Source organism: Stenotrophomonas sp. 05L413 (genome assembly GCF_056397945.1).
This window is the reverse complement of the sequence record NZ_JBFTOL010000006.1, coordinates 283,722-339,501: the sequence shown is the minus strand read 5'-3', so window position 1 is coordinate 339,501 and position 55,780 is coordinate 283,722. Positions and strand designations below refer to the sequence as shown.

At 65.8% G+C, this 55,780-nt stretch carries 53 protein-coding genes (2 of these 53 only partly in view); 34 read left to right on the top strand and 19 right to left on the bottom strand.

Annotated features, from left to right (window positions below; translation table 11 throughout):
* From AC1DIQ_RS15295 to hglS, 7 genes are all read left to right on the top strand, one after another.
* Positions 1-895, top strand: the 3' portion of a protein-coding gene (locus AC1DIQ_RS15295) for a serine hydrolase domain-containing protein (protein ID WP_282264178.1). It extends 683 nt beyond the left edge of the window; the window shows 895 of its 1,578 coding nt (coding positions 684-1,578); the start codon falls outside the window, past its left edge; its stop codon occupies positions 893-895.
* On the top strand, positions 849-1,586 hold the full coding sequence (locus AC1DIQ_RS15290) for a M15 family metallopeptidase (protein ID WP_282264176.1): 738 nt from the start codon (positions 849-851) through the stop codon (positions 1,584-1,586). Before AC1DIQ_RS15295 ends, AC1DIQ_RS15290 begins: the two co-directional genes overlap by 47 nt.
* Positions 1,587-1,629: 43 nt before the next feature.
* The gene (locus AC1DIQ_RS15285) at positions 1,630-2,007 is read left to right on the top strand and encodes a hypothetical protein (RefSeq protein ID WP_265309774.1); all 378 of its coding nucleotides are present in this window, start codon (positions 1,630-1,632) and stop codon (positions 2,005-2,007) included.
* Positions 2,008-2,226: 219 nt separating this feature from the next.
* Positions 2,227-2,643 carry an EF-hand domain-containing protein gene (locus AC1DIQ_RS15280; RefSeq protein WP_478050330.1) on the top strand — a complete coding sequence of 139 codons (417 nt, stop codon included), beginning with the start codon at positions 2,227-2,229 and terminating at the stop codon, positions 2,641-2,643.
* 109 nt (positions 2,644-2,752) lie between these two features.
* Positions 2,753-3,505: an HAD family hydrolase gene (locus tag AC1DIQ_RS15275; RefSeq protein ID WP_121042309.1), complete on the top strand. Its 753-nt coding sequence runs from the start codon at positions 2,753-2,755 to the stop codon at positions 3,503-3,505.
* Positions 3,502-4,047, top strand: a complete 546-nt coding sequence (locus AC1DIQ_RS15270; RefSeq protein ID WP_478050329.1) for a hypothetical protein — start codon at positions 3,502-3,504, stop codon at positions 4,045-4,047. The genes AC1DIQ_RS15275 and AC1DIQ_RS15270 overlap by 4 nt, the downstream gene beginning before the upstream one ends.
* Before the next feature lie 96 nt (positions 4,048-4,143).
* A complete protein-coding gene (hglS, locus tag AC1DIQ_RS15265) occupies positions 4,144-5,511 on the top strand; it encodes a 2-oxoadipate dioxygenase/decarboxylase HglS (protein WP_478050328.1) in 1,368 nt (455 codons plus the stop codon).
* A 220-nt stretch (positions 5,512-5,731) separates the two neighbouring features.
* On the opposite strand, the gene AC1DIQ_RS15260 is transcribed toward hglS, so the two are convergent.
* On the bottom strand, positions 5,732-7,246 hold the full coding sequence (locus tag AC1DIQ_RS15260; protein ID WP_461770716.1) for an acetyl-CoA hydrolase/transferase family protein: 1,515 nt from the start codon (positions 7,244-7,246) through the stop codon (positions 5,732-5,734).
* A 318-nt stretch (positions 7,247-7,564) separates the two neighbouring features.
* Between AC1DIQ_RS15260 and glnE the strand changes: the two genes are divergently transcribed.
* Positions 7,565-10,348, top strand: a complete 2,784-nt coding sequence (glnE, locus tag AC1DIQ_RS15255) for a bifunctional [glutamate--ammonia ligase]-adenylyl-L-tyrosine phosphorylase/[glutamate--ammonia-ligase] adenylyltransferase (protein WP_478050327.1) — start codon at positions 7,565-7,567, stop codon at positions 10,346-10,348.
* Positions 10,349-10,407: 59 nt separating this feature from the next.
* On the opposite strand, the gene AC1DIQ_RS15250 is transcribed toward glnE, so the two are convergent.
* From AC1DIQ_RS15250 to AC1DIQ_RS15230, 5 genes are all read right to left on the bottom strand, one after another.
* Positions 10,408-10,962 carry a queuosine precursor transporter gene (locus AC1DIQ_RS15250; RefSeq protein ID WP_259261656.1) on the bottom strand — a complete coding sequence of 185 codons (555 nt, stop codon included), beginning with the start codon at positions 10,960-10,962 and terminating at the stop codon, positions 10,408-10,410.
* Between the two features lie 76 nt (positions 10,963-11,038).
* Positions 11,039-11,566 (bottom strand): hypothetical protein, encoded by a 528-nt coding sequence (locus AC1DIQ_RS15245; protein WP_478050326.1) that lies wholly within the window; start codon positions 11,564-11,566, stop codon positions 11,039-11,041.
* A 34-nt stretch (positions 11,567-11,600) separates the two neighbouring features.
* The gene (locus tag AC1DIQ_RS15240; RefSeq protein ID WP_346467199.1) at positions 11,601-12,122 is read right to left on the bottom strand and encodes a hypothetical protein; all 522 of its coding nucleotides are present in this window, start codon (positions 12,120-12,122) and stop codon (positions 11,601-11,603) included.
* A gap of 67 nt (positions 12,123-12,189) precedes the next feature.
* The gene (locus tag AC1DIQ_RS15235; protein WP_462091397.1) at positions 12,190-13,053 is read right to left on the bottom strand and encodes a DUF2145 domain-containing protein; all 864 of its coding nucleotides are present in this window, start codon (positions 13,051-13,053) and stop codon (positions 12,190-12,192) included.
* Positions 13,054-13,110: 57 nt separating this feature from the next.
* On the bottom strand, positions 13,111-14,082 hold the full coding sequence (locus tag AC1DIQ_RS15230) for a mitochondrial fission ELM1 family protein (RefSeq protein WP_478050325.1): 972 nt from the start codon (positions 14,080-14,082) through the stop codon (positions 13,111-13,113).
* Positions 14,083-14,211: 129 nt separating this feature from the next.
* Between AC1DIQ_RS15230 and AC1DIQ_RS15225 the strand changes: the two genes are divergently transcribed.
* A complete protein-coding gene (locus tag AC1DIQ_RS15225) occupies positions 14,212-14,802 on the top strand; it encodes a malonic semialdehyde reductase (RefSeq protein ID WP_088434587.1) in 591 nt (196 codons plus the stop codon).
* A gap of 85 nt (positions 14,803-14,887) precedes the next feature.
* Positions 14,888-15,589, top strand: a complete 702-nt coding sequence (locus AC1DIQ_RS15220) for a YceI family protein (RefSeq protein ID WP_478050324.1) — start codon at positions 14,888-14,890, stop codon at positions 15,587-15,589.
* Between the two features lie 104 nt (positions 15,590-15,693).
* Here the strand turns inward: AC1DIQ_RS15220 and AC1DIQ_RS15215 are convergent, their stop codons facing one another.
* The 3 genes from AC1DIQ_RS15215 to AC1DIQ_RS15205 all read right to left on the bottom strand — a co-directional run bounded on the left by AC1DIQ_RS15215 (position 15,694) and on the right by AC1DIQ_RS15205 (position 17,581).
* Positions 15,694-16,131, bottom strand: a complete 438-nt coding sequence (locus tag AC1DIQ_RS15215; protein ID WP_478050323.1) for a hypothetical protein — start codon at positions 16,129-16,131, stop codon at positions 15,694-15,696.
* A 57-nt stretch (positions 16,132-16,188) separates the two neighbouring features.
* Entirely contained in the window at positions 16,189-16,986 is a 798-nt protein-coding gene (locus AC1DIQ_RS15210) for a siderophore-interacting protein (protein WP_421100678.1), read from the bottom strand.
* Positions 16,987-17,077: 91 nt separating this feature from the next.
* Entirely contained in the window at positions 17,078-17,581 is a 504-nt protein-coding gene (locus AC1DIQ_RS15205; RefSeq protein WP_259261663.1) for a PadR family transcriptional regulator, read from the bottom strand.
* Between the two features lie 469 nt (positions 17,582-18,050).
* Between AC1DIQ_RS15205 and aceE the strand changes: the two genes are divergently transcribed.
* The 4 genes from aceE (at position 18,051) to AC1DIQ_RS15185 (ending at position 25,408) form a co-directional block, all read left to right on the top strand.
* Complete coding sequence (aceE, locus tag AC1DIQ_RS15200; RefSeq protein WP_123731337.1) at positions 18,051-20,738, top strand: pyruvate dehydrogenase (acetyl-transferring), homodimeric type; 2,688 nt, start codon at positions 18,051-18,053, stop codon at positions 20,736-20,738.
* A 764-nt stretch (positions 20,739-21,502) separates the two neighbouring features.
* A complete protein-coding gene (locus AC1DIQ_RS15195; protein ID WP_282260230.1) occupies positions 21,503-22,552 on the top strand; it encodes a helix-turn-helix transcriptional regulator in 1,050 nt (349 codons plus the stop codon).
* Between the two features lie 55 nt (positions 22,553-22,607).
* A complete protein-coding gene (locus AC1DIQ_RS15190; protein ID WP_282260228.1) occupies positions 22,608-23,708 on the top strand; it encodes a hypothetical protein in 1,101 nt (366 codons plus the stop codon).
* Positions 23,709-23,773: 65 nt separating this feature from the next.
* Positions 23,774-25,408: a hypothetical protein gene (locus AC1DIQ_RS15185; protein ID WP_478050322.1), complete on the top strand. Its 1,635-nt coding sequence runs from the start codon at positions 23,774-23,776 to the stop codon at positions 25,406-25,408.
* Between the two features lie 171 nt (positions 25,409-25,579).
* Here the strand turns inward: AC1DIQ_RS15185 and AC1DIQ_RS15180 are convergent, their stop codons facing one another.
* Positions 25,580-25,840: a hypothetical protein gene (locus AC1DIQ_RS15180; protein WP_282260224.1), complete on the bottom strand. Its 261-nt coding sequence runs from the start codon at positions 25,838-25,840 to the stop codon at positions 25,580-25,582.
* 408 nt (positions 25,841-26,248) lie between these two features.
* On the opposite strand from AC1DIQ_RS15180, the gene AC1DIQ_RS15175 reads away from it, so the two are divergent.
* Positions 26,249-27,388, top strand: coding sequence for a YncE family protein (locus AC1DIQ_RS15175; RefSeq protein ID WP_478050321.1), 1,140 nt, complete (start codon positions 26,249-26,251; stop codon positions 27,386-27,388).
* 435 nt (positions 27,389-27,823) lie between these two features.
* On the top strand, positions 27,824-28,717 hold the full coding sequence (locus AC1DIQ_RS15170) for an HNH endonuclease (protein ID WP_282260219.1): 894 nt from the start codon (positions 27,824-27,826) through the stop codon (positions 28,715-28,717).
* 87 nt (positions 28,718-28,804) lie between these two features.
* Here AC1DIQ_RS15170 and AC1DIQ_RS15165 read toward each other — a convergent pair whose 3' ends face one another.
* Positions 28,805-29,590 (bottom strand): cold-shock protein, encoded by a 786-nt coding sequence (locus tag AC1DIQ_RS15165; RefSeq protein WP_478050320.1) that lies wholly within the window; start codon positions 29,588-29,590, stop codon positions 28,805-28,807.
* 537 nt (positions 29,591-30,127) lie between these two features.
* On the opposite strand from AC1DIQ_RS15165, the gene AC1DIQ_RS15160 reads away from it, so the two are divergent.
* Positions 30,128-30,940, top strand: coding sequence for an alpha/beta fold hydrolase (locus tag AC1DIQ_RS15160; RefSeq protein ID WP_121042364.1), 813 nt, complete (start codon positions 30,128-30,130; stop codon positions 30,938-30,940).
* Between the two features lie 114 nt (positions 30,941-31,054).
* Positions 31,055-31,231: a hypothetical protein gene (locus AC1DIQ_RS15155; protein WP_019185714.1), complete on the top strand. Its 177-nt coding sequence runs from the start codon at positions 31,055-31,057 to the stop codon at positions 31,229-31,231.
* A gap of 963 nt (positions 31,232-32,194) precedes the next feature.
* Here AC1DIQ_RS15155 and AC1DIQ_RS15150 read toward each other — a convergent pair.
* Complete coding sequence (locus tag AC1DIQ_RS15150; RefSeq protein WP_478050319.1) at positions 32,195-33,037, bottom strand: class I SAM-dependent methyltransferase; 843 nt, start codon at positions 33,035-33,037, stop codon at positions 32,195-32,197.
* 193 nt (positions 33,038-33,230) lie between these two features.
* Between AC1DIQ_RS15150 and AC1DIQ_RS15145 the strand changes: the two genes are divergently transcribed.
* Positions 33,231-33,716, top strand: a complete 486-nt coding sequence (locus AC1DIQ_RS15145) for an REP-associated tyrosine transposase (protein WP_461770697.1) — start codon at positions 33,231-33,233, stop codon at positions 33,714-33,716.
* Positions 33,717-33,864: 148 nt separating this feature from the next.
* Here AC1DIQ_RS15145 and AC1DIQ_RS15140 read toward each other — a convergent pair whose 3' ends face one another.
* A complete protein-coding gene (locus tag AC1DIQ_RS15140; RefSeq protein ID WP_282260203.1) occupies positions 33,865-34,284 on the bottom strand; it encodes a hypothetical protein in 420 nt (139 codons plus the stop codon).
* Between the two features lie 993 nt (positions 34,285-35,277).
* Here AC1DIQ_RS15140 and AC1DIQ_RS15135 point away from each other — a divergent pair.
* Complete coding sequence (locus AC1DIQ_RS15135) at positions 35,278-35,616, top strand: hypothetical protein (protein ID WP_282260201.1); 339 nt, start codon at positions 35,278-35,280, stop codon at positions 35,614-35,616.
* 55 nt (positions 35,617-35,671) lie between these two features.
* Here the strand turns inward: AC1DIQ_RS15135 and dmeF are convergent, their stop codons facing one another.
* A complete protein-coding gene (gene dmeF, locus AC1DIQ_RS15130; RefSeq protein WP_282260199.1) occupies positions 35,672-36,691 on the bottom strand; it encodes a CDF family Co(II)/Ni(II) efflux transporter DmeF in 1,020 nt (339 codons plus the stop codon).
* A 52-nt stretch (positions 36,692-36,743) separates the two neighbouring features.
* Between dmeF and AC1DIQ_RS15125 the strand changes: the two genes are divergently transcribed.
* Positions 36,744-37,019, top strand: a complete 276-nt coding sequence (locus AC1DIQ_RS15125; protein ID WP_282260197.1) for a metal-sensing transcriptional repressor — start codon at positions 36,744-36,746, stop codon at positions 37,017-37,019.
* A gap of 22 nt (positions 37,020-37,041) precedes the next feature.
* Here AC1DIQ_RS15125 and AC1DIQ_RS15120 read toward each other — a convergent pair whose 3' ends face one another.
* Positions 37,042-37,413 (bottom strand): MerC domain-containing protein, encoded by a 372-nt coding sequence (locus AC1DIQ_RS15120; RefSeq protein WP_282260195.1) that lies wholly within the window; start codon positions 37,411-37,413, stop codon positions 37,042-37,044.
* Positions 37,414-37,483: 70 nt separating this feature from the next.
* Between AC1DIQ_RS15120 and AC1DIQ_RS15115 the strand changes: the two genes are divergently transcribed.
* A complete protein-coding gene (locus tag AC1DIQ_RS15115) occupies positions 37,484-38,815 on the top strand; it encodes a GTP-binding protein (protein WP_478050318.1) in 1,332 nt (443 codons plus the stop codon).
* Positions 38,816-38,825: 10 nt separating this feature from the next.
* On the opposite strand, the gene AC1DIQ_RS15110 is transcribed toward AC1DIQ_RS15115, so the two are convergent.
* Both AC1DIQ_RS15110 and AC1DIQ_RS15105 read right to left on the bottom strand, forming a co-directional pair.
* Positions 38,826-40,436 (bottom strand): ABC-F family ATP-binding cassette domain-containing protein, encoded by a 1,611-nt coding sequence (locus AC1DIQ_RS15110; RefSeq protein ID WP_478050317.1) that lies wholly within the window; start codon positions 40,434-40,436, stop codon positions 38,826-38,828.
* Positions 40,437-40,611: 175 nt separating this feature from the next.
* Complete coding sequence (locus AC1DIQ_RS15105; RefSeq protein WP_121042383.1) at positions 40,612-41,514, bottom strand: LysR family transcriptional regulator; 903 nt, start codon at positions 41,512-41,514, stop codon at positions 40,612-40,614.
* Between the two features lie 307 nt (positions 41,515-41,821).
* Between AC1DIQ_RS15105 and AC1DIQ_RS15100 the strand changes: the two genes are divergently transcribed.
* Both AC1DIQ_RS15100 and AC1DIQ_RS15095 read left to right on the top strand, forming a co-directional pair.
* The gene (locus tag AC1DIQ_RS15100; RefSeq protein ID WP_478050316.1) at positions 41,822-43,024 is read left to right on the top strand and encodes an MFS transporter; all 1,203 of its coding nucleotides are present in this window, start codon (positions 41,822-41,824) and stop codon (positions 43,022-43,024) included.
* 79 nt (positions 43,025-43,103) lie between these two features.
* A complete protein-coding gene (locus tag AC1DIQ_RS15095; RefSeq protein WP_478050315.1) occupies positions 43,104-44,078 on the top strand; it encodes a polysaccharide deacetylase family protein in 975 nt (324 codons plus the stop codon).
* A 9-nt stretch (positions 44,079-44,087) separates the two neighbouring features.
* On the opposite strand, the gene AC1DIQ_RS15090 is transcribed toward AC1DIQ_RS15095, so the two are convergent.
* Positions 44,088-45,692, bottom strand: a complete 1,605-nt coding sequence (locus AC1DIQ_RS15090; protein ID WP_121042389.1) for an EAL domain-containing protein — start codon at positions 45,690-45,692, stop codon at positions 44,088-44,090.
* Positions 45,693-45,974: 282 nt separating this feature from the next.
* Between AC1DIQ_RS15090 and AC1DIQ_RS15085 the strand changes: the two genes are divergently transcribed.
* Both AC1DIQ_RS15085 and AC1DIQ_RS15080 read left to right on the top strand, forming a co-directional pair.
* Positions 45,975-46,748 (top strand): lytic transglycosylase domain-containing protein, encoded by a 774-nt coding sequence (locus AC1DIQ_RS15085; RefSeq protein ID WP_070426523.1) that lies wholly within the window; start codon positions 45,975-45,977, stop codon positions 46,746-46,748.
* 204 nt (positions 46,749-46,952) lie between these two features.
* Positions 46,953-49,037 carry a gluconolaconase gene (locus AC1DIQ_RS15080; protein ID WP_478050314.1) on the top strand — a complete coding sequence of 695 codons (2,085 nt, stop codon included), beginning with the start codon at positions 46,953-46,955 and terminating at the stop codon, positions 49,035-49,037.
* Positions 49,038-49,043: 6 nt separating this feature from the next.
* On the opposite strand, the gene AC1DIQ_RS15075 is transcribed toward AC1DIQ_RS15080, so the two are convergent.
* On the bottom strand, positions 49,044-49,418 hold the full coding sequence (locus AC1DIQ_RS15075) for a YciI family protein (RefSeq protein WP_478050313.1): 375 nt from the start codon (positions 49,416-49,418) through the stop codon (positions 49,044-49,046).
* Positions 49,419-49,607: 189 nt separating this feature from the next.
* Here AC1DIQ_RS15075 and AC1DIQ_RS15070 point away from each other — a divergent pair, with 189 nt between their 5' ends.
* From AC1DIQ_RS15070 to AC1DIQ_RS15035, 8 genes are all read left to right on the top strand, one after another.
* Positions 49,608-50,027 (top strand): YciI family protein, encoded by a 420-nt coding sequence (locus AC1DIQ_RS15070; RefSeq protein WP_019185730.1) that lies wholly within the window; start codon positions 49,608-49,610, stop codon positions 50,025-50,027.
* Positions 50,028-50,054: 27 nt separating this feature from the next.
* Positions 50,055-50,477 (top strand): VOC family protein, encoded by a 423-nt coding sequence (locus AC1DIQ_RS15065; RefSeq protein ID WP_152152999.1) that lies wholly within the window; start codon positions 50,055-50,057, stop codon positions 50,475-50,477.
* Between the two features lie 27 nt (positions 50,478-50,504).
* Positions 50,505-50,915, top strand: a complete 411-nt coding sequence (locus AC1DIQ_RS15060) for a VOC family protein (RefSeq protein ID WP_152153002.1) — start codon at positions 50,505-50,507, stop codon at positions 50,913-50,915.
* Between the two features lie 55 nt (positions 50,916-50,970).
* Positions 50,971-52,233, top strand: a complete 1,263-nt coding sequence (locus tag AC1DIQ_RS15055) for an RNA polymerase sigma factor (RefSeq protein ID WP_478050312.1) — start codon at positions 50,971-50,973, stop codon at positions 52,231-52,233.
* A 133-nt stretch (positions 52,234-52,366) separates the two neighbouring features.
* On the top strand, positions 52,367-53,524 hold the full coding sequence (locus AC1DIQ_RS15050) for a hypothetical protein (protein WP_121042403.1): 1,158 nt from the start codon (positions 52,367-52,369) through the stop codon (positions 53,522-53,524).
* Complete coding sequence (locus AC1DIQ_RS15045; RefSeq protein WP_478050311.1) at positions 53,515-54,615, top strand: hypothetical protein; 1,101 nt, start codon at positions 53,515-53,517, stop codon at positions 54,613-54,615. The genes AC1DIQ_RS15050 and AC1DIQ_RS15045 overlap by 10 nt, the downstream gene beginning before the upstream one ends.
* A 103-nt stretch (positions 54,616-54,718) precedes the next feature.
* Positions 54,719-55,387, top strand: a complete 669-nt coding sequence (locus tag AC1DIQ_RS15040; protein ID WP_121042407.1) for a hypothetical protein — start codon at positions 54,719-54,721, stop codon at positions 55,385-55,387.
* 16 nt (positions 55,388-55,403) lie between these two features.
* Positions 55,404-55,780, top strand: partial view of a CsgG/HfaB family protein gene (locus AC1DIQ_RS15035; protein ID WP_346467241.1) — the 5' portion only. It continues 1,267 nt past the right edge of the window; only the first 377 of its 1,644 coding nucleotides appear in the window; its start codon is at positions 55,404-55,406; the stop codon falls past the right edge of the window.

Genomic DNA, 55,780 nt, shown 5'->3' with positions numbered 1-55,780 from the left:
GGTCGCGGCGGTGGGCAACGTTGCCCAGCCGCACACGCGGAAGGACGGCCGCAACGTGGTGCGCGGTGCCGATGGTGACACCAGCGCCGATCTGACCTCGATGGCCGCCGGCGGCATCCGCTGCAGCCTGCGCGACATGACCCGCTGGATGCAGGTGCTGCTCGATCCGGCGCTCGTGCCCGGTTGGCTGAGCACGGCGCAGCGCCGCGCGCTGTGGACCGCGCACATGCCGATGCCGCTGGGTGAGCGCCAACGTCGCTGGGACAATGCACATGTGTCCGCCTACGGCTACGGCTGGCGCGTGTCGGACATGGATGGCCAGTGGAAGGTGGCCCACACCGGCACGCTGTCCGGGATGTATTCCTCGCTCGCGCTGCTGCCGGACCGCAAGGTCGGCGTGGTGATCCTGATCAACAGCGACGCCGAGGATGCACGCACCGCGCTGATGCAGGCCGCGTTGAAGACCTACACCGCACCGGACGACACGGCCGACGTGAGTCATTATCTGGCCCTGCTGGACCAGGAGCGCACTGGCCGCCGCGATGCCGGGCAGGTGCGCCCGGATACCGGCGCGCGCCGTGCCGCCTCGCTTCGCACCACCGCCGCCGCGCACGGCCGTTATCGCGATCCGTGGCTGGGCGAGGCGCTGCTCTGCCCGGAGCAGGGCGCGCTGCGTTTCAGCGTGGCCAAATCGCCGATGCTAAGCGGCCAGGTCATGCAGCTCGGTGAGCGCTGGCTGGTGCAGTGGGATACGCTCGGGGCCGATGCCGAGCCCTGGTTGCAGCTGCAGCCAGGCGCGACGCCCGCCCTGACCTTGGCCGCGATCGATCCGGAGATCGACTTCAGTTATGACTACCAGGACCTGCACTTCACCCGCACCGGCGATTGTCCGTAGCGCGCTGCTGCTGGCGCTGCTGGCCGGCAGTGCCCACGCGGCAGCGCCAGCGGTGACGATCTCGCCCGCGCGCGATGTGGCCGAGGCCGGACTGGTCGACATCCGCACGCTGACACCGGCGATCGAACAGGACATCCGCTACGCCGGCCCCGACAACTTCACTGGCCAGCGCGTGCCCGGCTATGACGCGCCCAAGTGCTATCTGCTCGCCCCGGCGGCGACTGCACTGGCACAGGTGGAGGCCGACCTGCGTGCGGATGGCTTCGCGCTGCGGCTCTTTGACTGCTACCGCCCGGCCCACGCGGTGAAGGCCTTCGTCGCCTGGGCACAGGATCCGCACGAGCAGTCGCGCAAGGCGCAGCAGTACCCGGACCTCGACAAGCCCGCCCTGCTCGGTGGCTACATCGCCGAGACCTCCGGCCACAGCCGCGCTGCCACGGTCGATCTGACCCTGCTCGATTGCCGCACCGGCCCCTGCGCGCCCGTGGACATGGGCACCGACTTCGATTTCTTCGGCCCGCGCGCGCATACCGATGCGCCGGAGATCAGCGAGGGCCAGCGCAGCCACCGCCAGCACCTGCGCCAGGCGATGGCACGTCGCGGCTTCGCCAACTACCCGATGGAGTGGTGGCATTTCACCCTGCAGCCCGAGCCGGCACCGACCACCGCCTACGATGTGCCGGTCCGCTGAGGCGCACCGCTACACTGTGCACTGACTGCCGGATCGGACCACGATGAACCTGCCGCTGCACTTTGGATTGCTGGGAACGCTGGAGGCAGGGCTGATCGCGCTGTTGGTCGGGCTGCTGGTGTATGCGCTGTGGCATCGCCTGTGCCGCTGGGCAGGCTGGACCGACGGGCATGCGATCGGCTGGGCCTGCGTGATCGCGGTGGTGGCCTCGGCCGGCATCGATGCGTGGAATCTCTTCTATATGGGCATGATGCGGCTGGAGTCGCCCCTGTATGCGCGGCTGTTCCTCGCCGGTATCCATGATCCGAACGAACTGGGCTCGCGCGTGGTGCTCGAGGTGGCCGGTGCGATCGGCGGTGTTGCACTGGGGTGGCTTTTGTTCAGTTCCCGCTCAGGCGAAAAAAACAGCAACACCGCGTGAGATTGCGTTCGCATCCGGTTAAATGCCGGGCCAATGAATGGGCGTGTTACCAACTGCTCACCTGCGGCTAACCACTGCGGTAATGCACACGTTCGCGCAGGTGGTTAAGGCCGCGTGCGCAGCGCGGTCGAGGGGCAATATCGATTCACAAACGGGGTGGCAGTGTGGGGCCGTGCGGAAACAACAGGCCGCGCAATACCTACCAAGGAGACCACCCCAATGACTACTCGCATCCGCAAGCCCCTGATCGCCCTGATCGTCGCCGCAGGCAGTGTGCTGGCCATGCCGGCGATGGCCCAGTCGGCACAGCACAGTGCCGCGCAGGCGCAGAATCAGGCCGCCCAGGCACAGCAGGCGGCAGCGCAGGCGGGCGACGCAGCCGATACCGCTGCCAACGCCGCAGCGCAGGCCTCCGCGCAGGCCGGTGGTGGCGGTGGCCAGACGTGGGCCAGCGTCGATACCGACGGCAACGGCACCATCAGCAAGGCCGAGGCACAGGTGAACGCGGGCCTTGCCCAGGTGTTCGACCAGGCCGACACCAACAAGGACGGCGAGCTCTCGCCGGATGAATACAAGGCGTACGTGGCCGCCCAGCAAGGCAAGGCCGCCGGCAATGGCGCCCAGCAGAGCAAGTAAGGACCGGGGACACCGGTAGCGCAGTGAGGGGGAAAGGGCGGCTTCGGCCGCCCTTTCTTTATGGGCCGCCGGGGTGGGGCCGCTGGGCCGCTGTTGGTATCCTTGGCCGATGATGACTTCCCTGCCCACGCCGCAAGGCGCTATCGGCCTGGTTGGTTTTGACGGTGATGACACGCTGTGGAAGAGCGAGGATTTCTACCGCAAGGCCGAGCAGGACTACTTGGATATCCTGTCGCGCTACATCGACGTGCACGACACGCAGACTGCGCGCCACCTGCTGGAAGTGCAGCAGCGCAACCTCGGCGTGTTCGGCTATGGCGTGAAGGGCATGACCCTGTCGATGGTGGAAGCCGCCATCGAGATCACCAACCAGACCATCAGCGCCCGCGACCTGCAGCAGATGCTGGACATCGGCCACGACACCCTGCGCCACCCGGTCGAGCTGATCGACGGCGTGCGTGAGTCGGTTACCGAGATCGCCCGCGATTACCCGGTCGTGCTGATCACCAAGGGCGACCTGTTCCATCAGGAGGCCAAGATCAAGGTGGCCAACCTGCGCGACCTGTTCCCGCGCATCGAGATCGTCTCCGAGAAAGACCCGGAAACCTATGCCCGCGTGCTGGAGGAGTTCGATCTGCCGATCAAGCGCTTCGTGATGGTCGGCAATTCGCTGCGCTCGGACATCGAGCCGGTGGTCACCCTCGGCGGCTGGGGCATCCACACTCCCTACGCGGTGACCTGGGCGCACGAAACCCAGCACGGCGTGGCCGACGACGAACCGCGCATGGTCGATGCACCGACCGCCTTCGACTGGCCGCAGGCGCTGCGGACCATCGAAGCCAAGGCCGCACAGGCCGGATGATGCGCGCCGGCCTGCTCGCGCTGCTGCTGATGCTGCCCTGGGCAGCCGTGGCCGAGCAGACCCCGGAGAAGTCCGCCGCCTACGTGGTGGACACCGGCGATGCCTGGGTGGACACCCAGCTGCAGGACATCAACCACTACGCCGAGCGCTACCCGGACAGCTTTCTGGATGAAGTCTCGCGCTATGCCGGCGTCTCGCGTGGCTACATCGCCGCGCTGATGCACACCCACGGCTGGCAGGCCGGCGACATCTACTTCGCCTGTTTCTGGGCGCTTGTGATCGAACGTTCCTGCCGCGAAAGCGTGCAGACGTGGTCGCGTACGGTACCGGAGGAGGGCGAGGCCAAACGCTGGGAAGCGGTGGTGGCCCAGCTGCCGGTCACGCCGACCAACCTGCACTGGCGCGCCTTGCGCCACGCCATCGTCGCCAGCCACGACCACTGGGACCGCCCGGTGAAGCTGGACGCGACGCTGCAGCGCCAGCTGGGGAACCGCGAGCAGCGCCAGCGCACGGCGAGCAGTCCCACGTCGCCCGCGCGCTGAGGGACTTCTTTGCTGCTGTGCAGATCGCGGTAACCCCCGCGCTCGGCGACAATGCGCGATTGCTGCACCCCCTCGTGATCCGTTGCCGAGTACGTAATGAGCGCCGACCGTTTCGTTTCACCCGACGATATCCGCAGCCTGTTCGCCCAGGCGATGTCCACCATGTACCGCACCGAGGTGCCGCTGTACGGCACCCTGGTCGACCTGGTGGCCGAGATCAACGACGCCGTGCTGACCGCCACTCCGGCGCTGGCCGAGCAGTTGGACCGCACCGATGAACGCGCCCGGCTGGACCAGGAACGCCATGGTGCGATCCGGGTCGGCACGGCGGAAGAACTGGCCACGCTGGGCCGCCTGTTCGCGCTGATGGGCATGTACCCGATCGGCTACTACGACCTCTCGGTGGCCGGCGTGCCGGTGCATTCCACCGCCTTCCGCCCGCGCACCGCGCAGGCGCTGGCGCGCAATCCATTCCGCGTGTTCACCTCGCTGCTGCGGCTGGAGCTGATCGAGAACGCCGCGCTGCGCGAGCAGTCCGCTGCCATTCTCGCCCAGCGCCGGATCTTCACCGATACCGCGCTGGCCCTGATCGCGCAGGCCGAACGCGAGGGTGGCCTCGACGAAGCCGATGCGCGCCGCTTCGTCATCGAAGCACTGGAGACCTTCCGTTGGCATGGCGACGCCACGGTGTCACTGGATACCTATCACGCGCTGCATGACGCGCACCGGCTGATCGCCGATGTGGTCAGCTTCCGCGGCCCGCACATCAATCACCTGACCCCGCGCACGCTGGACATCGACGCTGCGCAGGACGGCATGCTGGCCCGTGGCATCGACGCCAAGGCCGTGATCGAAGGCCCACCTCCGCGTCGGTGCCCGATCCTGCTGCGCCAGACCAGCTTCAAGGCGCTGGAAGAAACCGTGCACTTCCCCTCGGGGGACGCTGGCGATGCCGGCACGCATACCGCGCGTTTCGGTGAGATCGAACAGCGCGGCCTCGCCCTGACGCCCAAAGGGCGCGCGCTATACGACCAGCTGCTTGCGCAGGCACGCGACAGTGGGGGGGCCGGCAGCACCGGCCAGGATTACCCGACCCGCCTGGCCGAGGCATTCATCGCCTTCCCGGATGACCACGACACCCTGCGCCGTGAGGACCTGGGGTACTACCGCTACGCCCTGACCGACGCCGGTCGCGCCAACCCGGGTGCGGTGGGTGATCTGCCGGCCGAAGCGCTGATTGCCGCCGGGCTGGCCAGTGCCGATCCGATCGTCTACGAGGATTTCCTGCCGGTCAGCGCCGCGGGCATCTTCCAGTCCAATCTCGGCGGCGACGAACAGCGCGCCTACGCCGCACATGCCAACCGCGATGCCTTCGAGCAGGCGCTGGGCATGACGGTGGAGGACGAGTTCGCGATCTACGCGCGGCTGCAGGCCGAATCGCTGGCAAGCCTTCGGAGCCGCTGACGGAAGGAGCCGGCCAGCGGCCGGCACTACCGGTAACCCGCCCGGATCGCTGACCACTCACGGACCGCCCTACGGTAGTGCCGGCCGCTGGCCGGCTCCTCATGTACCAAACGCGCATCCGGGCTTGCGGACGGTAATGCGTGGAGCCGGCCAGCGGCCGGCACTACCCGGAAACAGAACGTCCCGGCAGGTACCGACCGTCGGTCGGTACCGTGCATCCTCAGGCTTTCATCGTCCCGGTATCCAGCCACCGCTGGTGCCACGACAGCGCTTCGGGCAGCAGATGCGGGGTGTGCTTGCCATAGCTCTCGCGGCTGGCACGGTCGAAATAGTCATTCAACTGATCGCGGAAATCCGGATGCGCACAGTTGTCGATGACCACCCGCGCGCGCTTGCGCGGGGGCAGGCCGCGCAGATCAGCCAGGCCCTGTTCGGTGACGATCACCGACACATCGTGTTCGGTGTGATCCACGTGGCTGACCATCGGCACGATCGCCGAGATGCTGCCGTTCTTCGCCGTCGAAGGACTCAGGAACGCGGACAGGAAACCGTTGCGCGCGAAGTCACCCGAGCCGCCGATGCCGTTCATGATCCGGCTGCCCATCACGTGGGTCGAGTTGACGTTGCCGTACAGGTCGGCCTCGATCATGCCGTTCATGCCGATGCAGCCCAGGCGGCGCACCAGCTCCGGATGGTTCGAGATCTCCTGCGTGCGCATGATGATGCGCTCGCGGTAGAAATCGATGTGTTCCTTGAAGGTCTCGTTCGCCTGCGGGCTCAGCGCGAAGCCGGTGCAGGAGGCGTAGCTCAGCACGCCATCGCGCAGCAGATCGAGCATGCCGTCCTGGATCACCTCGGTGAACGCGCTCAGATCGCGGAAGCCGCTCTTGGCCAGCCCGGCCAGCACCGCGTTGGGGATGTTGCCCACGCCGCTCTGCAGCGGCAGCAGATTGGCCGGCAGGCGGCCCTTGGCCACCTCGTGCTTGAGAAATTCGATCAGGTACTGCGCGATCTGCTCGCTGGTCGTATCGATCGGGCTGAACGGGCTGTTGCGGTCCGGGCCGTTGGTGCGCACAACGGCGACGATCTTGTCCGGGTCGCAACGCAGCGCGGTCTCGCCGATGCGGTCGTTAGCGTGCACCAGCGGAATCGGCTTGCGGTGCGGCGGCAGCGCGGTGCCGTAGTAGATGTCGTGCATGCCGTCCACGCCGGCCGGCTGCCATTCGTTGACCTCGACGATCACCTTCTTGGCCAGGTCCAACCAGGTCTTGTTGTTGCCGACCGAGGTGGAGGGCACCAGCGAGCCGTCCTCGCGGATCGCCGAGACCTCGATCACCGCGGTATCGATATCGCCATAGAAGCCGAACCACACGTGCTGGGCGACATGGCTGAGGTGGATGTCGATGTAATCCAGCTTGCCCTCGTTGATGCGGTTGCGCGCATCCGGGTCGCTCTGGAACGGCATGCGCATCGCGATGCCATCGGCCTTGGCCAGCGCGCCATCCAGCTCCGGCGCGGTCGAGGCGCCGGTCATCAGGCTGATCTGGAAGGGCAGCCCCTGGGCGTGCACCGCTTCGATGCGCTGCGCCAGCGCGACCGGCACCGCCTTGGGGTAGCCTGAACCGGTAAAGCCGCTCATGGCGACGGTTTCACCCGGCTGGATCAGGGCGGCGGCAGCTTCAGCGGAGACAACGCGGTCACGCAGACGCGCGTTTGCAATGCGATCGACAGACATGACGACAACGTTTTTGGGGGGATCGCCATTATCGGCGATCCACGCAGGGGCAGGGGTTCTACCTTGGTGGGATGGCGTTTTTACATCGGCGCCTCCCTGTTCAGGTTTCCGGTCTACTTCTGTACCCGCAAGTATTGTTTTGCAGTGCAGCGTGCAAGTTCGTCGCCGACCCTAGAAGATCGACCTGCATCCCGACGTGGGGGAGGGAGCAGAGCCCGCTGGCAGTTCGCTGCAAGCGGGCTTTTTTATGTCTCGCTTCCGGAACATCGGGGCGCCGATGGGTCTCTCGCGTCGACACGCGCCGGGCATAATCCCCCCATGCCGATTTCCGACCTCGCCGCGCCCGCGCGCGTCCCCGACGCCCTTGTTCCCCTGGTTGATCGCGCCCTGGCGCGCCTGGCCCTGTCGCTGACCGATGGCGGCCACTGGCCACCGCCGGCGCCCGTTCTGGAGACCCTGCGTGCGCTGGCCGTCACCAGCGATTTCGCCATCGACACCCTGTGCCGCCAGCCGGCGCTGTTGTCGCATCTCACCCAGGAAGGCTGCCCACCGCTGCCCCTGCCGGAACTGGACCCGCTGCAGCCCAGCGAATGGCAGCAGCGCCTGCGCCGCTACCGCACCGCCGCCTCCACCCGCCTGATCTGGCGCGACCTGACCGGGCAGGATGACGTGCCTGCCACGCTTGCCGGTGCCACCCGCCTGGCGGAGGAGTGCCTGCAGCTCGCGCTCTCCGCGCTGGAGCAGGAATTCACCGGCCGCCATGGCGTGGTCCGTGCGGCGGACGGCAGCGCGCAGCAGCTGGTCGTGTTCGGGCTGGGCAAGTTGGGCGGTGGGGAACTCAATTTCAGTTCGGACGTGGATCTGGTCTACGCCTACCCGCAGGGCGGCGAATCCGATGGCGCGCGCCCGCTCGCCGCCGAGGAATACTTCGCACGCCTTGGCCAGCGCCTCGCGCGGTTGCTCGATGACACCACCGTGGATGGCTTCAGCCACCGCGTCGATCTGCGCCTGCGCCCCTTCGGCAATGCCGGGCGCGTGGCGCTGTCGTTCGCCGGCATGGACCAGTACTTCCAGCGCGAAGGCCGTGACTGGGAGCGCTATGCCTGGCTGAAGGCGCGTGCCGTCGCCGGGGATATCGCCGCCGGCGAAGCGTGGCTGCAGACCCTGCGCCCGTTCGTCTACCGCCGCTATCTGGATTTCACCGCGCTCGATGGCCTGCGCGAAATGAAGGCCGCGATCACCGCCGAGGTCTCGCGCCGCGAGATGCACGATGACATCAAGCGCGGCCCCGGCGGCATCCGCGAAATCGAGTTCCTCGCGCAGGCGCTGCAGCTGATCCGCGGGGGCCGCGAAGCGCCGCTGCGCGAGCGTCGCCTGCTGCATGCGCTGCCCGCGCTGGTCGCCGCCGGCCAGATGGCCGAACAGGACGGCGCCGACCTGCTGCATGCCTACGGTTTCCTGCGTCGCCTGGAAAACCGCCTGCAGATGCTGCGCGATGCACAGACGCATGCACTGCCCACCGACACCACTGACCGCCTGCGCATCGCCAGCGGACTCGGTTACGACGACTGGGACGCGCTGGTTGCCGCGCTGGATGTGCAGCGCGAGCGCGTCAGCACCGAGTTCGCCGCACTGCTCGCACCGCGCCGGGGCCAGGCCGCGCCGGATGCACTGGCCAGCTACTGGCGTGGCCTGCCCGACAACGGCAGCGCCGAGGTGCTGGCCGAGGCCGGCTTCTTCGATGCCGGCAGCGCCGATCAATCCCTGCGCGACTTCGCGCAGAGCTCCGGGGTGAAGTCCTTGTCCGATGCCGCGCGTGCGCGCCTGGACCGGGTGCTGCCGGCGCTGCTGCACGCCGCCACGCGCTCACCGCAGCCGGATGCCGCGCTCAAGCGCGTGCTCGGCCTGCTGCAGGCGATCCTGCGCCGGACCAGTTATCTCGCCCTGCTCGACGAACAGCCCAGCGCATTGGCGCGCCTGGTTGACGTACTTGCACGCAGCGCATTGCTGGCCGAGCGCCTGGCGGCGTATCCGCTGCTGCTCGATGAACTGCTGGACGTGCGCGTCTCCGGCCCGATGCCGGATGCCGCGGGCATGCAGGCCGAGTGCGCTGTCGCGCTGACCATCGATGATCCCGAAGCCGCGCTGCGGCTGCTCAACGAGATCCGGCTGGCGCTGAGCTTCCGCATGGCGATGGCCACGCTGGATGGTCGCCAGCGCGCGGTCGACACCACCCGGCAACTGGCCGAACTCGCGCAGGCGGTGGTCGTCACCGTGCTCGCGCTGGTGCAGGCCGACATGCAGCGCCAGCACGGTGGCATTCCCGGCGGGCGTTTCGCCATCATCGGCTACGGCAGTCTGGGCGGGTTGGAGCTGGGCTTCGGCTCGGATCTGGATCTGGTCTTCCTGCACGATCACCCGGCCGATCAGGACAGCAGCGACGGTCCACGCCCGCTGGACCCCGGCCGCTGGTATGCGCGCCTGGCGCAGAAGGTGATGGCGATGCTCGGCGCGGTCACCGCCGCCGGCCGCCTGTACGACATCGACGTGCGGCTGCGCCCGGATGGCGGCAAAGGCGCGCTGGTGTCCTCGCTGGCCAGCTATACCGAATACCAGCGCGAACGCGCCTGGACCTGGGAGCACCAGGCACTGGTGCGTGCCCGTGCCATCGCCGGCGATGACTCGCTGTTGGCCGACTTCGAACGGGTGCGCGCGCAGACGCTGGCGCGCCCGCGCGACAACACCGTGCTCTACACCGATGTGCTGAAGATGCGGGCGCGCATGCGTGCCGAACTGGACCGCAGCGATGCCGCACGGCTCGATCTCAAGCAGGGCGCAGGCGGTATCGTCGATCTCGAATTCCTGCTGCAGACCGGCGTGCTCGACAGCGCCGTTACGCACCCGCAGGTGGTGCAACCGCGCGATACCCCCAGCCTGATCGACGCGCTGGCCGACATCGCCTGGCTGCCCGGCGGCACCCGCGATGGCCTGCACGAGGCGCATGCGGCGCTGCTGGATGTGGGCTTGGCCTGCACGCTGGACCGCCGCCCGCGCCCCATGAACTCTGCAGAGCCGGCCAGCGGCCGGCACTACCCATCGTGATGCCCGACCGATAGCGATACCCGACCGCCAGCGCTACACCGGGCAATCGGCGCCCAATGTCACACCGCGCGAGGTGCCATCTTCCACAGCAACGCGCGGAACGGCGCCAGCAGGAACACGCCGATCGTCAGCTTCACCGCCAGATCGCCCAGCGCCCAGCTCACCCACGGCAGGCTGGAACCGGCGAAGGCGATGCTCCAGAAAATCGTCGTATCCAGCGTCGCGCTGCAGGTCGTTGCCACCATCGGCGCGCGCCACCAGTGCCCGCGGCGCAGCCGGTCGAATACGGTGATGTCCAACAGCTGCGCAGCGATGAAGGCCAGGCACGAGGCCACCGCGATCCGCGGCGTGGCGATCCAGATCGACAGCAGCACCGCCAACGCGAACCCGGCCCAGGCCACCCGCCGTGCCGCCTCCGGCCCAAAGCGGCGGTTGATCAGGTTGCTGACCAGGAACGCCACCGGGTAGCTGAAGGCACCCCAGGTCAGCCAGTCGTTGATCGGGTACTGCACCAGCACGTTCGAGCCCAGCACCACCGCGCCCATGGCCAGCACCGCCAGCAGCAGCGAGCGCGGGGTCAACGGGGCAAAGGCAATGGCAGGACGCGCGGACATGGCGAGCCGGGGAAGTCGGGGGAAGCGGCGGATTATCCGGGCTTGGCCGGCCCAGGGCCAGCCCGGACCGGTTCAGTCAGAAGCGTTCGCTCATGCTGGTGGCCGCCGCATCCTGGGTCGGCAGGAACGCCAGCGCGGCGCCTTTGGCATCGGCCACCATCCAGCCCGCGCCGGCCGGGGTCGGGGTGAACGCCAGCACATCGCCCACCTTCATCCCTGCCGCCGGGTTGTCGGCACGCGCCGGCCAGGCCACCACGGCCGGTGCATCCGGGGCCTGCGGGTTCTTCAGCGCCACCTGGTAGCTGCCGTCGGGCAGGTGCGCCACGCGCTCCACGGTGAGCGGCGGTAGCGGGCCGGCCTTCTGCCGCTTCGCGGCCCGGGCGGTCAGGTTGTGCGGCATGGAGGCGTCATGCAGTTCGCTGACCCCCAACGCACTGAGCCAGACCGGTGCGGTGATCACCGCCAGGCTCACCACCGAGGTGGTGAGGACGCTGCTGGTGACCGGCGAGGCATTGCTGAGGTTCTGGGCGCTGACCGGCAGGCTGGTCACGAGCAAGGCCAGCGCCAGCAGTGGCGCAACGGCAGGACGGGATATCCGGTTCATTCAATAGCTCCGCGAGACGGTGGACAGCAAGGGGTTACCAACGTGCACTCGGCTGCGCCGCCGCCGCATCGATGGGCAGGAAGGCCAAGGCCGTGCCCTCGGCCGTGGTCACGGTCCAGCCGGCGCCGCCCTGGGTGGGCGTCAGCGCCAGTACGTCGCCCACCGCCACCGCGGCTGCCGGGTTGTCCTCGCGCGCAGGCCAGGCAATCACGGCCGGCTCGTCCGGTGCCTGCGGGTTCTGCAGGGCCATTTCGATGCCGCCTTCGGGCGTGCGTTCCACCTTCTCCACGGTGAGCGGCGGCAGCGGACCGGCTTTGCCACGTGCGTCCTTGGCCGCGCGGCTGCGTCGGGCCGAAGCATCGCTGGCCTTGCTCAGGCCGGCCGAAACCAGCCACACCGGTGCGGTCACCACCACCACGCTCACCACCGAGGTGACGATGACGCTGCTGGTCACCGGGTGATTGATGCCCACCACCTGCGCGGGCGCGGGCAGGCTGGCCGCGCATACGGCAATGGCCAGCAGCGGTGAAACGACGCTGCGCGAAACTCGTGTCATCGAAGATCCTTCTGATGGCTCAACATAGGTCCGCAGTATGCGCGCTGGCGTGCTGCCCGCCGCTGACTCACGGTTTGGGGGCGGTAATGCCTTTCACCGGTACATGCGGCACGGCCAGTTCCTGCTGCAGGCTGCTGCGCAGTTGCAGGAAATCAAAGATCGATTCCACCGTCACCACCGAGTAGTTGCCGGAAATGCGCTCGCTGGCCGGGTGGTCGGTAACGGCGGCATTGGGCACGAAGAAGCGCGCGCCGAGCCGCTTGGCCACGCCGATGTGCAGCGTGCTGGGCGTATACATGTGCCGCTGCAGCCATTGCTGCGCCTGGGTCCGGTTGACGATCAGGGTGCGCTCTTCCACCTGCGCCATCGCCGCGCCCAGTACTTCCAGGATCCACTGGTTGGAATTCTGGTACTCGGTGCGGAACGGATACGCCACCACGCTGTAGCGCGCTTCATGCAGCGCCTTTGCCTGGATCGCCGGCTGGGTGAGCATCGCCTTGAGCGCATCGCGCAGCGCAGGCGTCGGCACGCCGATGCGCAGGTCGGTGTGGCTGGAGGTCTCGCCGATGAAGGTGGCGACACCTTCGCGGAACAAGTGCGACTCGGCGGTCTTGCACGGATTGAGCAGGTGCACCGCGCGCCACTGCCCATCGTCTTCGCGCAGCAGGAAGGCCAGATGACTGTGGCGCAGGCCGTACTTGCTCAGGTCCTGACCACCGCGGGCGATCAGCACCACGTCCACGCCATCGAGTGCGTCCAACGCGTCGGTGGTGGCCAGGGCCACATCGAACATGGAGGCCAACGCAGCCGGCGTGGGATAGCGCTCGGTGCACTGCGGTTCGGCCTGCGCGGTCAGCGCGGCGCCCAGCAATACGCTACACAGCAGAACCGGGTGCAGGCGCTTGATCAGTGCAGCGAAGGGTACGTCCATGTCACACAGTCTCCGGCGGCACCGGCCGCGGCCGCATCATAACGCTGTGCGATGCCGTCAGGCCTGAATCCCCAACCGCGCGCGTACGTCCTCGGCAACGCGCGTGGTCTCGCGCAGCGGCTCGATGCGGCCCTGCGTCTGCCAGTCCAGCCAGCGCGGCTGCAACCGGCCGCGTTCGCGCAGCGCGTGCTGGAAGTGCGCGAGTCGCCCTTGCGCCTGGTCGGCCAGGGCCACGGCGACCGGCATGCGTGTGGCGCACGCTTCAGAGAGCAGGTTCACCGAATCCGGCGAGACCACCACGCGGTTGGCCCACCCGAGCAGCCCGGCATACGGGTTCACGCCATCGCCGCCATCGCCCCAGATCACATTCGGCACCTCGGCAAACGCACTGCGCAGCGCCCCGACCAGGGCCGGCGGGGTACGTCGCGAGGTCGTGGCCAGCAGGCTGCCGCCTTCCTCGCGCAGCTGGGAAGCGAGCTGCTGGAACACCTGCACCATGTCCGGCTCATGCCACGGCGCATTCGGGGTCGGCCCGCCGACCAGCAGCGCGGTGCGCGGGCCAGGCAGGGCGCTGAATGCTGCAAAGGCGGCACGTCCGCAGGCCAGCCAGTCATCGTTGACCGGGTTGAGGCTGCCGAGCAGGGTGAGCACGTTGCTGCCGCGCAGCCGGTCATGCTCGGGCACCACCAGCAGGTCCCAATGGCGCGGGCTGAGGCGAGGGTCGAGGATCTGGACGACCTTGGTGCCACGGCGGCGCAGTTCGCGCAGCGCGCCGGCCGCCTGGCGGCCACAGCCGACGGCCAGCTCAGGGGCGTCGGCGGCCAGGGCTGCGAAGGCGTCACCGTAGCCCTTGGCGGCACCGGGCAACCAGCGCGGGGCCAGCCAACGCCAGGGCGCGCGCGGGGTGAGTACCAGCGGACGATGCGCCCCCAGCTTCAATGCCGTGGCCAGGGCCACCGCCTGCCGCACATTGCCGGCACGGCCGTCAGTGATCGTCCAGGGCGGACTCCATCGTTTCACGTATGGCATTAATTCGTTTCAGTCAGGCTGGGTGTTGCAACTGTCGCGACACTCTACACTGCCAGCCTTCGCCGATCGCGCTGTCGCCCTGCCACGGTAGCCGATGCGCGAACGATTCCCCTTATTTCCGGAGGCTTCATGTCCCACGTCCTTGACGATGCTGCGCTCGATCAGTTGTTCCGTACCGCCCGCACCCAGAACGCCTTCCTTGATAAGCCGGTCGACGACAGCCAGCTCAAGGCGCTGTACGAGCTGCTGAAGTGGGGGCCGACCGCCGCCAACGGCAGCCCGGCGCGCTTCGTGTTCGTGAAATCCCCGGAAGCCAAGGCCAAGCTCGCCCCGGCCCTGTCCGAAGGCAACCACGACAAGACCCTGGCCGCCCCGGTCACGGTGATCGTCGCCTTCGACGAAGACTTCCACGAGAAGCTGCCGTTCCTGTTCCCGCACACCGATGCCAAGGCGTGGTTCGACGGCCCGCGTGAAGGCCGCACCGAAGGCGCGTTCCGCAATGGCAGCCTGCAGGGCGCCTACCTGATCCTGGCCGCCCGCGCGCTGGGTCTGGATGCCGGCCCGATGTCCGGCTTCGACAACGCCAAGGTCGACGAAGCCTTCTTCAAGGGCACCGCGATCAAGTCGAATTTCCTCGTCAACCTGGGGTACGGTGACGCCTCGGGCCTGTTCCCGCGGCTGCCTCGCCTGTCCTTCGACGAAGCCGCCCGCATCGCATAAGCGTTACCGCCGGATCGTGGCCCGTCCGTGCGGATGGGCTGCATGAATTTTTTTCTTTTCCCTTCGATTACGAGAGAGACCTGACATGACCGTGACCCGCAAACTGCTGCTGCCGCTCGCCCTGACCCTGGCCATCGCCGCCTGCTCCAAGCCGGCCGACGAAGCCGCTGCCCCGGCTGCTGACGCGCCGGCCGCCACCGAAACCGCCGCCCCGGCTGCGGACGCCGCGGCTGCCGCCCCGGCCGCCGAGGCCATCCAGATCGCCTCGGGCACCTACAAGCTCGACCCGACCCACACCGACGTGCTGGTCCAGTGGAGCCACTTCGGCTTCTCGCACCCGACCGCGCATTTCGGCAGCGCCGAAGGCACCCTGGTGTATGACGCCGCTGACGTGACCAAGTCCACCGTGCAAGTGAAGCTGCCGCTGACCGGCCTGAACAGCTTCACCGCCAAGTTCGACGAGCACCTGAAGAGCGCCGATTTCTTCGACGCCGCCAAGTTCCCGGCCGCCACCTTCAAGAGCACCAAGGTTGAGGCCAACGGCACCAACAAGCTGACCGTGACCGGCGACCTGACCATCAAGGACATCACCAAGCCGGTGACCCTGGATGTCACCATCAATGGCGGCGGCGAGCACCCGATGGCCAAGGTGCCGGCGGCGGGCTTCGATGCCACCACCACCATCAAGCGCAGCGATTTCGGCGTCGGCGCGTACGCCCCGAACGTCAGCGATGAAGTGAACATCCGCATCACCACCGAGGCCACTGGCGAAAAGCCGGCTGCCTGAGTTTCTCCTCACTCGTCGTGAGAAGGCAGAAAGCCCGCCAATTGGCGGGCTTTCTTTATGGGGCGAGCCGGCCAGCGGCCGGCACTACCGTTCTGCGGTGTTAATCAACCCGCCGCCACCTGCGCGCTCACCTTGCCCAGCCACAGCGTGGTGAAATCGGTCGGCGTGCGCCGTGCCGGCGCGGTCAAGCCGCTCTCACGCAGGAACGCATGGGTGGCCTGCGCAAACGCCTGGCGGGCCAGCAGCGCGGCCTGCTTCACCGAGGCCTGCTGCTTGCGCAGCTGCACGATCTGCAGGCTCGGCTTACCGGGCATCGCGTACTTCTGGTAACGGCGCAGCTCATCGGCGACCAGGTCGATATCGATGTTCGCCTGCACCAGCGCCGCCTGCGCGCGGGCCAGCGGCACCAGGGCGGTGCGCAGCGGGGCGATGTTCTCGCCCACGGAAGGCGCCAGCGCCGCCAGGGCGGCATCCAGCGCGGGATCGGCCCGCTCGGCGCGGTCGATCAGATCGGTCAGTGCCGAAAGAGGAGAGGCTTGCATGAAAGGCACCGGCACAAAACGCGATTGTCGCATTCGCGGCCGGTGCCCGTCGCGGGCTCAGTCGTCGTGGTGCTCGCTGCCGTGGGCCTTCCAGTAGCCGGTGGAGCGGATCCAGTCCTTCGGCACACCCAGGTGACCCTCGATGTACTTGCGCATCATCCGGGCCCGGCGCGATTCGGCCGCGATCCAGTAGAAGGTGTCGCCGTCCGGTTCCTCGAAATCGGTCAGCACGTCCTCCAGCAGGGTGCTGCTGGCGGCGTCGAAGCCGTTGCGCTCCAGCCACGAGACGCGGATGCGGTCGTCCTCCGGCAGCTCCTGGCGGTCACCGGATTCCGGGATCTCGATGTAGACATCGGCATTCGCGCCGTCCGGCAGCGTCTCCAGCCAGCGGCCGATCGCCGGCAGCGCGGTTTCATCGCCGATCAGCACGTAGGTGTCGAAGTCATCGGCGGTCATGTGCGAGCCACGCGGGCCGCCCACGGCGATCGCATCGCCCGGCTGCGCGTTGGCGGCCCAGGTCGAGGCCAGGCCGTCGCCGTGCATGACGAAATCCAGCGCCAGCTCGTGGGTCTCCAGATCCCACCAGCGCGGGGTGTAATCGCGCGAGGGGGAAGGCGTCTGGCCGTCCGGGTAGCGCGGGCCTTCCGGGGTCATCGTCGGGACCACGAACTGGCCCTCGGCGTTGGGGAAGAACAGCTTGACGTGGTCATCCGGCGAGGGCGAATCGAAGCCTTCCAGTGCCTCGCCCCCGACGATCACCCGGCGCATGCACGGGCTGATCTCTTCGGTGCGCAGCACCTGCAGCGGGCGGAACGTCACGGTATGACGGAGCAGTCGGTTTTCATGCAGAGCCATGGGGAATACCTGGATCAGTGCCGCAGCGCGGCGTTGAGAAAGAAGGACCTGGCGGGCGGTGGCTGGCTGGGTCTGAAACGAAGAAGGGAGGTCAGCGGCCCTGCGCACGGATCCGCGCCGCGGCCTCGCGCAGCGCCTCGGCCACGGCAGCGGCGTTGTCGTCCTGCCAGCGGCCGTGGCACAGGCCCAGCGCGTGCTTGAGCTCGCGCAGCGCATCGCGCACGGACGGCGGCAGGTTGGCCTTGGTGATCGTGCGCGCGCTGTCGCGCACCCGGTGCACCGCTGCATCGACCTCCTCGCGCTGTGCCTCCAGTTCGGCCTGGCCCAGCGCGCTGAGCGCGTACCGCTTGCGCCCACCGTCCTCGACCGCGCCGACCCAGCCGGCCGCCTCGAACTGCGCCAGCACCGGGTAGATCGAGCCGGCGCTGGGCGTGTAGACCCGCACGAACATGTCGCTGATCAGCTGGATCAACTCATAGCCGTGGCGCGGCTGGTCAGCGAGCAGGGACAGCACCAGCAGGCGCAGGTCGCCGCGGCTGAGGGGCCGGGCGGTCAGCGGGCGGGCAGGGCGGTCGAGGTCGCGCGGAGAGGTCATTTCGATATATCGAATGCAGTGGCGAAACGATATATCGAAAACTCCGGTTCGGCCAGCACTCGCGCACGCATGGCAGGGATGCGTTCAGGTCAATTCCTGCTGTGACGGTGCGTGCTTGTGGTGGAACACTGCACCCGGTTGCCGCATCCCAACGGCACCAATGATCCACGCCGATGCGCGCTCGAACGCCGTCGCTTCGCGCACGATCCACGCCAATCGCCTGCGCCGCAGCGCCTGTGCTGTCCATCGGTGTCCCGCTGACGCGCCGGTGTCATCGCCACCGGGCAGGCTGAAATGCAGCGTGGAACCTTCCGGCGCGGCCCTCGTGCTGTCGCCTGCTGTCCTTCCGGACACGCCGGGATGGTTCCATACGCAACCGTAGCGAAGTAAGCAAACCCCTTGGTGCGCTACACTTTGCGGCTAGAAATCTAAAACAGTCGCGCGCGTGCGTGCGGTCATGGGAGCGCAAATGAACTGGTTGAACGAGGTGCTGAACAACGACCCGAATCCTGTGGAAACCCAGGAATGGATCGAGTCGCTGAAGGCCGTAATTGATGTCGAGGGCCCCGAGCGCGCGCATCAGCTGTTGGAAGGCATGGTGGAACTGACCCGTCGTTCGGGTGCTTACCTGCCGTTCTCTCCCACCACCGAGTACGTGAACACCATCGCGCCGACCCTGGAGGCCAAGAGCCCGGGCAACGCCGAACTGGAATGGCGCATTCGTTCCATCATCCGCTGGAACGCGATGGCCACCGTCGTGCGCGCCAACCGCAAGCCGGGCGACCTGGGCGGCCACATCGCCTCCTTCGCCTCCGGCGCCACGCTGTATGACGTGGGCTTCAACCACTTCTGGCGCGCCCCGAGCGAAGACCACCCGGGCGACCTGCTCTTCATCCAGGGCCACAGCGCCCCGGGCATCTATGCGCGTTCCTTCCTGGAAGGCCGCATCGACGAAGCCCAGCTGGACAAGTTCCGCATGGAAGTCGATGGCGGTGGCCTCTCCAGCTACCCGCATCCGTGGCTGATGCCCGATTATTGGCAGACCCCGACCGTGTCGATGGGCCTGGGCCCGCTCGCCGCGATCTACCAGGCGCAGTTCCTGCGTTACCTGGAAAACCGTGGCCTGATCGAGAAGTCCGACCGCAAGGTGTGGTGCTTCATCGGCGACGGCGAGAGCGATGAGCCGGAAACCCTCGGCGCGATCGCGCTGGCCGGCCGCGAAGGCCTGGACAACCTGATCTTCGTGGTCAACTGCAACCTGCAGCGCCTGGACGGCCCGGTGCGTGGCAACGGCAAGATCATCCAGGAACTGGAAGGCGTCTTCCGTGGTGGCGGCTGGAATGTCATCAAGCTGCTGTGGGGCGGTTACTGGGATGCCCTGCTGGCCAAGGACACCAATGGCGTCCTGCGCAAGCTGATGATGGAAACCGTCGACGGCGAATACCAGAACTGCAAGGCCTTCGGCGGCGCGTACACCCGTGAGCATTTCTTCGGCAAGTACCCGGAAACCGCAGCGATGGTCGCCGGCCTGTCCGACGACGATATCTGGCGCCTCAACCGGGGTGGCCACGATCCGCACAAGGTGTACGCCGCCTACCACCAGGCCGTGAACACCAAGGGCATGCCGACCGTGATCCTGGCCAAGACGGTCAAGGGCTACGGCATGGGCAGCGCGGGTGAAGCACTGAACCCGACCCACCAGACCAAGAAGCTGGACGACGACGCCGTCCGCCACTTCCGCGACCGCTTCAACATCCCGGTGACCGATGCGCAGCTGGCCGACGGCCAGGTGCCGTTCTACCACCCGGGCCCGGATTCGCCGGAAGTGAAGTACCTGCAGGAACGCCGTGCCGCCCTGGGTGGTTACCTGCCGCAGCGCCGCCGCAAGGCGACCAAGAGCTTCAACGCACCGAAGCTGGAAAGCTACGAGCGCCTGCTCAAGAGCAGCGGCGAGCGCAGCTACTCCACCACCATGGCCTTCGTGCAGAGCCTCAACATCACCCTGCGCGACAAGGAACTGGGCCCGCACATCGTGCCGATCGTGGCCGACGAAGCCCGTACCTTCGGCATGGAAGGCCTGTTCCGCCAGATCGGCATCTACGCCCCGTTCGGCCAGAAGTACAAGCCGGTCGATGCGGACCAGCTGATGTTCTACCGCGAAGACCAGAGCGGCCAGGTGCTGCAGCAGGGCATCAGCGAGCCGGGCGCGATCAGCTCCTGGATGGCTGCCGGTACCAGCTACTCGGTCTCCAACGTGCCGATGCTGCCGTTCTACATCTACTACTCGATGTTCGGCTTCCAGCGCGTGGGCGACATCGCCTGGCAGGCCGCGGACATGCGTACCCGTGGCTTCCTGCTCGGCGGCACCGCCGGCCGCACCACGCTGAACGGTGAAGGCCTGCAGCACGAAGATGGCTTCAGCCATATCGTCGCCGGTGGCATCCCGAACGTGCGCAGCTATGACCCGACCTTCGGCTTCGAAGTGACGGTGATCCTGCAGCACGGCACCAAGGCCATGATGGAAGATCAGATTGATGAGTACTACTACATCACCCTGATGAACGAAAACTACACCCACCCGGAAATGCCGGAAGGCGCGGCCGAAGGCATCGTCAAGGGCATGTACCTGCTCACCGACGCCGGCAAGCCGAAGAAGGGCGAGCTGCGCGTGCAGCTGCTGGGTTCGGGCACCATCCTGCGTGAAGCCATTGCTGCGGCCGAGCTGCTGGACAAGGACTTCGGCGTCACCGCCGATATCTGGAGCTGCCCGAGCATCAACGAACTGCGCCGCGATGGTTTCGATGCCGAGCGCTATAACCGCTTCCACCCGGAAGCCGAGCCGCGCAAGGCGTATGTGACCGAGCTGCTGGAAGGCCGCCAGGGCCCGGCGATTGCCGCGACCGACTATGTGCGTGCGTATGCGGACCAGATCCGCGCGTTCGTGCCGATGTCGTACACGGTGCTGGGCACGGATGGCTTTGGTCGTTCGGATACCCGTGCGAACCTGCGTCGCTTCTTCGAGGTTGACCGGTACTACATCGCGCATGCCGCGATTGCGGCGCTGGCGAAGGAAGGGAAGATGACGGGTAAGGATGTGGCCCGGGCGATCAAGCAGTACAAGATTGATCCTGAGAAGGCTAATCCTGTCGGGGTTTGATCTAGAAGGACGAGCTTTAAATCTGGGCGGCCAATAGGCCGCCCTTTTTTTTGGGCACTCAAATGGATGCTCCATCGCTAGCACCCGCGGAACCTCGAGCTTATGCCGCCAGCCGCCCCGAGCAGCGCCCTGGCGGAAAGCGTCTTGGGCTGCAAGATGGAGTCACTCGCAGATGCGTCCATTTCCGACATCCTCACTGAACGAGGAATCTGCCAACCGGCCTAGACGCGCATAAGAATGACGTCACACTCTGCCAACGTTTCGTTGCACGTGATGTGCTTGCACGACAGACATCGCAAACTGGTTTTGTGCTGATTCTCGGCGATCTCGGCTGGAGTAACGGCCAGCCCACGGCGGACTTTAGGCTCATAGCGGGATGCGAGAGTTGCAGAAGGTCCTTTTAGAGGGGCGCCCAAACGCTGCGCTCATTGACGTAGACTTGCCCAAAATAAAGCGGCCCACAGGGGGGCTGGAGATGAAAAGGACTTCTCTCGCAGGCATGCGTACCGCAGTACGCGCGTCATCGGATGACCATGTAGGTCACGTAGATCACTATTCAAGACTGAAATTCTGCGCTGCTCTCCAGGTGGCGCTCGGAAGTTGCCGAGCCCAACAAGGGCTCAGCGGCTGATCATTGCTTGCGAGCTTCCTCGGCATCGCGCCGAAACTGGCTACGCGACACCGTATGTCGTATGCCGGCCGCAATCTACTCCCAGTCCTGAATGAGAGAGGGGGCGGCAAAAAGCCGCGCCCAGCATAACGCCATGACGCAACGACCAATCAAAGATCCGCTTGCCAGGAATCTCGTCCTGCTGAGGTTAATTCCACGTTTCCCGCGCAGCATCTCCACTGTTGAGCTGCGTGACTCACTTTCGGCAGAAGGGTTTGACATCAATCTGCGCTCACTGCAGCGTGATCTCTCAGGCAAGCTCAGCACGCTTTTCCAATTGGTGTGCAGCTCTGAAGATAGCGATGAGGATGTGCGTCGCGCTCGCCCTTATCGTTGGTCGTTCGCCGCATCCGCGCAGACTACCGTGCCGGTAATCAGCCCAGCGGCGGCGTTGGCGATGACCATGGCTGAGGAGCATCTGCGTCATGTGCTACCGCCTACGGTGCTCGGCCTTCTCGACCCTCATTTCAATGAGGCCCGGGAACTGCTGCAAACCATGGAACAAAATGGGCTTTCGCAATGGTCAAGGCGCGTGCGCGTGGTGCCGCCCGTGAAACCATTGCTGCCGGCAGTGGTGGAGCCGAAGATCTGGGATGACGTTGCGACGGCCTTGTTGACTGGTCGCCTGCTGAAGGGACGCTACCTCAGTCGCGCCAAAGCACAGCCTATTGAAATGACATTGCATCCCGCGGGGCTAGCGGCCCGAGGGGCAACTACATATTTAATCGCCCGTGTAGGGAATTTCGACGACCTGAGGCACTTTGCGTTGCATCGCTTCATCGACGTGGTCGTGACCGATGAAGTAGCCGACGATCGCGGATTCGATATGCCGGCCTATCTCAAGTCTGCTGCTTTTAGCCCGCGCATCAGCGACGAAGCGATAGTCCTGGATGCCGAAGTGCACCCTCAACTCGCATGGGCACTCGCTGAGACGCCGCTGGCGCTGGATCAGACACTGCAGCCAATTGAGGGTAGCGAATGGCACAGCCTGAAGGTCGTGGTGCCAGAAGACCAGGAGATGGTGACATGGGTGCTCAGCCAGGCCGAGCGCATCCGCGTGATTGCACCTGAATCAATGCGTACACGCGTCGCCAATCGCATTCGTGATGCAGCAGCTTCTTACAGCCCCACCATTTCGTCGTAACGATCGGCCACCCCGCATTCAAACCCACAACCCACCACTGCTAGGAAATACGGACATGCCCATCCCCATTCTCATCGGTCTCGGCGTAGCAGCTGCCGCCTCCATCGGCGCCAAGAAGGCCTACGATGGTTACAAGAAGCATAGTGAATCCGACGGAATCGTCGATTCCGCTCGTTCGCGCTATCAGGTCCGTCGTGATCAGTTCGATAGGCAAGAGAAAAAGACCATGGAATCCCTGGATACGCTAGGGAACCTGGAGCTGAGCATCGGTAAGGAATTCGAGCGATTCTCGACACTATCCGCTGCACTGTTGCAGCAGTTGAACCAGAGTCGCGAGCTCAAGCTGGAGGTCAAGCTGCCCAGGCATACCCTGCAGAAAGTGGAGGCATATACCTACTCTGCAGTAGGCGTGCTGGGTAGTATCGCGGGTGCGGGTGCAGGCGGTGTAGCCGCTGGCTTTGCGGTATATGGGGGTGTCATGACCTTTGCCGCTGCGTCGACAGGTACGGCCATTTCAAGCCTGGCGGGCGTCGCGGCCACCAATGCCACGTTGGCAGCTATTGGTGGCGGCTCCCTGGCAGCCGGTGGTCTGGGCATGGCAGGCGGCACTGCGATTCTAGGTGCCGCGGTTGCCGCCCCCATCTTGGCCATTGCTGGTTGGGCGTATGACAGCCATGGCGAAATGGCATTGAAGAACGCCAAGCAGGCGAGCGCTGAAGTAGACAAGGCAATTCCCAAGCTCGAGGCGGCGTCCAAGCTGATGGCGAAGACAGACTTGGCAGCTCGCAAAGTTAAGTCCGCACTAGAGGAGATCCGGGTCAACTTTGACCACTACTTGGATACTCTTGAAGGTATCGATAGTCTCATCGGCAGCTTGAAGCGCCTTGGCCGCGATGTTGACGAAGAGCTCGCAAAGTTCGAACAAGAGATCATGTTGGCCATTGGCAACGGCTACGCACTCGCTGCAATTCTCACGGACATCATCTCCACTCCTCTGTTCAAGGTGAAGGTCACGAACGACGATGTGGTCGTCAACGCCGAAGGCATGCCAGAGATGGAAACCGATGAAGACGGATCGTTGATCCTCAACTCGGAAGGGATCGATGCTGCGTTGGGCACTGGCCGCAATAGTGCGATGCGTTTTAACGCGCAGTGATCTCCTTGGCGGCGGACCAGACACGTCCGTCGCCCCCCCCCTGGATCTCGCCTCCGGCCACCCATATGAACACAACATACGCAAACCACGACTTCGACTGGATTCCCGAGCTGGAGAAGACAGTTGTCAGCAGCCTGGTGACAAGTTTTGGCCTAGATTTCCTGCTGCTAAAGGACAAGGAAGGCGGGGATGTGGATACCATCCACAATGCTCGCCAAGGGCATTACGCGACGTTGACCGAGAAACACCGGTACGAAGATCGTGGTCACTACGACTCTACTGCCTACCATACGCACCCGAATTACAAGAGCAAGGGTGCGGCAGACAAGGCCGCACACCAATTGGGTTCGCTGCGAGATCCGTACCGTGACACTTTGATGACGGCTGCTGACAAGCGCGCACTCGACCACGTTGTCGCAGCCAAGGAGATCCACGAGGACCCAGGCCGCGTACTGGCTGGTCTGAACGGCGTTGAAGTCGCAAATCGCAGCAGCAATCTGCAGTCGACGCACGAGACAATCAACGCGTCGAAGGGTGCCAAGCCGATTGATCAGTACCTGGCGGACGTCTCCAAGACCATTGCCAAGAACGAAGCTAATATCGCCGCGCTTCAGCGAAAGCTTGATGCGATGCCGCGCGATACGCCTGAGCAGCAGCATGAGGCGCGGACGCTGGAAGCCGGCATCAACAAGATTGGCAAGCGGAACGAGACGCTGAAGTCCATTGATGCCGATGGAATGCGCAAGCGCGACGCGGAAGCCCGCGAAGCCTACGAGAAGGAGGTGAATGTCACCTACTACACCGGCAGTCGTTTCCTTAAGAACACGGCCATTGCGTCGGTCAATACCGGCTTCCGCATGGGGTTGCGTCAAGTTCTAGGACTGGTTGCGGGTGAAGTCTGGTTCGAGCTGCGCGCCAGGTTGCCGGCGGCCATGAAAAGCCTTGGCAGGAACTTCACCTTCGATCGCTTCTTGCGCCGCGTCAGTGTGATGCTCCAGGGCATTTGGCGACGAGTGCAGCGACGATTCCGGGACCTCATGACGGAGTTCGGGGATGCCTTTCTCGGCGGGGTCGCTGCGAGCATAACGACCACGGTATTCAACATCTTTGCAAAGTCAGCAAAGATCGCAGCCAAAGTCATGCGAGAAATGTGGGGATCCTTGGTCAAATCGATCAAGATTATGTGCCTCAATCCGGGAAGATTGAATGACACGGAGAAGAAGCGAGCGGCATTGGCGGCCCTTACCGTAGGTGCAGGCGCCGTTGCGGCGTCGCTGGTGTTGACCCAGTTGGGGGCGCTAGCCGCAACACCTATCGTGGGTGGGCCAATTACCTCCTTCTTGGCGGCACTGATCAGTGGCGTGGTGACGCTTGGCCTGACATGGTCGCTGTTGCACAGTCCATTAGCGGCGAAGATATGGGACTTCGTCGCACGCAGCGCGCATGTGCAGACATTGGCCGATTTTGTTGAGATCAATCGACGACTTGATGCATATCTTCTGCAGCTCGCAGAACTGGAGTTGAATGTCGATCCTTGTGCGATGGTGGCATTCGCTGAAGATCTCAGCTCCTGCAACTCCGAGCTTGAGTGCGCATGGTTGCTGACAGTGGAGGCCGAGCGGCGCGGGATTGAGCTGCCATTCCAGCTGGGCGACACTGTTGCCACCCGTTCCTGGTTGAGTGGCCTTGCGAAGGCATGAGCGAGGTCTTTCCGTGCAGCGCATGTGGCTTGTGTTGCCAGCACGTCAACGCGGCTGAGCAGACTCAATTCTTGGATCGTGGCGATGGCACCTGTCGCCATTACGTAGTGGCTACGCGAAGGTGTGGCATTTACGAAGATCGGCCCGACATCTGTCGGGTCGATCTGCAGTTCAGCCGACACTACGCAGCGACAATGTCATGGGATGCCTTTGTCGATGTGAACTTGCAGGCGTGTAGATTTCTGCAGGCAGCAGCGGCGGCAGGTCCGGACGCGGATGGGTCACATCATCTGGAGCATCTTCCATAGCAATAAGAGCCAGCTCCACCGATTGGTAGACCTGGCTCCTATTGTCTTTTGGTTTGTCGAACGACTCTGCGAAAGCACTGCAAACGCGCCATGCGCGTATTTGCGTGGCAGGCATCCGGCGCACGCGGCGATCAGGCCGCATCATCTAAGCGTGCGATCTGACTGTACCAGCGCTGCGTCAGTTCGCTGAGTCGCCGCTCTGCTGATCGGCCAGCCAGGCTCCAAGACCGTACAGGGCAAATCCATACACAACCGCGGCTCCAATGATCCTGAACATTGCATTTCCTTTTGTCTTGGGAGATCGGGCATCCTTGCCCGTCGTTCGTTCCGTCCCGTTTAAGTCTGCGATCTGATGCGACAACGGGTGTCGCAGGCAGGCCCGAACTCGTTGGCGGCACCATTCTGGCCATCCTGCTACCATTCCCCCGCAAACCCAGCCAGCCCACCCAGCGCAGACAGATGCGGGGCCGGCCGTCACATGTACGGCCCAGCGAGCCAGGACACCCTCCCGTGCCCCTTCAAGGAAGCTCGCATGTACCGCAATTCCGTAATCTGCTCGGCCGCTCTGGCCCTCGCCATCTCCCTGAGCCTTGGCGCCCCGTCGGCCTTCGCCGCTGACCAGGCCACCGCATCTGCCAGCAGCACCGCCGTCCAGCGTAAAGCCGTCGCCCAGGGCCTTTATGAGCTGGCCTTCAGCCCCAAGCAGAACGCCCTGTTCGTCGCCTCCTCGGGCGGCTTCGGTGATGCCGCTGGTCCGTCCCAGGTCCTGCGCCTGAACCCGGAAACCCTGGCCGTCGAAACCGCCATTCCGCTGCAGCGCAAGGCCTTCGGCGTGGTGCTGGACGACGCCAACAACCGCCTGTACGTCGGCAACACCGTCGATACCTCGGTCACCGTGGTGGACACCGCCGCCAACACCTCCGTCGGCATCGTGCAGCTGATGGAAAAGAAGGTCGGCAAGGACGGCAAGGCCGCTTACACGCACGATCTGCGCGAGCTGGTCGTTGATGGCGCCAACAACCGCTTGTACGTCACCGGTCACTCGGGTGAGGGCAGCGTGCTGTTCGTGGTGGACACGCAGTCGCTGAAGGTCATCAACACCATTCCGGGCCTGGGCAACGCCAAGGCACCGGGTCTGGCGCTGGATGCCAAGGCCAAGCGCGTGTACACCTCCAACCTGCTGGCCGAGGTCGTCACTGTCGGTACCGACAGCGGCAAGGTCGAGCAGCGCTTCAAGGTCAGTGCCGAGCAGCCGATGAACATCGCGCTGGATCCCGCCGGCAAGCGCCTGTTCGTGACCGACCAGGGCTCGGAGATGATCCGCAAGTACCAGGCCAGCAGCTCGGCCTTCGAATCGAAGCATCCGGGCCAGCGTGTGCTGGTGCTGGACCGTTCCACCGGCAAGGAACTTGCCAGCATCCCGACTGATGCCGGTCCGCTGGGTATCCTGCTGGACGCACCGCGCAAGCGTCTGTACGTCACCAATCGCGATGGCGGCACCGTTACTGCGTACAACAGCGACACCTACAAGCAGGTGGCCACGTACGCGGTGCCGACGCACCCGAACAGCCTGGCGCTGGATGCCAAGAAGAACGTGCTGTACGTGACTGTCAAGAATGGTGACAGCGAGCCGAAGGGAAGTGAAGAGTCTGTTGCCCGGATTGCGCTGTAACAAATAGTAGGGACGCGCTGCCCGGTAGCAGATATGCGCCGGGCAGCTTGCTACGTCCAAGTGTGGTGATCCTTAAGCAGGCGGTCGCATTTCTATTCATGCGTTGGGCAGGTAAATCGCGGTCGATGCCTTACTTCGACGGTGCACAGTACGTCTGTCCGGCACGCGCCATCGCAGCAGCGTCCAGCTAGCTATTTTGGTGGGGCCGTCGCATCTGCGAGCGCCAGCGCTATACATCCGGGGCAGTAAAGCTGCCCCGGATAGGTCCGCACAACAACATCGGCCAACCTTCTGCGAAGTTTAGGGTTACTCGTCAGAGTCCCTAAGTAACGCTGTGTCCACGGTCAAAATGGTGCCAAACACGACAATAGCTAGTTACTATCGCAAGTCGACCCGTCAATAGACGGGCTAATGACTTAAGAGATAGGAACAGGGATGAACTATTGGTGGGTTAACCAGAATAAGACCTTTAAGATCGCGCTGAACGGAGGCTACCTATGGTCGCCCAAGCAACGGAGCGACGGAGGCAGGAGTGAGTTCTACGACAACATGACGAAGGTCCAGCCGGGCGACATCGTCTTTTCGTTCGTGGACACCTACATCCAAGCACTGGCGGTTGTCGTGGAGCCGCATAAGAGCCGAGATAAGCCCGCGGAGTTCAAGACGGCGGATCCCAATTGGACGGAGAAGGGCTGGTACGTCAAGGTTGATTACACCTTGCTGGAGAACAAGGTGCGACCCCGGGATCGCATGGATCTCTTGGCCCCCCTGCTGCCCGACAAGTACTCACCCCTTCAGGCCAACGGGGATGCGAACCAGGTGTACCTGGCTCATATCTCTCCTTCCTTGGCTAAAGCGCTCCTTTCACTTATCGGTGAAGAAGGTGACGAGAAGCTCGCCGAGGCAGCAGCAGCCGGGATTTTTCAGGACAAGAATCTGACGGTCACGGAGAAGGAGCAGCTGATCAAGGCCCGTAGGGGACAAGGTCTATTCCGCCGCCGTGTGAGCGCCACCGAGATTCGTTGCCGTGTCACCGGAATAGACGATGAGCGATTTCTGACAGCGAGCCACATCAAGCCTTGGTCGAAGAGCGACAATGAGGCGCGGCTTGACGGCAACAACGGGCTGATGCTCTCGCCTCACATTGATCGATTGTTCGACAAGGGATACATCTCCTTCGACGATCTTGGTGACCTGTTGATTAGCGCTCAGCTGCCTGCGGAGGTCAAATCCAAGTGGGATCTGGGTCAGGTCGCGGTTACGAAGCCTCTGTCCGAGCAGCAACGGCTCTATATGGCCTATCACCGAAGCGAGATCCTACGGAAGTAATCGGCCGCTGATAGGAATTGCCAGGGCTACAGATTTGAGACGGAGGGAGGGCTGCGAAGCGGCCCTCTGCTAGGCCGCTGTCGATCTCTACGTCAACGGCGGTTGCAGCCAAGCGTCATGGTTCTTCCGTGCTGCCAACGTAGCCATTCCCATCATCAGCGCTAAGCCGCAGCCGAGCATGCCGGCCGTGAGGGAGATCGGTATGCCCTTTATCAGCGCCCAGAGTGCGATAACGGAAGCAGGGGCAACTCCCAACATCCCAAAAGACAGCCACGCCTTTCGCGTGCTCGCGTCGGTTCGCATCACGGCGGCCGTCTTCGCGGCAGTGATGCGTGCATCCAAGCCCTTCAGCTCCGCAGCTCGGTACTGACCCTCTGCGCTTAGTCGGCCTAGAACGACTGGATGGGCGCAAAAATGATGAATGGTGTAGCGATGCGTGCCACGGCTGCCGCCATTTGCCGGCTCGCTGCCGGTGGTGGTGTAGTACTTCATGAGCGCTAAACCACTGGCACCTAGTGCTTTTGCATGCAGCAGTGCCTCCAAGCGCGCCGCATCAGGTGACTCGCGACTGCTGCTGTGTACCGTCCAAAGCGACGACTCCAGCGTTTCCCAATCTTGGAACGTGGGGCCACGGGAATGCAGGATTTCATTAGGGGTAGTCCACCGGTCAGCTTCCACCACCTCCAACGTGCGGATGGCCATCGCGCGGTAGCCCTTAGGAGATGCGGCTTCATCGAATCTCACCCGCAGGCCCTCTATGGGTGCCTGCGTTCCGACGAACTGGGATTGATGTGCGAAGTAGTCGCGGCCGTCGTCGCCGCGAATAAAGCCATAGCCCTTGCTGGGCAGAAAGCTGCGGAGGGTACCTTCCATGGTGGCGTGCCTGACTCGTGTTGTGTCGCAGCCATATCGGCCGGTACCGCGCTGGCTTGAGCCGTGTGCACCGATCTACCTGAGTGACGGCGAGGTCTAAACCGTGCGGTGTCCACGCAACAGCAGACAGCTGGCACAGCACTCGCTCGCCGGTATCCGCCGCAGTGCAGCGCTCAACGCTTTGCGCGATGCCGGGTGCGTACCGAATCCATGCAGTAGCAAGGTGACGGCCAGCCCACAGCAGGATACCCCGGACTGGCTGGGCCCTGCGCCCGCATCAGTGTCCGGCGTGATCTCACGACAGTCCATGTACCGGTTCCCAGTGTCGACGATGCCCCATGACAACTATCGTCCTGAGGTGTCGCAAATCCTGAGATCGTGGCCTCTCATTCCTCCCTCTTACCCCTTGAACACCCCGGCCGGCACCAGTCAGCCCTGTGCACGTCACGTCAGCGACATCGCGCTTTCTTTCACGGCTCACCCAACCCCCTCCCCCTAGGATCGAACATTCCTTCCCCATCGCTCCAAGGAGTTCCCATGGCTGCTTCCCGCGTTCGTCTGCACGTTGAAGATTCCGGTGGTACCGGCCGCCCGGTGGTGCTGATCCATGGCTGGCCGCTGTCGGCCGAATCGTGGAAGGCCCAGGTCCCCGCGCTGCGCGAGGCGGGGTACCGCGTGGTGGCTTACGACCGCCGTGGTTTCGGGCGCTCGGACAAGCCGTCCGATGGTTACGAGTACGACACGCTCGCCGATGATCTGGCCGGTGTGATCGAGGATCTGGATCTGAAGGACGCCACCCTGGTCGGCTTCTCCATGGGCGGTGGTGAAGTGGCGCGCTATGTCGCCAAGCACGGCGAATCGCGCCTGCACAGCGTGGTGTTCGCCTCGGCGGTGCCGCCCTACATGCTCAAGACCAGCGACAACCCCGAGGGCCCGCTGACCCAGGAAAAGGCCGATGAGATGCGCGAAGGCCTGGAGAAGGACCGCGACACCTTCTTCGATGGCTTTACCAAGGATTTCTTCAGTGCCAACGGCGAGCTCAAGGTCAGCGAAGAAGAACGCCAGGCCGCGATCAAGCTGTGCCAGCAGTCCGACCAGACCGCCGCGCTGGGCTGCATGAAGGCGTTCGGCACGACCGACTTCCGCGGCGACCTCAAGAAGGTCACGGTGCCGACCCTGGTGCTGCACGGCGACAGCGATGGCACGGTCCCGTTCGAGGGCTCGGGCAAGCGCACCCATGCGGCCATCGCGGGCAGTGAAGTGGTGGTCCTGAAGGACGCGCCGCACGGCTGCAATGCCAGCCATGCCGATGCGTTCAACAAGGCACTGCTGGACTTCCTGAAGAAGTAAGTCGCAGGTCGCTCTCCGCCATGCGCGCCCGGCTCGTTGAGATCACGTGTCGGGCGTTCTTGTACGCTGTACCCGCTGAGCTGGAATCCAGCGCCCGCCCATACGAGATCGTCCATGCGCCAGTCCCAGACACCGCCCTGGAAGAAGCCCAGTCCCAACGGGAAGAAGAAGTCGCAGCCGCTCTCCGAGGCGCAGAAGGATGCGGCACGTCAGCGTGCCGAGGAAAACGGGCGGCGCTATCCCAATCTGGTCGACAACATGTGGGCGGCCAAACTGCCACGCGGCAGTTGATCGCTCGCGCTTCTATGCTTTCTCGTTGTGGCACAGCTGACTAATAGGCGACAACCCGTCCACGGTCGTTGGCGCATCCCCAAGGTATACATCCGACTGTCTCTGTGGGGACAGTAGTGGGTACATGTACGATGCAATTCACCCAAGGTGCGAAGCTTCCGGTTGTACCTGCCGAGTAGTATCGAGATACTCTGTAGACACAACGCCTGTTGTCGACGCCAATCAGGGCCTCCGCGTTGCCGGCGCGGGTTGTGCGAAAACGAACGCTACCGTGAGCGCGGAAGTTCTCACTCACTCCCACGTTGCCAGACGGCGCGTAGGCGAACACGTAGTCCGCTGAGCGGTCGTCATGCAAAAGCGTTCCTTCTGACGATGATGTCGACTCTGGATCCTGCTCCAGTCGGGGCACGGGGAGATCTTCGTCGCCGTCTTGTTCGCATGACCAACCTCCGATTGCATCGGGGCCGCTTAAAATGCCTTCGCCTTGGCCCGCTGTCATTCCATCCTGCTCACATAGTGCGTGGTGATACAGCTGGGTTGGGAGCGATTGTTCAGAGAAGAAATAGGAGAGCGAGCCATCCGGGTTGGGCCGAAGTTTCTGCTCGACCAGGAGTAAACCACCGTCCAGATCAGACCATTGTGCGGTGCGCACGATGCGCTTGGTGCCGTCGCGCTCTTGGGTGTGTTCATCACGATAGGCGGCGGGCGGGGGCGTGACCGGCATCGTGGCTGCTGCGGAGAGTAGAAGCACAAACATGGGCATCGGCGTTCTCTGGTGAACGAGCTAAGCTCGGTCAGGTCATGCTGCCCACTATCATCTTCTTGAACTGTGCGTTGCTCTACGCATCAGCCAGACGCAACGCACTAAGACCTATCTATTGTTTCTGTTGTGCAGAGAATCCCAATCTGGTCGACAACATGTGGGCGGCCAAACTGCCACGCGGCAGTTGACCAGCCCCTTGCTCAGCGCTTGACCGCGAGCACGCCATCCATCGCCAGCTCGGCCTTGAAGCCCGCCTTTTCCAGACGCTTGGCGACCTCGCGCGGCACATCGCGGCCGCTGGTCAGTTTGTTTGGAGCACCGGTGTAGTGGAACATCCGGCCGCCCTTGCGGATGACGCGTGCGAGCTGATCGTAGAACACCTGTGAGTACAGCTCGCCGGCGATGCCAAAGCGCGGCGGATCGTGCAGGATCGCATCGACCGAGGCAGTCTCCAGCCCTTCAATCTCCTGCGACACGTCACCTTGGCTCAGCGCCAGCCGACCCCCGCTGCTTTCCGCGTCCGGATCCGGCGACCACGGATTGAGCGTGCGCAGCCACAGCACATCCGGATTCTTCTCGAACGAACGGATACGGGTGACGCCGCCTTCCAGGCAGCACGCGGCGAAGTAGCCCAGGCCGCCGCAGGTATCCAGCACCGTCTTGCCGGCCGGCGCGATCAACGCGACCTTGCGGCGGGCATCCTCGAACGGGGATAGCTGCGCGCTGGGCAGCATCTTGATGCCGTCAATCTCGAAGGTTGGCGCGTCCCAGTCGGTCGGCACCAGCTTGATCAACGCCGAGCCGAAGCGCGAGATCGCCAGGAACTCCTCGCCGTCCCAGTAGTACAGGGTGCGGTCCTTGGTCTTGTCGGGATAGGCATAGGTCTCGCCCTTCCACTGCCAGTGGTCGGCCGCCAGCGTGGCGGTGCCGGTGGAGCGGCCGAGGTCGAGCGAGCCGGTCCATTCCCCGGTGCCGGCATCGCGGGCGCGGGTCAGGCTCTCGGCGAGCGGGCGGGTCAGCAGGGGGCCGGTGTAGTGGGGCACGGGATCTCAGGCCGCGGCGCGAGCGCCAGACGGTATGGCAGTCAGGGGTGGGCATCGTACCTGAGAAGCCGCTGGCCGGCCGTCATGGGGCCCCGAGCTGCGGGGATTCCGACCCACGTGTGCGCGGGTATCCGAGGCGCCGGCGGGGAGTGCGCTGATCGAACTGCGCAGGGACGCTACGGATACTTGGGTCATGTCCTACGACCACATCCTCTGGCCGACCGGTACCACCTATTTCTTCAGCGCGCACCTGCGCGATCGCAGCAGCAGCCTGCTGGTGGAACAGGCGCAGATCCTGCGGCTGGCGTTCCGGGTGGCGCAGCAGGCGCGGCCGTTCCGGATCAACGCGATCGTGGTGCTGCCAGACCATCTGCACGGCGTGTGGACGCTGCCGGAGGGCGACGAGGAGGGCCACCGCCGCTGGGCGCAGGTCCAGGCGATCTTCGACCGCCAATTGCCGATGGCCGATCCACGGCTGCAGCTCCGGCGTGATCGCAGCCTGCGGCCACTTTGGCACAACGGCTTTTGCGAGCATCGGATCGTGGATGCCGAAGATCTGCAGCGGCATGTGGCGTATGTGCACCACAACCCGGTCAAGCACGGGCATGTGCGTGACGCGACGCAATGGCCATACAGCTCGATTCATCGCGGGCGCCGCGAACCGGAAGAGCCATGTTGAAGTACGGGGATGGGATCCCCGCCTGCGTGGGGTTGCGGGTGGGGCGGTGCAGGGGATGGGTGTTGCGGGCCGGGTCACCGGTGCGGGGGTGCGATGGGCCGCAGCCAGCACCAGTGGCCCGGCAGGCGGGCGCGACGCATCGTGGCGATCAGGGGCATTTCACCGGGAACACCGGCCCAGCGCCGATCAGGACCAGCGCCATGTAGTCGCTGTCCTTGGCCTTGCCCTTGAGCGTGGCTCCCGGGTTGAACTTGAAGATGCCGAAGCCGCCACCGGGGCGCACCAGGGCCTTGTTGATCTGGTCGGCATCGTCGCGGAAGAACTGGGCGATCTCGGCGCGGCTGGATTCCTGCAGCGGCGTGGCATCGCGCTGCCATTGCTCATCGCGGTTGAAGGACACGTAGTACTGGCCCTGCTGATGATCGATCCGGAACTCCGCCGGCTTGCGCGCGTGGGTGGAGAAGCAGCCGAGCATCGGATCGGAGGAGAACACGCCGGCGCTGTTGTCCTTGCCGCAACCGGTCAGCAGGAGCGGGGAGAGGAGGAGCAGGAAAGGCAACAGGCGCATGTCGGATCCTAGCGGCGGGTGGTGGGGCATTGTAGGCACCGCCGCGCAGGATCCGGTGTAGACATGCTTCGTCATCTCACCGAAATGGTGCCGGTGCTTCGACCGCATTGCTTCGGTACACAGGCTTCCGCACCCGTGGAGACGAACCTAGGCTGGTGGACGATGCACACCACGCGAGCACTGTGATCACCGGTGAACGGAGTGCCATAGTACTGGGAGAAATATGTGCTGCAGCGACCGTCTACTTGAACGCTTCCCCGTAGCGATCCGGCCTGCGAGCTCTGGAAACGAGCTGATCCCGTTGAATAGAAGTTGACTCCAACAGCGGCGCTTCCGCTGGGGGCATTGGTGAACACGTAGTCCACTGATTTCACTGGATTGAGAGAGCTCTCCGTTTGGAGTGGCGGGGCATCTGGGTCATACTCCACTACCCTGCTGCAGTGCCATCCTGTAGTACTACCGATAAAAACGGTCTCGCCGCCCATCGCAGGGAGCATTCCATCCTCAGCGCACAGCGTTTGATGGAATAGCTGTGTGGAAGTGCTCTGCTGGTGATAGTTGTAGTGAAGGTTTCCGTCCTCATTGACGTACAGCTTCTGCTCAACATTTACCGTTGTGCCCTTGAGGCCCGCCCACGGACTGGTGCGAATGACTACGCGTTGACCTAGTGAGTCGAACTCAATTCGGTCGTCTATCGTTGATTGCTCATCTGCATGTGACGAAAAAGGGATGGAGGCAATCAGGAGAAGATTGAGATATCGCATACTGAACTCGAATGCAGTGGTTGTTGGAGTGTCCAGTCTGGTTCGTTGCCTACTGCCAAGACGTGCCGAGGGTCATACAATTGAAGCGGATGTGATTCGTGTTTCGGATCGTCTGCCTAGCGCACGTTCACCGGCCCAATACTCTCCTTGGTGATGCACTACATGGGCGGCGATCTACCATCGGCATTCAGCACGGAAGGGTGTAGGTTTTAGCTTCCCCAAAAGAGGCATGCGCGTGCACGAAGAGAAGATCCGCCCCGTTCGATCCTCTGCGCCGGTTGAACGACAGGCTCAGCGACTGCCGCTGCTCGGCCTTGCCAGCTTCCTCGGCCTCCCCATCGGCGCCGCCGCTGCCCACGTCGCCACCGCCGCCAACCACGGGGTCACCGCAGGCGCCAGCACCACCGGCGTCTCCATCGGCGTACTCGCTTCAGCGGCCGTCGGCCTGATCGCGACGGTCGGCTCTCGCGTGCGTCAGGAGCGCTGGCCGTGGCTGGGCATCATCGGCGCGTTACTCAGTGCCGCGCCGCTGGTGCTGTTCCTGGTCGGGATGATGTTCAAGCACTGAGGCAGCCAGTGAGGCACGGCTGCCGACGTGGCCACTCCGTGCGGTGGTGCGTCGATCAAGCAGGCAGCGCCGCATCCAGTCGGTGCACTTCCACCGTGACGTGCACCAGCTCTTCATGCACAGAGAGCGCCTCGCGGATCTGATCGGCACTGAGTGGATCGGCGCTGACCAGGCTGGCCACGACCGCGTACTTGCCGCGGCCAACCTGCCAGACGTGCAGGTCGGACAGCTGCGCCGACCACGGCCCCTGTTCGATCACCTCGCGTACCTCCGCCACCACGGGCGCGTCCATCTGCGCATCCAGCAGCACGCGGCTGGTGTCGCGCAGCAGGCCGATCGCCCAGACGGTGACCAGTACTGCGCCCACCAGGCCCATCACCGGGTCCAGCCACGCTGCCCCCCAGACCTTGCCGCCGATCAGCGCGGCGATCGCGAGCATCGAGGTGGCGGCGTCGGCGATGACGTGCAGGTAGGCCGAGCGCAGGTTGAGGTCCTGGGTGCCATGGGCGCCATGACCGTGGTCGTGGTGGTCTGCGTGACCGCCGTGACCGCTCTGCTCATGCGCGTGGTGGTGCCCATGCCCATGGTGTTGGCCATGCGGGTGATGCCCGTGGTCATGGTTGTCGCGCAGCCACCATGCGCACAGCAGATTGACCGCCAGCCCGACCACCGCGATCGCAATGGCCTCGTTGTAGTGGATGGCACTGGGCACGAACAGCCGCTGCCCGGACTGCACGGCCATCAGCAGCGCGACGCCGAGCAGGGCAATGGCACTGGTGTAACCGGCCAGGATCTCGACCTTCCAGGTGCCGAAGGTAAAACGATGGTCGTGTGCATGGCGGCGTGCGAAACCGTACGCGAACACAGACAGCCCCAGCGCCAGTGCGTGCGAGCTCATGTGCCAGCCGTCGGCGAGCACGGCCATGGAGTTGAACCACCACCCGCCGATGATTTCCACGATCATCATCGCCGTGGTCAGCCAGAGCGCGCGCTGCGTGCTGCGCTCGGCCAGGGGATTGCCATCGTCGAACCGATGGGTGTGGCGGCGGGCGTCGGCGGCAGCGTTGAGGATCATGGGGCAATCCAGCCATTGGAAAATACCCCCATAGGGTATATGCTCCGGCCCCATGTCGCACGTTCAACATCACCGCAAACCCTTGCTCGCCCGGGTCCGCCGCATGGCGGGCCAGGTCGCCGCACTCGAAGCCTCCCTGCAGTCGGCCGATGCCGATTGCACCGATGTCCTGATGCAGGCCTCGGCCGTGCGCGGGGCGGCACACGCACTGTTGATGGCGCTGCTCGATGATCACCTGCAGGAGCACGTGGTCGGCCCGGACGATCCGGCCGAGCGCGCGGCCGAGGCCCAGGTGCTGGTCAAGCTGCTGCGCGCCTACGGCAAGTAGGCGGCGCAGCGCTCGCCCCGGCTCAGTGCCGGTGCCGCCGCCAGGCGTTCCACACATGCGTGCTGGCCAACAGCAGGCTGCCGACCACGGTCATCGGGGTCTCGGCCTCGTGGCTCGGCCAGCCCATGGCGCCGGCCAGCAGCAACAGCAGCCCGACCAACGCGGTGGCCATCGCCAGCACGGGCAGACGGTGCTGACGGTGCGCGCGCCACAGCGCGAAGCCGGTCACCGGCGCAGCAATCGCCACGAACAGGGCATGCACCCACTCGGCTTCGGCCCACACCCCCATCAGCGGGAGCATCGCCGCGAGCAGCGGCAGGGCCAGGCAGTGCAGCAGGCATAGGCCGGACAGCGCGATGGCGCCGGCATCCAACAGGGCAGAGGATCGCTTCATGGGGCGTGGGGGTCTTGGTCTGTGAATGTTATATAGTAACATTTCACTTCCCCTCCAGACCTGCTCCGCCATGACTGCCTCTGCTGCCCTTCATGATTCCCGTCTTCCGGTGACGGTGCTGTCCGGCTTCCTCGGTGCCGGCAAGACCACCCTGCTCAATCAGCTGCTGCGCAACCGCGAGGGCCGCCGGGTGGCGGTGATCGTCAACGACATGAGCGAGATCAATGTCGATGCGCAGCTGGTCCGCGATGGCGGCGCGGCGCTGAGCCGCACCGAGGAGACGCTGGTGGAGTTCAGCAACGGCTGCATCTGCTGCACGCTGCGCGATGACCTGCTGCACGAGGTGCGCAGGCTTGCGGCGGAGGGGCGCTATGACTACCTGCTGATCGAGTCGACCGGGATCGCCGAGCCGATGCCGGTCGCGGCGACCTTCTCGGTACGCGATGAGGATGGCTTCAGTCTGAGCGACATCGCGCGGCTGGATACGCTGGTGACGGTGGTCGATGGCGCGCAGTTTCTGCAGGATTTCGGCTCAAGCGACCGGCTGATCGACCGCGGCCAGCAGGCCGGTGAGGATGACGACCGTGGCGTGGTGAATCTGCTTGCCGAGCAGATCGAGTTCGCCAATGTGATCGTGGTGAGCAAGTGCGATCTGATCGATGACGACACGCTGCAGTCCACGCTGGCCGTGCTGCGCGCGATGAACCGCGATGCGCGGCTGGTGCTGTCCGAACACGGCAACGTGCCACTGCACGAGGTGCTCGATACCGGCCGCTACGACTTCGTCAAAGCCCAGCTGGCACCAGGCTGGATGCAGGCGCTGCGCGGGCAGCACACGCCGGAGACCGAGGAATACGGCATCACCAGTTTCGTCTACCGCTCGCGCCGGCCGTTCCATCCGCAACGCTTTGCGCGCTTGCTGGAGACCGGGCTGGGCAGCGTGATCCGCAGCAAGGGCTTCTTCTGGCTGGCCAACCGCATGGACTCGGTGGGGGAGCTGTCCAGTGTCGGTGCGGCCACGCAGACCTCGGTCGCGGGGGTCTGGTACGCCTCGCGCGAGCGCATGGAGGCGGGCCTGGAGAACACCGTGCCCGAGCTGCCGCCCACGCCCGTGCCCTACACGGATATCGGCTGGGCACGCCAGCAGGCGTCGTGCTGGACCGCGCCGCTGCCCACCGTGGATCAGGTCGGCGATGCGGGCGAGTACCAGGCGATGCGCAGGCTGTGGCATCCCTGGTGGGGCGACCGCCGCCAGGAGCTGGCGGTGATCGGCGTTGCGATGGACGAACACGCGGTGCGTGCCGAGCTGGATGCCTGCCTGCTCAACGATGAGGAACTGCGCGCCGGGCCGCTGTTGTGGCAGTTGTTGCCGGATGCGTTCCCGGCGTGGGCGCGCGCATGAGCCGAACGCTTTACACCGGCGTCAGCTGCCACCCCTGATCGGATGCGCGCAGGGTATGGCTCAAGCCGACCGCCTGCAGCAGCGCGTCATCGTGTGACACGATCATCAACGTGCCACTGTACTGGCGGAGCATCTGCTCCAGCGCGGCCAGCGAGGGCAGGTCGAGGTGATTGCCGGGTTCGTCGAGCAGCAGCAATTGCGGCGGCGTCTGTGCGTACAGCACCGACGCCAGCGCCGCCTTCAGGCGTTCGCCACCGCTGAGCGTGGCCAACGGCCGCAGGCTGCGCTCGGCATCCAGGCCGAGCAGGGCCAACTGCGTGCGCAGCGTGCCTTCGCTGGCCAACGGATGCGCGCGCTGCAGCAGTGACAGGGCCGAGGCGTCGCCGGGCAGCATCGTGAGCGACTGATCGAGCAGGGCGACGCTCGCCGCCACATCGACGTGCCCCGACACCGGCTGCAACGTGCCCGCCAACACCTTCAAGAGCGTGGATTTGCCACTGCCGTTGCGGCCCTGCACGCCGATCCGCTGGCCGCGCTGCACCGTGAGGTCCAGCGTCATCCAAGGTGCCTGCACCCACGGTAGTTCGGCGGCGATGAGCTCGGCCACGCGCTGGGGCCCGGGCTGGTGGATCACCGGGGCGAGCAGGGCGATCTCGATGTCCTGTTCCACCTCGCCGGCAGCCTCGCGCACGCGCGCATCCAGTTCGGTGCGGCGCTCGTGCTGCTGTGTTTGCAAGCGGCCGGCGCTGTGCTCGCTGCGGTTCTTCATGCCACCGAGCAGGATCGGTGCCTGGTTGGCGGTGCGTGCCTCGCGTGTGGCGCGCGCCTGCCGATGCGCCATCTTTTCGCGCTGATCGCGCAGCTCGGTCTGCTGCTGGCGGCGCTCGCGCTTGCGCAGGGCCAGTTGGGAATCCGCGCTGCGCCGCTGGTCCTGCTTCTGTTCGGTGTAGAGATCGTAGTTGCCGCCGTACTGGCGCAGCCCGCCGGGCGACAGTTCGACGGTGCGCGCCATGTGCCGCAGCAGCGTGCGGTCGTGGCTGATCACGATCAGGCCGCCGTGCCAGCGCTGCAGCGCCTCGATCAGGCGTGCGCGATGGGCGGCGTCAAGGTGGTTGCTGGGTTCATCCAGGATCAGGCCCTCGGCACCGGACAGGAACGCACCGGCCAGCGCGACCTGCATCGCCTGGCCACCACTGAGCGTGGCCGCCGGCCGCAGGGGATCCAGCGCGGGCAGCCCGAGCAGCTGCCATTGCGCCTGCAACTGCTCGCGGAGGTCCCAGCGCTCCCCCACACGGGTGAAGTCGTCCGGATCGACGCTGCCGGCTTCGATGCGGTGCAGGGCGTCGAGCACTGCGCCGACACCGGCCAGATCGGCGATACGGCCTGCGGGCACGCCGCTGTGCTGCGTGAGCAGGTGCACCGGCCCGCTGCGCAGGATGCGGCCGGCCGTGGGCGTGAGATCGCCACTGAGCAGGTGCGCGAGCAGGCTTTTGCCCACGCCGTTGCGCCCGACCAGGCCGGTCGGGGTGCCGTCGAACGCGGCGGACAGTTCGGAAAACAGAACCCGGCCGTCGGGCAGGGTATGCGTCACGCGATCGAGCGTGAGAGCGAATGCGGTCATGCGACCTCCATTGGATGCCAAAGACTCCCCTCCTGCGGAACAGGTGGGTGGAGACGGGCCGTCAGACGACGGCGGCATCAATGGCGCATGTAGGCCTACCTCGGCAACAAAGGCGGCTGACTGCCGCGCGGCCAGTATAAAACCGCCCGGCGGCAGGGCGATGAACGCCGCCTGCTCAGCAGCTGACGCCGGTCAGCCGGGCGCTGATGAAATCGATGAAGACCCGCAGCTTGGGCAGCACATGGCGGCCGGAGGGCCACAGCAGGTAGAAGGTGCCGCAGGCATGGATACGGTCGGCCATCACCCGCTGCAGGCGGCCGTCGGCCAGTGCCTCGCGCACCGAGTGCTCGGGGATGTAGGCGATGCCGCGCCCGGCCAGCGCGAAGGCCAGCCGCGCTTCGATCGTATTGCTGACCATCGAGACCGGCAGTGCGAGCGGCGCGGCGCCCGGCGTCTGCGGCAGCGGCCACGGCTCCAGCTTGCCGCTGCTGGGGAAGCGGTAGTGCAGGCAGTCGTGGTGCAACAGATCCTCAGGCGCGCATGGGGTGCCGCGGCGGGCCAGGTAATCCGGGGAGGCGACCAGATAGCGCGGAAACACGCCGAGCTGTCGGGCGCTCAGGCGCGAGTCGGTCGGCTCGCTGACCCGCAGCACGGCGTCGAAGCCTTCCTCGATCACATCCACCAGCCGGTCATCGAAATCCAGCTCCAGGCGGATGCCGGGATACGCGGCCATGAACTCGGTGAGCAGCGGCAGCGAGATGTCGCCGACCAGCGGCAGACTGACCCGCAGCACCCCCGTGGGCGCCTCGGTCTGCTGGACCAGCTCGTCACGGGCGGCGTCACGCTCATCGAGGATGCGCCGGCACCGGACCAGGAAGCGCTCGCCCTCGGCGGTGAGGGTGACGCTGCGGGTGCTGCGATGAAACAGCCGCACGCCGAGTGCCTGCTCCAGCCGCGACACCGTCTTGCCGGCCGCCGAGGCGGAGATGCCGAGCATGCGGCCGGTCTCGACGAAGCTGCGGGTGTCGGCGACTTGCACGAAGGTCTGCAGGTTGCCGAGATTGTCCAAGGCTGACATGGGCGGTTGCACGGGGGGGGAAGGGGGGAACTGTAGCGGTCGGCAGCGCTGGCGGGGCGGGAGGCGGGGGCATCGGCCCGCAACACTGCGGTGCGCCGGTGCTTGGTTCCGGCCGAAGACCTTGGCGGGAGGGCACTTCACCGATTGCGGCCTGGCCGGTCCGGAATGTGCGGAGCGCCAACCGGCTGTTTCCCTGGCGGCTCACCGCCTACCGTGGCGCTCCCCCTTCTGCTGGTGCCCCCATGTCCTCCCTACCAGAGCTCCGCGAGCCCACCTCCTTCGATGCGCTACCCACCCAGGCGCGCCCATGAGCGGGCACGCGGTCGGTTCCACCGCCATCCCCCAGCCCAACGCCGCCAGCCGGTTGCCGTTCGGCGGGCTGCTGGCGCTGGCCTGCGCGGGTTTCATCACCATCCTCACCGAGGCGCTTCCGGCCGGCCTGCTTTCGCCGATGAGCGCCGATCTCGGCGTCAGCCGCGCGCTGGTCGGCCAGCTGGTCACGATCTACGCGCTGGGCTCGCTGGTCGCCGCGCTGCCGATGACCGCGCTGACCCGGCGCTGGCCGCGCCGCCCGCTGCTGCTGACCGCGATCGCCGGCTTCGTGGTGGTCAACACCATCACCGCGATGACGCACCACTACGGCCTGATGCTGGTCGCGCGCTTCTGCGCGGGCATCAGCGCGGGCCTGCTGTGGTCGCTGGTGGCCGGTTATGCCAGCCGCATGGTGGTGCCGCAGCTGCAGGGCCGCGCGATCGCGGTGGCGATGGTCGGCACGCCGCTGGCACTGTCGTTGGGCATCCCCGCCGGCACGCTGCTCGGCCAGACCATCGGCTGGCGCTGGGCGTTCGGGTTGATGTCGCTGCTCAGCGTCGGCCTGCTGGTGTGGGCGCGGCTGGTGCTGCCGCCCTTGCCGGCCCCGGGCGCGGCGGCCCAGCAGCCGCTGGGCAACGTACTGCGGCTGCGCGGCATGCGCACCGCGTTGCTGACGATGTTCCTGTACGTGCTGGCGCACAACGTGCTCTACACCTACATCGAACCGTTTGCGGCGCTGTCCGGCGCGGCGGCCTGGCTGGATCGCCTGCTGCTGGTGTTCGGCGTGGCCGCGCTGGTCGGCATCTGGATCACCGGCCTGCTGGTGGACCGCTGGCTGCGCGCGCTGGTGATCTCCAGCACGGTGGCCTTCGCACTCTCGGCGGTGGCGTTCGGCCTGTGGCCGGGCTCGCCGTGGGTGCTGGTGATCGGCACGGTGGTCTGGGGAATTTCCTTCGGTGGCGTCCCCACGCTGTTCCAGACTGCCGTGGCGCGTCGTGCCGACGAGGCCGGGGACATCGCGCAGTCGTTCGTGGTGACGGGCTGGAATCTGGCCATCGCGCTGGCGGGCATCGTCGGCGGCGTGATGCTGGAAACCGTCGGTGAACGCTGGCTGCCCGCGGTCCTGCTGGTGCTGCTGCTGGCCACGTTGGTGGTGGTGCTGCGCCAGCCGCGTGCGTGGGCCCCGATCGCGCACTGAGCCCAGCCGCCGCACACGGCAAGGTGGGCCGCGATACCCGGCGCTATGCTGGGGCCGGGTATCGCGATTGGAGCAGCGGGTGCGCAAGGGATTCGTTCGATGGGGTGTGCTGGCACTGCTGTGCGTGGCCGGCAGTGCGCACGCAGCCGAGCCGGAGCGACACATCGCGCTGACGATCGATGATCTGCCCTGGCAGCGTCTGGACGAACGCGCCGAGCCCGCGCTTGCCGCCCGTCATGCACAGTTGATCGCAGCCCTGAAGCGGGCCGACGTGCCGGTGGTGGGGTTCGTCAATGAGGTCAAACTCGAGGTGGATGGACAGGTGCAACCTGCGCGCGTGCAGATGCTGCGCGACTGGCGCGATGCCGGGTTCGAGCTGGGCAACCATACGTTCGGCCATGTCGATCTGCATGCGATCGGCTTGGCCGCGTATGAGCAGGACATCCTGCGCGGTGAAGCTACCCTGCGCCCACTGCTGGCCGAAACCGGGCAGGCACCGCGCTGGTTCCGGCATCCCTATCTGCGTGCCGGGCAATCCCCTGAAGAACGTGCTGCGCTGGGCGTGTTCCTGCAGCAGCACGGCTATCAGGTCGCGCCGGTGACGGTCGACAACAGCGAGTGGATCTGGGCGTTCGCCTACGATCACGTGCGCGATACCGAGAGCGATCCCATCGCGCGGGAGGCCCGCCTGCGCCAGCTGCGCCGTGGCTATGTGCCCTACATGCTCAACAAGCTGGACTACTACGAGCAGCAGGGGCAGCAGCTGCTGGGCCGGCTGCCTGCACAGGTGTGGTTGATCCACGCCAATGCGCTCAGCGCGGACTGTGTGGAAGAACTGGTCGCAGCCACGCGCCGGCGCGGCTATCGCTTCATCTCGCTGGAGGTGGCCCTGCAGGATCCGGCGTATCAGCATGCCGATGGCTACAACGGGGCCGGCGGCATCAGCTGGATCCAGCGCTGGGCGATGGCGGAGAACGCACCGAAGGCCTTCTACGCAGGCGAGCCCCAGGTACCGGCGTGGGTGATGACGCTGGCCGGCCTGGAGGCGGAATAACGCAACGGCTCAGGCCGGCGTGTCGCTGTTGGGGTTCTGCATGTCCTCCGGTGCCTGCCCGTACTGCTGCTGACGCTGCTGGTGGAACGCGATGAACTCGGCCGGCGGCAGGGCCTTGGAGAACAGCCAGCCCTGCCCGAACTCCACCTGGCGCGCCTGCAGGTAGGCAAGCTGAGCCGGGGTTTCCACGCCCTCCGCCACGGTGAACAGCCCGAGGGTCTTGGCCATGTCGATGATGTGCGAGGTGACCGGGCTGGTGGCGCTGTCGGTCCCGATCGCATCGATGAACGACTTGTCGATCTTCAGCGCATCCAGCGGCAGTTGCTGGAGGTACTGCAGGCTGGAATAGCCGACACCGAAGTCGTCGATCGCCACGCAGTGCCCCATCCGCCGTGCATTGGCCAGGCTGGTGCGCGCCCGGCGGATATCGATGAAACCGCGCTCGGTCGCCTCCAGCCAGATCTGCTGGGGATGGATGCCTGTCCCGTGCAGCTTGGTGCTCAGCACCTTCAGTGCCCGTCCGCTGCTGACATCCTCGGCGGCCAGATTGATCGCGATGTGCGCGCTGCGGTCCTGCACCAGCAACGCGCGCATGTCCGCGATCACGTGGTCGATGACTTGGTCGGTCAGCGCCTCGATCAGCCCGGCCTCCTCGGCCAGCGGGATGAACAGATCCGGCCGCACCAGGCTGCCGTCGGGACGGCGCCAGCGCACCAGCGATTCGGCGCCCACGCAGATGCCGGTATCCAGCTCGATGATCGGCTGGTAGTGCATGAAGAACTCACGCCTGCGGACGGCTGTGGCCAGTTCGCCTCGCAGCGACAGCCGCCGCCGCGACAGCCACACCACGCCGCCGATCGCCGCCAGCGCGCCCAGCACCCCCAGCGGAATGAACTGCCCGATCTGGTGGCGGAATGCGGCAACCAGATCGGTGCGTGGGGCGGTGGCGATGGCCAGCCATTCCTGGTCCTGCGCGGTGGCATACAGCGTCTGCCCTTCGATACCACTTGCCGGCTCGCGCAGCAGCCGTTGCAGCAGGGCCTGGTCCTGAATGTCCTGCTGGGCGATCAGCCGTCCGTCGGGGCTGGCGACGGCCAGCCGCACGTTGGGATCGACGATCACATCGATCAACCGCGCCGGATCCATCAGGATGTCGTAGTGGCCGTAACTCAGGGCCATCAAGGGCTGCTGCGGCGTGCCGGCGAGCGGACGGATGTCCAGCGTAATGCCGGCGCCCTCGGCGGTGACATAGGTCGGTGGGGGCTGCACGACCCCGGGGTCCATCGGCCCCCACGAGGTGCAGGCCAGCCGGCCGTTCTCGAAGTACCCGATCTGCTCGGCCGAGTGGGTGCGCATCACCAGTCCGCGCATCACCTGCAGGTGCTCGGGCGAGCAGGGCACCAGGGTGCTGCGGTTGAGTTCACGCAGGGTGTTCAACGCGCCCTCGTAGGCGCGGTGCGCGCGCTGCAGGGTGCGCTCGGCGGTGGTCTGCAGCCGCACCTGTTCGAACTCGCTGGCGCGGCTCCAGGTGAAATAGAACACCGTGGCGATCGGCACCAGGGCGCCAAGCAGGGCGAGCACTACAGTGACGGCAATGATCCTGACGCGGTTCAAGCAGACCTCGATGCCTAGTCGAAAAGGGGTTCCATGGCAGCCCGGCGGGCCAGGGGACTCACCGCCCCGAGCCGCTATATGACCATCAGTGCGCGGGGATTGAAACAATGCCGCGCGCCGGGACGGGCGGGATAGGAGGCGGGACGCTCCATTAGGGGTTGAATCCGTCACCCTTGGGCAGGTCGCCGGCGCTTGCCGGCATAGCGACCCGGTATTCACCTTCGGTTCGCGCCCCCGGCCGGATCATCGCGCCGCACCCTTCCGTGCCCCGATCCGAGCCCGATGAATCCGACCCTGCCTGCCGCGTTGGCCCTGTTGTCGTTGCTGTTGCCTGGCCTGGCATCGGCGCGCACGGTCTATCGCTGCGTGCAGAGCAACACGGTCAGCCTGGCCACCGCACCGGAACCGGGCTCCAGATGCACGCCGCAGCAGATCGACGACAACGCCGTGCAGACCCCCAACCTGTGGGGCAACATGGGCGTCTTCAGCGGCACGCTGTATGAGCGTGAGCAGGACGGTGCGCTGGTCTACTCCACCCGCAACCTGCCCGGCTCGCGCGTGTTCCTGAAGTTCACCGTGGCCACGCCCCCGGGCGAGCCGGCGCACGAAGGCCTGGGCAAGGTCGGCACGCCGCAGTTGAACCGGCATGCCAAGCAGTTCAAGGCGGCAGCCAAAGCCACCGGCGTGGACGATGCCTGGCTGCGCGCGATCGCGCATGCCGAGAGTGGCTTCGATGCCGGCGCGATCTCACCCAAGGGCGCCCAGGGCGTGATGCAGCTGATGCCCGATACCGCCACCGAATACGGCGTGGCCGATCCCCTCTCGGCCGAACAGTCGATCAGCGGTGGCGCGCGTTACATGAAGGCCTTGCTGCGCCGCTACAAGGGCGACCGCGTGCTGGCGGCCGCCGCGTACAACGCCGGCATCGGTGCGGTGACGCGCTACAAGGGCGTGCCGCCGTATGCGGAAACGCTGGCCTACGTGGAGAAGGTCAGTGCGCTGTACGTGCGCTACCGCGAAGCGATGGGGTTCAAGGTGGAAACGCCGGCGAAATAGCGCGGCGTTTCAGGGCGGAACGTCCGCGCTGGGCACGCGCTGTGCCGCACATCACTGGTTTCATGCGGTACGTCCTTCCATGGCGTCAGCCCGTATTGAAACAGGAACGAGGCATCCACACAGGTCGCTGTCGCCGCGCAGGGTTTGCAGGCACGCCACGAGCGGCTAAGGTCGTGGCCCGAACAGCAGCAGGCAAGGACAGCGATGACGCGCGGACGATGGACGATGGTGGTGCTGATCGCAGCCCTGATGGCGGCGGCCCTGGCATGGACTTTCCTGCGCGAACCGGCCGCGCCCGCGCCGCCGCCGGGCCCGGTGGCGACCGTGCTCGGCTGGACGCCGCAGTTCAGCGTGCTGGCCGGCGACGGTGTCGGTGGCACTGCGGACGGCCCGGCCCTCCAGGCGCGCTTCGCCGATCCCTACGGGCTGGCGGTGGACGCGCACGGCGTGGTCTACATCGCCGATGCCGGCGACAACAACCGCATCCGCCGCGTTCACCCCGACGGCCGCGTGGACACGCTGGCCGGGCACGGCGAGGGCTGGCGCGATGGCGCCGCGCTGCAGGCGCAGTTCAATACACCGTCCGGCATCGCGTTGGATGCGGCCGGCAACGTCTACGTCGCCGACACCGGCAACCACGTGATCCGCCGCATCGCGGTGGACGGCACCGTGAGCACGCTGGCAGGGGATGGCCAGCGGGGCTTCGTCGATGGGCCAGCCGCGCAGGCGCGGTTCGATGGACCGATGGGGGTGGCGGTGGCCGCCGGTGGCCGCGTGTATGTGGCCGATACCTACAACGACCGCATCCGCGTGATCGAGCCCGATGGCCGTGTGCATACCCTGGCTGGTGGCGAGCGCCCAGGGCTGGTGGAGGGCATCGGCGCGGCCACCCGCCTGGATACGCCGGTGGCGCTGGCGTTGGATCCGCAGGGCAACCTGCTGATCGCCGACCTGTTCAACAACGCGATCCGCCAGCTTGCGCCGGATGGCACGCTGAGCACGCGCGTGGCCGACGGCGGTCTGCTCAGTGGGCCCCTGTCCGTGGCAGTAACCCATGACGGGGTGATCTACGCCAGCGACATCAACGGCAAGGTGGTGCAGATCTCGGCGCAGGGCCACCAGCTCGCGCTGGCGGGTGTGCCGCCGCAGCCGCGCTTTGCCCGGCCGACCGCACTCGCACTGGATGCCGATGGCGGGCTGTATCTGGCCGATGCCGCGTCCTACCGGGTGCACCGGCTGCGTGCGCTGGCCGCGGGCCAGACTGCGCCGCCGGCCCTGATCGGCCCGGCACCGGACGCGCCGTTGCCCGACACCGCCGGCCGTTGGCCACTGGCGCCGCAGGACGGCTGGCATGAGGTGGTCGGCACGCTGGGCGAGGTGCGCGGCGATTTCAAGGGCGAGAGTCGCCACCATCTGCACGGTGGCTTCGACATCCGCGGCGATGTCGGTCAGCCGGTGCTGGCGATTGCCGACGGCAAGGTCGATACGCCGTTCGCGGCGTGGTCGGTCGGCGGCCAGGCCGAAGGCCTTTCGCTGGGCCGGCTCAAGTACATCCACATGAAGGTCGGCCGTGACCCGCGCGATCGTGCGTTCGATCCGCGCTGGCAGCAGGTGTCCGGTGAGGACGGCACGTTGGAGCGCATCCGCGTGCGTCGCGGCACCCGTTTCGCCGCCGGCGAAGCGCTGGGCAGCATCAACCGCATGGCGCATGTCCACCTGAGCGTGGGCGCCAGTGGCTTCGAGCGCAATGCGGTGGCGCTGGGCTTCACCGGCTATGCCGATACGTTCGCGCCGCGCATCACCGAGGTCGCCGTGCTGGACGATCTGGACCAGCCGATCAAGGCCGGTGCCGACGGACGCGTTGCGATCCCCCGCCAGGGCCCGGGCGTGCAGATCGTGGTGGAAGCATGGGACCAAGTGGATCGCAACCTGCCACGGCGGCGGTTGGGGCTGTACCAGGTCGGCTACCAGGTGCTGGACGCACAGGGCCAGCCGCTGGCCGGCTACGAGCAGCCGCGCTTCAACATCGTGTTCAACCGGATGCCGCGCGAAGACAGCGCCACCCGCGTGGCCTATGCGCCGGACAGTGGCATCACCGTGCATGGCAGCGCGGTCACCCGGTTCCGCTATCTGGTCACCAACACCGTGCGTGACGGATTGGTCGAGACCGGGCGCTGGCAGCCGGATGCGTTGCCGGCCGGCGAGTACATCCTGCGTGCCAGTGCGCGCGACTACAGTGGCAATGAGGCGGTCGGCCCGCGCGATCTGAAGATCACGCTGCTTCCCTGAGCGACATCAGGCGCCGACGCGCACGCGCTCGGCGTCCATGTCGGCCAGGGGCCGCACCTCGATGCTGCCGAAACGCGACCACGGGAATTGCTGGGCGATGCGCATCGCCTCGGTGTGGTCCGGCGCGTTGATCAGGTTGAAGCCGGCCAGCAGTTCGTGGGTCTCGGCGAACGGGCCATCGGTGATCCGGGTCTGGCCCTGACGCACACGTACGGTGCGCGCGCTGTCGACCGGTTCCAGCTTCTGCGCGAGCACCAGCGTGCCCTCGGCCTGCAACCGGTCGGCGTGCTGCAGGCAGTCGTGCATCAGGCGGTCGTACTCTTCGCCGGGCAGGGCGTGCAACAGGCCCTCGTCGATATAGATCAGCAGAAGAAATTGCATGGCCGGACCGGGGTGGGCGGGGGAATCCGCATGATGCCCCAGCCCGCGCCCGTGGCGTGTTGCAACGCCGCAGCGGTGCCCTGTTCAGCGATGGAAAAATAAATCGGTCGGGCCTGTCGATTTCCGCCTCGCCGGCACGTTGTATCCAGTGAACGGCCCGGGGTCCGGGCTGGCACACAGGAGCACCCCGTGAAAGTCATGGTACTGGTCAAGGCAACGGCGGCCACCGAGGCCGGTCAGCTGCCCACCGAGCAGGAGATCCGCGCCATGGGCGCCTACAACGAGCAGCTGGTCCAGGCCGGGATCATGCTGGCGGGCGAGGGCCTGCACCCGACCTCGCGCGCACGCCGGGTGGCCTTCGGCAGCGAACCGCCGCGGGTGATCGACGGCCCGTTCGCCGAAACCCGCGAGCTGGTCTGCGGGTTCTGGCTCTGGCAGGTCCGCTCGCTGGACGAGGCCACCGAGTGGCTCAAGCGCGCGCCGTTCGCCGCTGGCGATGTGGTCGAGCTGCGGCCAATCCTCAGTGCCGAGGATTTCGGCGCCGCCTTCACTCCTGAATTACAGGCGCAGGAACAGCGTCTGCGCGACCAGATCGGCACGGCCGATTGATCCATCCCGCATGCCTGGAGCATTCCCATGAAACTGATTCCGTTCCTCGGCTTCAACGGCAAGACCCATGAGGCCATGGCGTTCTACGCGCAGGTGCTCGGCGGCAAGGTCACCTCGGAGATGAAGTACCGCGATATGCCACCGATGGAGAGCAAGGAGGGCTGTGGCGAGATGCCGCCGGAAACGCTGGACCACGTTGCCCACAGCCAGCTGGAGGTTGGCTCGGCGGTGCTGATGGCCGCCGATGGCCCGTCGCCGGACGGTCAGGGCAGCACCACGATCAACATCGAGGTCGACTCGATCGACGAGGCCGAGCGCGTATTCAAGGCGCTGGCCGACGGGGGTGAGATCAAGATGCCGATGACCGAAACCTTCTGGGCCCATCGCTGGGGCTTTCTGATCGACCGCTACGGCAAGCCGTGGATGGTCAACTGCATGAAGCAGCCTTGATTCTTCCGCTCAACAGGAGCCGTCCACATGTCCAACGCGACGCAGCAGATGATCTTCGTCAATCTCCCGGTGCGTGATCTGGAGGCCTCCAAGGCATTCTTCGCCGCCCTCGGCTACACCTTCAACCCGACTTTCACCGATGAGAAAGCGGCCTGCATGATCATCAGCGACAGCATCTTTGTGATGTTGCTGGTGGAGACCTTCTTCGCGCAGTTCACGACCCAACCGATCAGCGATGCACGCCGCCAGACCGAGGTGATCACCTGCCTGTCGGCCGAGAGCCGCAAGGCGGTCGATGTGCTGGTGGACACGGCGCTGAAGGCCGGTGCCCGTGAGCCGCAGCCCGCGCGTGACTACGGTTTCATGTACCAGCGCGGCTTCCAGGACCTGGATGGGCACCTGTGGGAGATCGCGCACATGGAGGGCGAACCCGGGTGACGGCACGCCGCGGTGCGGCTTGTGCCCCGGCCGCACCGGTGCTCTGATCGGCCGCATGGACACGGCACTGACGCAACGACTGGAGACGATCTGGCGCATGGAATCGCCAGTGTTGACCGCCCGCCTGACCCGCCTGCTTGGCGGCGATGTCGGCCGTGCCGAAGAGCTGGTCCAGGACACCTGGCTGGCCGCGCTGGAGCGCTGGCCCAGCCAGGGCGTGCCGGACAACCCCGGAGCGTGGCTGATGACCACCGCGCGCAACCGCGCCATCGATGTGCTGCGCCAGCACCAGCGCGTCGCCGGCCAGCATGCGCAGTACGGCAGCGAGCTGGAGCCGCTGCCATTGCCGGCGCCTGACGACAGCGGTGCGCTGGAAGACGATATCGGCGATGACCTGCTGCGGTTGATGTTCGTCGCCTGCCATCCGGTGCTGGCCGCCGATGCGCGTGTGGCGTTGACGCTGCGGCTGCTCGGCGGGCTGACCACCGAGGAGATCGCGCGCGCGTTCCTCGCCCCGGAGCCGACCATCGCCCAGCGCATCGTGCGTGCCAAACGCACCCTGGCGCAGAAGCAGGTCCCGTTCGAAGTGCCGCGCCAGGCCGCCTTGCCGGAGCGGTTGGCTTCGGTACTGGAGGTGGTCTACCTGATCTTCAACGAAGGCTATGCGGCCAGTGCCGGCGACGACTGGATGCGCCCGGCCTTGTGCGATGAAGCGCTGCGGCTCGGCCGCGTGTTGGCCAGCCGCCTGCCGACCTGGCCACAGGTGCACGGACTGCTCGCGTTGATGGAACTGCAGGCATCGCGCACCGCCGCGCGCACCGATGCGACCGGCACACCAATCCTGCTGCCCGACCAGGACCGCACGCGCTGGGACTGGCTGCAGATCGCTCGTGGCCAGGCGGCCCTGCAGCAGGCGATTGCGCTCGGTGGTGGTGACGATCCCTATGCACTGCAGGCGGCCATCGCCGAGTGCCACGCACGCGCACGCCGCGCCGAAGACACCGATTGGGCAAGGATGGCGGCGCTTTACGCGCGGCTTGCGCAGGTGCAGCCTTCGCCGGTGGTGGACCTCAATCGGGCCGTTGCCGTGTCGCGTGCGCAGGGAGCTGCGGCGGCCTGGCCGCTGGTCGAGCAGCTCAGCGCTGATGCGCGCCTTCGCGACTATGCGCCGCTGGCCGTAGTGCAGGGCGACCTGCTGGCCCAGCTGGGCCGTGCGGCCGACGCACGGGCGGCGTTCGAGCGGGCAGCAGCGCTGACCGCCAACGGCCGCGAACGCGCGCTGTTGCAGGCGCGCGCGGAGGCTCTGGCACAAGGCTGACGCAATCTCATCTTGTCGGTCTGCATGGTTGCGGCTATCGTTGCGCCCTTCACAAGCATGACTGGGGCTGACCCCCGGTCAGCAACCACAGGGACAAAGGCTGATGCCGTCAGGGAAGAAACCGCCACGCGCGATGCGCGCGTGGTTGCTGCTGTGCGTGTTCCTCATCACCCCGTTCGCGCATGCGGCCGACAAGGTACAGCAGGCGTACTGGGCTGGCTTCGCCTATACCGGCGAGCAGGCTGCCCGCAGCGAGGTTGCGCCGCATAGCACCCGGGTCATCGACCGGCGCGGTGCGGAGGCCTTGAACCAACAGCTTGCCGGTGCCCTGCGCCGCCAGCCGCCGAGTCACCTGCAGCTGATCAGCGACCAGCTTGCCAAGCTGGATGGCACCACCAGCGCCACCGTGCTCGCCGCGGCGCTGGACCGTGAACTGGTCTCGGTCGAGCCGATCGGCGAGCAGTACAAGGTGCTGGTGGAGGTGGCACTGCAGGCGCTGTTCTTCGATTTCCGCGAGCGCCAGGTCATCGCCTCCTACCCGGTGACGCTGCAGCGTATCGACCTGCAGGACGACCGCCCGTCCGAAGGGGATATCGACGCGATCATCGCCGATCTGCTCTATGGCACTGCTGCCACCGCACTGCCGCAGGTACTCGCACAGACCCTGGCCAACGCGCAGCTTCCCAACGCCTCGATGCGGCGGCTGCAGGTGGGTGGGGTGACGTTGTCCGATGCGGCCCGGGTCAAGCTGCCCGACCCTGCGATGGAAGGCACCCTGCGCGCCACGCTGGCCCATGAGCTGTCCAAGACGCTGTCGTCCAACACCGGTATCGGCCTGTTGCCACCGGCCACCGGGGAAGCGATCGGCGGTGCGATGGCCGCGCGCTTTGCCGACGGAAAGGTGTATCAGCTCAAGATTCCCGAACCCGATTACGTGGTCACGCTGACGCTCGACGCAATGAAGAGCGGCGTCGTCAATGAAACCGCGGCCATGAAGACGATGCTGTTCGGCGCGTTCTTCCAGGTAAAGGTGACCGAGCCCTTCTCCGGCAAGGTGTATTTCGACCAGCCCCTGCGCAAGGGTGCCACCAAGGTGGTGCCGGTCACGCAGTGGCGGGTGGACCAGTGGTCGGCCAACTACGAAACCGTGTTGGCCGGCTTTGATGCGTTCGCTGGCGCTGCTGCCAAACGGGCGGATTCGCGCGCCTGGCTGGATGAGCAGAAGCCGGGCGGACGCCCCCTGCAACAACAGATCCAGGCCCTCCAGGAGTTGATCAAGTCATGTCGTTGATTCGTGCTGTACTGCTGATTCTCATTGCATTGATGGTCACCGCGCCGGTCGCGGCGCAGACCGCCAGTTCCCGCGGCATGGGCTCGGCCAGCTATGGTCTGCGCCTGAGCGCCGATACCCGTGCCCAGGCCCTGAACAAAGCCAAGGTCAACGCACTGGAAGCCTATATCGCCGAATCGGGCGCGGCCAAGCTGCGCCTGTTCGAGTCGCGCCGTCCGGAGTTCATCGGCGAGATCGACCGCTTCGTGCTCTCCACCGTGACCCTGTCGGAGAACGAGGACAAGAAGGCCAAGACCTACACGATCAGCGTTCGCGCCGAGATCAACACCACGCTGCTGCAGACCAAGCTGGATGCCGGCTCGGCCGTGGCCGGCGCACGCAGCAACGAACGCTCGCTGCTGACCTTCCTGTTCATGGCGCGCTCGCAGGACACCGTGCAGTCGTTCCAGGACAAGGAATACCGCCGCGTTGACGCCAGCCGCAGCTATGACGAAAAAACCCGCGAAGGCGACTCCTTCCGTGGCAACTCGGTCAGCACCAACGGCAGCGTCAACCAGAACGCGTCGGTGTCGGTGACCAGCGGCGGCAGCACCACTGCGCGCAGCGACACCATCAGCTGGAAGGTGGCCAACGCCGCCGAGGTCAACACCGCGATGACCGGTGCCTTCAGCAGCGCCGGCTATGAAGTGGTTGAAGCGGAGTACGTCGAAGGCGAAAGCGGCGGCCTGCTCAGCATCGATCGCATCCGCAAGGATTTCAGCACCGGCAACGACCTGTCTGCCGCCACCCTGCGTGATACCGCCAACGGCATCCGCGCCGCGAACATTCCGTACATCGCGGTCGGCACCCTGGATATCGGCATGCGTGACCGCGATCCGGCCTCGGGCAATACCCGCGTGTACGTCACGGTGACCGGCAAAGTGCTGGACGTGACCGGCCGCTTCCCGCGCACCGTCTCTTCGGTCGGCCCGGTGCAGTACGCCGGCCTGGGCCCGAACGAAACCGTCGCCCGTACCAATGCGTTGCGCGAGGCTGCCGAACAGGCCGCCCAGCAGATGATCAACGAGCTGAACGTCAAAGCCGTTCGTTGACGCCGTGCGGCGAACATCGGTGCGCCGCACGCCCCATTGCCTCCAGATCGTTTTTTTCGCCCGTGCCTGCACGGGCGTTCTTCCCTCACACAGGACCCATCCCATGATCCGTACTACCGTCATCGCACTCGCCGTCGCTGCCTCCTTCGCCGCGCCCGCGCATGCTCAGTTGAGCAAGCTCAAGGGTCTGGTCGGCGGCGCGACCGCCACCGAAGCCAGCGCCGCCGGCGCCCCGGACGAAGCCGCGCAGGATGCACTGGTGCGCCGTTTTGTCGCGTCGCAGTCGCATTCGCTGGCCGCGCAGACCTCCTTCGCCAAGGCCTTCGGTCTGGCCGAGCAGGTGCAGCTGCTGGAAGCCGAGCGTCAGGCGCTGTCGTCCGGTGCGGTGGACGTGAGCAAAATGAAGAAGTCCGTGTCCGTCAGCGAAGCCGCCCAAGCGGCGATCGATGAGCGCGTTGCCGCGCAGCCGGAACTCAGCGCCGAATCCAAGCAGTACTACACCGAAGGCCTGGTCTCGCTGATCGCCTCGGCGGCTGAAGGCCAGAAGCTGAGTGGCGAAGCCAGCAACTTCGCCGGTGGCATGAAGAACCTCGGCGCGGCGCAGATGGCCACGCTGGGCCGCAAGCTGGTCGCCGGTGCGTGGGTCGCCAAGGAATCCCCGGGCTACCTCAAGGGCCTGTACGACACCTCCAAGTCGGCGATGACGTTCGCCCGCGCCAGCAAGATCAAGGTGCCGGGCAATGCAGATGCGATGCTCGACGGCCTGAACTGATCCGGGACGGCCACGCATGCAGATTTCTACCCGACTGCTGAGCCTGGCCATCGCCGCTACCCTGCTTGCCGCGTGCGGCAAGCAGGAGGCGCCGGTGGACGAGGTTGCCAGCAAGACTGAATCCAAGGTGCTTTCGGCTGCGAATGCCGACACCGGGCCGTTGCGCGGTACGCCTGATTTCGGCGGCACCACCCAAGTCGCGCGGGAAGCCGACGGTATCGGCAGCACGCCGGAACTGGCTGTACTGGCTGCGCTGCAGTCGGCCGTGGCGCAGGTCAACGGCGTCCGTGTCGCCAGCCAGATGCAGACGCTCCGCGCCGGTCTGGATGTCGATGTCGACGGTCACCACGTCGGCAGCCTCCAGGCCAATGCCTTCGCCCAGCAGGCGATCGC

What these genes read in the sequence shown, in the direction of transcription:
- AC1DIQ_RS15290 (WP_282264176.1), top strand. Translation starts at nt 849, where the DNA reads ATGACTACCAGGACCTGCACTTCACCCGCACCGGCGATTGTCCGTAGC.
- AC1DIQ_RS15165 (WP_478050320.1), bottom strand. Translation starts at nt 29,590, where the DNA reads ATGGAAGGTACCCTCCGCAGCTTTCTGCCCAGCAAGGGCTATGGCTTT.
- glnE (WP_478050327.1), top strand. Translation starts at nt 7,565, where the DNA reads ATGCCGATTTCCGACCTCGCCGCGCCCGCGCGCGTCCCCGACGCCCTT.
- AC1DIQ_RS15275 (WP_121042309.1), top strand. Translation starts at nt 2,753, where the DNA reads ATGATGACTTCCCTGCCCACGCCGCAAGGCGCTATCGGCCTGGTTGGT.
- AC1DIQ_RS15040 (WP_121042407.1), top strand. Translation starts at nt 54,719, where the DNA reads ATGATCCGTACTACCGTCATCGCACTCGCCGTCGCTGCCTCCTTCGCC.
- AC1DIQ_RS15105 (WP_121042383.1), bottom strand. Translation starts at nt 41,514, where the DNA reads ATGTCAGCCTTGGACAATCTCGGCAACCTGCAGACCTTCGTGCAAGTC.
- AC1DIQ_RS15170 (WP_282260219.1), top strand. Translation starts at nt 27,824, where the DNA reads ATGAACTATTGGTGGGTTAACCAGAATAAGACCTTTAAGATCGCGCTG.
- AC1DIQ_RS15045 (WP_478050311.1), top strand. Translation starts at nt 53,515, where the DNA reads ATGTCGTTGATTCGTGCTGTACTGCTGATTCTCATTGCATTGATGGTC.
- AC1DIQ_RS15215 (WP_478050323.1), bottom strand. Translation starts at nt 16,131, where the DNA reads ATGCAAGCCTCTCCTCTTTCGGCACTGACCGATCTGATCGACCGCGCC.
- AC1DIQ_RS15080 (WP_478050314.1), top strand. Translation starts at nt 46,953, where the DNA reads ATGACGCGCGGACGATGGACGATGGTGGTGCTGATCGCAGCCCTGATG.
- AC1DIQ_RS15065 (WP_152152999.1), top strand. Translation starts at nt 50,055, where the DNA reads ATGAAACTGATTCCGTTCCTCGGCTTCAACGGCAAGACCCATGAGGCC.
- AC1DIQ_RS15240 (WP_346467199.1), bottom strand. Translation starts at nt 12,122, where the DNA reads ATGACACGAGTTTCGCGCAGCGTCGTTTCACCGCTGCTGGCCATTGCC.
- AC1DIQ_RS15270 (WP_478050329.1), top strand. Translation starts at nt 3,502, where the DNA reads ATGATGCGCGCCGGCCTGCTCGCGCTGCTGCTGATGCTGCCCTGGGCA.
- AC1DIQ_RS15225 (WP_088434587.1), top strand. Translation starts at nt 14,212, where the DNA reads ATGTCCCACGTCCTTGACGATGCTGCGCTCGATCAGTTGTTCCGTACC.
- AC1DIQ_RS15185 (WP_478050322.1), top strand. Translation starts at nt 23,774, where the DNA reads ATGAACACAACATACGCAAACCACGACTTCGACTGGATTCCCGAGCTG.
- AC1DIQ_RS15055 (WP_478050312.1), top strand. Translation starts at nt 50,971, where the DNA reads ATGGACACGGCACTGACGCAACGACTGGAGACGATCTGGCGCATGGAA.
- aceE (WP_123731337.1), top strand. Translation starts at nt 18,051, where the DNA reads ATGAACTGGTTGAACGAGGTGCTGAACAACGACCCGAATCCTGTGGAA.
- AC1DIQ_RS15135 (WP_282260201.1), top strand. Translation starts at nt 35,278, where the DNA reads ATGCGCGTGCACGAAGAGAAGATCCGCCCCGTTCGATCCTCTGCGCCG.
- AC1DIQ_RS15145 (WP_461770697.1), top strand. Translation starts at nt 33,231, where the DNA reads ATGTCCTACGACCACATCCTCTGGCCGACCGGTACCACCTATTTCTTC.
- AC1DIQ_RS15235 (WP_462091397.1), bottom strand. Translation starts at nt 13,053, where the DNA reads ATGGACGTACCCTTCGCTGCACTGATCAAGCGCCTGCACCCGGTTCTG.
- AC1DIQ_RS15125 (WP_282260197.1), top strand. Translation starts at nt 36,744, where the DNA reads ATGTCGCACGTTCAACATCACCGCAAACCCTTGCTCGCCCGGGTCCGC.
- AC1DIQ_RS15280 (WP_478050330.1), top strand. Translation starts at nt 2,227, where the DNA reads ATGACTACTCGCATCCGCAAGCCCCTGATCGCCCTGATCGTCGCCGCA.
- AC1DIQ_RS15260 (WP_461770716.1), bottom strand. Translation starts at nt 7,246, where the DNA reads ATGTCTGTCGATCGCATTGCAAACGCGCGTCTGCGTGACCGCGTTGTC.
- AC1DIQ_RS15175 (WP_478050321.1), top strand. Translation starts at nt 26,249, where the DNA reads ATGTACCGCAATTCCGTAATCTGCTCGGCCGCTCTGGCCCTCGCCATC.
- AC1DIQ_RS15075 (WP_478050313.1), bottom strand. Translation starts at nt 49,418, where the DNA reads ATGCAATTTCTTCTGCTGATCTATATCGACGAGGGCCTGTTGCACGCC.
- AC1DIQ_RS15205 (WP_259261663.1), bottom strand. Translation starts at nt 17,581, where the DNA reads ATGACCTCTCCGCGCGACCTCGACCGCCCTGCCCGCCCGCTGACCGCC.
- hglS (WP_478050328.1), top strand. Translation starts at nt 4,144, where the DNA reads ATGAGCGCCGACCGTTTCGTTTCACCCGACGATATCCGCAGCCTGTTC.
- AC1DIQ_RS15245 (WP_478050326.1), bottom strand. Translation starts at nt 11,566, where the DNA reads ATGAACCGGATATCCCGTCCTGCCGTTGCGCCACTGCTGGCGCTGGCC.
- AC1DIQ_RS15195 (WP_282260230.1), top strand. Translation starts at nt 21,503, where the DNA reads ATGACGCAACGACCAATCAAAGATCCGCTTGCCAGGAATCTCGTCCTG.
- AC1DIQ_RS15155 (WP_019185714.1), top strand. Translation starts at nt 31,055, where the DNA reads ATGCGCCAGTCCCAGACACCGCCCTGGAAGAAGCCCAGTCCCAACGGG.
- AC1DIQ_RS15220 (WP_478050324.1), top strand. Translation starts at nt 14,888, where the DNA reads ATGACCGTGACCCGCAAACTGCTGCTGCCGCTCGCCCTGACCCTGGCC.
- AC1DIQ_RS15210 (WP_421100678.1), bottom strand. Translation starts at nt 16,986, where the DNA reads ATGGCTCTGCATGAAAACCGACTGCTCCGTCATACCGTGACGTTCCGC.
- AC1DIQ_RS15060 (WP_152153002.1), top strand. Translation starts at nt 50,505, where the DNA reads ATGTCCAACGCGACGCAGCAGATGATCTTCGTCAATCTCCCGGTGCGT.
- AC1DIQ_RS15160 (WP_121042364.1), top strand. Translation starts at nt 30,128, where the DNA reads ATGGCTGCTTCCCGCGTTCGTCTGCACGTTGAAGATTCCGGTGGTACC.
- AC1DIQ_RS15230 (WP_478050325.1), bottom strand. Translation starts at nt 14,082, where the DNA reads ATGCCATACGTGAAACGATGGAGTCCGCCCTGGACGATCACTGACGGC.
- AC1DIQ_RS15110 (WP_478050317.1), bottom strand. Translation starts at nt 40,436, where the DNA reads ATGACCGCATTCGCTCTCACGCTCGATCGCGTGACGCATACCCTGCCC.
- AC1DIQ_RS15250 (WP_259261656.1), bottom strand. Translation starts at nt 10,962, where the DNA reads ATGTCCGCGCGTCCTGCCATTGCCTTTGCCCCGTTGACCCCGCGCTCG.
- AC1DIQ_RS15140 (WP_282260203.1), bottom strand. Translation starts at nt 34,284, where the DNA reads ATGCGCCTGTTGCCTTTCCTGCTCCTCCTCTCCCCGCTCCTGCTGACC.
- AC1DIQ_RS15050 (WP_121042403.1), top strand. Translation starts at nt 52,367, where the DNA reads ATGCGCGCGTGGTTGCTGCTGTGCGTGTTCCTCATCACCCCGTTCGCG.
- AC1DIQ_RS15120 (WP_282260195.1), bottom strand. Translation starts at nt 37,413, where the DNA reads ATGAAGCGATCCTCTGCCCTGTTGGATGCCGGCGCCATCGCGCTGTCC.
- AC1DIQ_RS15085 (WP_070426523.1), top strand. Translation starts at nt 45,975, where the DNA reads ATGAATCCGACCCTGCCTGCCGCGTTGGCCCTGTTGTCGTTGCTGTTG.
- AC1DIQ_RS15285 (WP_265309774.1), top strand. Translation starts at nt 1,630, where the DNA reads ATGAACCTGCCGCTGCACTTTGGATTGCTGGGAACGCTGGAGGCAGGG.
- AC1DIQ_RS15115 (WP_478050318.1), top strand. Translation starts at nt 37,484, where the DNA reads ATGACTGCCTCTGCTGCCCTTCATGATTCCCGTCTTCCGGTGACGGTG.
- AC1DIQ_RS15100 (WP_478050316.1), top strand. Translation starts at nt 41,822, where the DNA reads ATGAGCGGGCACGCGGTCGGTTCCACCGCCATCCCCCAGCCCAACGCC.
- dmeF (WP_282260199.1), bottom strand. Translation starts at nt 36,691, where the DNA reads ATGATCCTCAACGCTGCCGCCGACGCCCGCCGCCACACCCATCGGTTC.
- AC1DIQ_RS15190 (WP_282260228.1), top strand. Translation starts at nt 22,608, where the DNA reads ATGCCCATCCCCATTCTCATCGGTCTCGGCGTAGCAGCTGCCGCCTCC.